Annotated in this window: 53 protein-coding genes (2 of these 53 cut by a window edge); 23 read left to right on the top strand and 30 right to left on the bottom strand. The window is 60.9% G+C overall.

Going from position 1 to position 57,671, the window contains the following annotated elements; translation table 11 throughout:
• A protein-coding gene (locus tag AB2B41_RS12595; RefSeq protein WP_367878149.1) for an ABC transporter substrate-binding protein crosses the window boundary here: on the top strand, positions 1–822 show its 3' portion. 738 nt of this gene lie to the left of the window's left edge; 822 of the gene's 1,560 nt are visible here — the last part of the coding sequence; its start codon lies off the left edge, out of view; it ends in the stop codon at positions 820–822.
• Positions 823–829: 7 nt separating this feature from the next.
• Here the strand turns inward: AB2B41_RS12595 and AB2B41_RS12590 are convergent, their stop codons facing one another.
• Positions 830–922 (bottom strand): Rho termination factor N-terminal domain-containing protein, encoded by a 93-nt coding sequence (locus tag AB2B41_RS12590; protein WP_367878148.1) that lies wholly within the window; start codon positions 920–922, stop codon positions 830–832.
• Between the two features lie 3 nt (positions 923–925).
• Positions 926–1,486 (bottom strand): DUF5872 domain-containing protein, encoded by a 561-nt coding sequence (locus AB2B41_RS12585; protein ID WP_367878147.1) that lies wholly within the window; start codon positions 1,484–1,486, stop codon positions 926–928.
• 108 nt (positions 1,487–1,594) lie between these two features.
• Between AB2B41_RS12585 and AB2B41_RS12580 the strand changes: the two genes are divergently transcribed.
• The 4 genes from AB2B41_RS12580 (at position 1,595) to AB2B41_RS12565 (ending at position 5,687) form a co-directional block, all read left to right on the top strand.
• Positions 1,595–2,575: an ABC transporter permease gene (locus AB2B41_RS12580; RefSeq protein WP_367878146.1), complete on the top strand. Its 981-nt coding sequence runs from the start codon at positions 1,595–1,597 to the stop codon at positions 2,573–2,575.
• A 1-nt stretch (position 2,576) separates the two neighbouring features.
• Positions 2,577–3,539 (top strand): ABC transporter permease, encoded by a 963-nt coding sequence (locus AB2B41_RS12575; RefSeq protein WP_367878145.1) that lies wholly within the window; start codon positions 2,577–2,579, stop codon positions 3,537–3,539.
• Between the two features lie 205 nt (positions 3,540–3,744).
• Positions 3,745–4,725 (top strand): ABC transporter ATP-binding protein, encoded by a 981-nt coding sequence (locus AB2B41_RS12570; protein WP_367878144.1) that lies wholly within the window; start codon positions 3,745–3,747, stop codon positions 4,723–4,725.
• Positions 4,725–5,687: an ABC transporter ATP-binding protein gene (locus tag AB2B41_RS12565; protein ID WP_367878143.1), complete on the top strand. Its 963-nt coding sequence runs from the start codon at positions 4,725–4,727 to the stop codon at positions 5,685–5,687. The genes AB2B41_RS12570 and AB2B41_RS12565 overlap by 1 nt, the downstream gene beginning before the upstream one ends.
• Before the next feature lie 75 nt (positions 5,688–5,762).
• Here the strand turns inward: AB2B41_RS12565 and hemF are convergent, their stop codons facing one another.
• From hemF to AB2B41_RS12525, 8 genes are all read right to left on the bottom strand, one after another.
• The gene (gene hemF, locus AB2B41_RS12560) at positions 5,763–6,644 is read right to left on the bottom strand and encodes an oxygen-dependent coproporphyrinogen oxidase (protein WP_367878142.1); all 882 of its coding nucleotides are present in this window, start codon (positions 6,642–6,644) and stop codon (positions 5,763–5,765) included.
• Positions 6,645–7,000: 356 nt separating this feature from the next.
• A complete protein-coding gene (locus AB2B41_RS12555) occupies positions 7,001–8,134 on the bottom strand; it encodes a M20/M25/M40 family metallo-hydrolase (protein WP_367878141.1) in 1,134 nt (377 codons plus the stop codon).
• Between the two features lie 3 nt (positions 8,135–8,137).
• Positions 8,138–9,307: a M20 aminoacylase family protein gene (locus AB2B41_RS12550; protein ID WP_367878140.1), complete on the bottom strand. Its 1,170-nt coding sequence runs from the start codon at positions 9,305–9,307 to the stop codon at positions 8,138–8,140.
• A 41-nt stretch (positions 9,308–9,348) separates the two neighbouring features.
• Entirely contained in the window at positions 9,349–10,998 is a 1,650-nt protein-coding gene (locus AB2B41_RS12545; protein ID WP_367878139.1) for an ABC transporter ATP-binding protein, read from the bottom strand.
• Positions 10,995–11,795 carry an ABC transporter permease gene (locus tag AB2B41_RS12540; protein WP_420014290.1) on the bottom strand — a complete coding sequence of 267 codons (801 nt, stop codon included), beginning with the start codon at positions 11,793–11,795 and terminating at the stop codon, positions 10,995–10,997. Before AB2B41_RS12540 ends, AB2B41_RS12545 begins: the two co-directional genes overlap by 4 nt.
• Before the next feature lie 95 nt (positions 11,796–11,890).
• Complete coding sequence (locus tag AB2B41_RS12535; RefSeq protein WP_367878137.1) at positions 11,891–12,835, bottom strand: ABC transporter permease; 945 nt, start codon at positions 12,833–12,835, stop codon at positions 11,891–11,893.
• Between the two features lie 95 nt (positions 12,836–12,930).
• Complete coding sequence (locus AB2B41_RS12530) at positions 12,931–14,541, bottom strand: ABC transporter substrate-binding protein (RefSeq protein WP_367878136.1); 1,611 nt, start codon at positions 14,539–14,541, stop codon at positions 12,931–12,933.
• A 61-nt stretch (positions 14,542–14,602) separates the two neighbouring features.
• Positions 14,603–16,153 carry a M81 family metallopeptidase gene (locus AB2B41_RS12525; RefSeq protein ID WP_367878135.1) on the bottom strand — a complete coding sequence of 517 codons (1,551 nt, stop codon included), beginning with the start codon at positions 16,151–16,153 and terminating at the stop codon, positions 14,603–14,605.
• Between the two features lie 161 nt (positions 16,154–16,314).
• On the opposite strand from AB2B41_RS12525, the gene AB2B41_RS12520 reads away from it, so the two are divergent.
• Both AB2B41_RS12520 and AB2B41_RS12515 read left to right on the top strand, forming a co-directional pair.
• Positions 16,315–17,127, top strand: coding sequence for an IclR family transcriptional regulator (locus tag AB2B41_RS12520; protein WP_367878134.1), 813 nt, complete (start codon positions 16,315–16,317; stop codon positions 17,125–17,127).
• Between the two features lie 16 nt (positions 17,128–17,143).
• Entirely contained in the window at positions 17,144–19,462 is a 2,319-nt protein-coding gene (locus AB2B41_RS12515) for a penicillin acylase family protein (protein ID WP_367878133.1), read from the top strand.
• On the opposite strand, the gene AB2B41_RS12510 is transcribed toward AB2B41_RS12515, so the two are convergent.
• On the bottom strand, positions 19,459–20,796 hold the full coding sequence (locus AB2B41_RS12510; protein WP_367878132.1) for an ArgE/DapE family deacylase: 1,338 nt from the start codon (positions 20,794–20,796) through the stop codon (positions 19,459–19,461). The two genes, AB2B41_RS12515 and AB2B41_RS12510, sit on opposite strands and share 4 nt — an antisense overlap.
• Before the next feature lie 279 nt (positions 20,797–21,075).
• Between AB2B41_RS12510 and AB2B41_RS12505 the strand changes: the two genes are divergently transcribed.
• The gene (locus AB2B41_RS12505; protein ID WP_367878131.1) at positions 21,076–22,515 is read left to right on the top strand and encodes an amidase; all 1,440 of its coding nucleotides are present in this window, start codon (positions 21,076–21,078) and stop codon (positions 22,513–22,515) included.
• A 9-nt stretch (positions 22,516–22,524) separates the two neighbouring features.
• Here the strand turns inward: AB2B41_RS12505 and AB2B41_RS12500 are convergent, their stop codons facing one another.
• From AB2B41_RS12500 to AB2B41_RS12490, 3 genes are all read right to left on the bottom strand, one after another.
• Complete coding sequence (locus tag AB2B41_RS12500; protein WP_367878130.1) at positions 22,525–22,863, bottom strand: type II toxin-antitoxin system HicB family antitoxin; 339 nt, start codon at positions 22,861–22,863, stop codon at positions 22,525–22,527.
• A complete protein-coding gene (locus AB2B41_RS12495; protein WP_367878129.1) occupies positions 22,860–23,114 on the bottom strand; it encodes a type II toxin-antitoxin system HicA family toxin in 255 nt (84 codons plus the stop codon). Before AB2B41_RS12495 ends, AB2B41_RS12500 begins: the two co-directional genes overlap by 4 nt.
• A gap of 240 nt (positions 23,115–23,354) precedes the next feature.
• Positions 23,355–23,690, bottom strand: coding sequence for a hypothetical protein (locus AB2B41_RS12490; protein ID WP_367878128.1), 336 nt, complete (start codon positions 23,688–23,690; stop codon positions 23,355–23,357).
• Positions 23,691–24,193: 503 nt separating this feature from the next.
• Between AB2B41_RS12490 and AB2B41_RS12485 the strand changes: the two genes are divergently transcribed.
• The 8 genes from AB2B41_RS12485 to AB2B41_RS12450 are packed head-to-tail and all read left to right on the top strand — an operon-like array spanning position 24,194 to position 31,778.
• Entirely contained in the window at positions 24,194–25,900 is a 1,707-nt protein-coding gene (locus AB2B41_RS12485) for a class I adenylate-forming enzyme family protein (protein WP_367878127.1), read from the top strand.
• Positions 25,897–27,189, top strand: a complete 1,293-nt coding sequence (locus AB2B41_RS12480; RefSeq protein WP_367878126.1) for a 3-hydroxyacyl-CoA dehydrogenase — start codon at positions 25,897–25,899, stop codon at positions 27,187–27,189. The genes AB2B41_RS12485 and AB2B41_RS12480 overlap by 4 nt, the downstream gene beginning before the upstream one ends.
• A complete protein-coding gene (locus tag AB2B41_RS12475) occupies positions 27,186–27,968 on the top strand; it encodes an enoyl-CoA hydratase-related protein (RefSeq protein WP_367878125.1) in 783 nt (260 codons plus the stop codon). Before AB2B41_RS12480 ends, AB2B41_RS12475 begins: the two co-directional genes overlap by 4 nt.
• Before the next feature lie 17 nt (positions 27,969–27,985).
• On the top strand, positions 27,986–29,302 hold the full coding sequence (locus AB2B41_RS12470; protein ID WP_367878124.1) for an acyl-CoA dehydrogenase family protein: 1,317 nt from the start codon (positions 27,986–27,988) through the stop codon (positions 29,300–29,302).
• A complete protein-coding gene (locus AB2B41_RS12465; protein WP_367878123.1) occupies positions 29,299–30,069 on the top strand; it encodes an SDR family NAD(P)-dependent oxidoreductase in 771 nt (256 codons plus the stop codon). Before AB2B41_RS12470 ends, AB2B41_RS12465 begins: the two co-directional genes overlap by 4 nt.
• A gap of 4 nt (positions 30,070–30,073) precedes the next feature.
• Positions 30,074–30,865, top strand: coding sequence for an SDR family oxidoreductase (locus AB2B41_RS12460; protein ID WP_367878122.1), 792 nt, complete (start codon positions 30,074–30,076; stop codon positions 30,863–30,865).
• A complete protein-coding gene (locus tag AB2B41_RS12455) occupies positions 30,866–31,237 on the top strand; it encodes a VOC family protein (RefSeq protein ID WP_367878121.1) in 372 nt (123 codons plus the stop codon).
• Positions 31,238–31,241: 4 nt separating this feature from the next.
• Positions 31,242–31,778, top strand: a complete 537-nt coding sequence (locus tag AB2B41_RS12450; RefSeq protein WP_367878120.1) for a gamma carbonic anhydrase family protein — start codon at positions 31,242–31,244, stop codon at positions 31,776–31,778.
• Between the two features lie 520 nt (positions 31,779–32,298).
• Here AB2B41_RS12450 and AB2B41_RS12445 read toward each other — a convergent pair.
• Complete coding sequence (locus tag AB2B41_RS12445; protein WP_367878119.1) at positions 32,299–33,165, bottom strand: acyl-CoA thioesterase; 867 nt, start codon at positions 33,163–33,165, stop codon at positions 32,299–32,301.
• Between the two features lie 322 nt (positions 33,166–33,487).
• Between AB2B41_RS12445 and AB2B41_RS12440 the strand changes: the two genes are divergently transcribed.
• From AB2B41_RS12440 to AB2B41_RS12410, 7 genes are all read left to right on the top strand, one after another.
• Positions 33,488–34,195 carry a hypothetical protein gene (locus AB2B41_RS12440; protein ID WP_367878118.1) on the top strand — a complete coding sequence of 236 codons (708 nt, stop codon included), beginning with the start codon at positions 33,488–33,490 and terminating at the stop codon, positions 34,193–34,195.
• A 537-nt stretch (positions 34,196–34,732) separates the two neighbouring features.
• Complete coding sequence (locus AB2B41_RS12435; RefSeq protein WP_367878117.1) at positions 34,733–36,199, top strand: tetratricopeptide repeat protein; 1,467 nt, start codon at positions 34,733–34,735, stop codon at positions 36,197–36,199.
• A 203-nt stretch (positions 36,200–36,402) separates the two neighbouring features.
• A complete protein-coding gene (locus AB2B41_RS12430; RefSeq protein WP_367878116.1) occupies positions 36,403–37,446 on the top strand; it encodes a UDP-glucuronic acid decarboxylase family protein in 1,044 nt (347 codons plus the stop codon).
• Positions 37,443–38,435, top strand: a complete 993-nt coding sequence (gene galE, locus AB2B41_RS12425; protein WP_367878115.1) for a UDP-glucose 4-epimerase GalE — start codon at positions 37,443–37,445, stop codon at positions 38,433–38,435. The genes AB2B41_RS12430 and galE overlap by 4 nt, the downstream gene beginning before the upstream one ends.
• On the top strand, positions 38,432–40,267 hold the full coding sequence (locus tag AB2B41_RS12420) for a glycosyltransferase family 2 protein (RefSeq protein ID WP_367878114.1): 1,836 nt from the start codon (positions 38,432–38,434) through the stop codon (positions 40,265–40,267). The genes galE and AB2B41_RS12420 overlap by 4 nt, the downstream gene beginning before the upstream one ends.
• An 18-nt stretch (positions 40,268–40,285) precedes the next feature.
• On the top strand, positions 40,286–41,191 hold the full coding sequence (locus AB2B41_RS12415; RefSeq protein ID WP_367878113.1) for a glycosyl hydrolase: 906 nt from the start codon (positions 40,286–40,288) through the stop codon (positions 41,189–41,191).
• A 213-nt stretch (positions 41,192–41,404) separates the two neighbouring features.
• Positions 41,405–41,692 carry a hypothetical protein gene (locus AB2B41_RS12410; RefSeq protein ID WP_367878112.1) on the top strand — a complete coding sequence of 96 codons (288 nt, stop codon included), beginning with the start codon at positions 41,405–41,407 and terminating at the stop codon, positions 41,690–41,692.
• Between the two features lie 144 nt (positions 41,693–41,836).
• Here AB2B41_RS12410 and AB2B41_RS12405 read toward each other — a convergent pair whose 3' ends face one another.
• The 15 genes from AB2B41_RS12405 to AB2B41_RS12335 form a co-directional block, all read right to left on the bottom strand.
• Positions 41,837–43,789 carry an acetoacetate--CoA ligase gene (locus AB2B41_RS12405; protein WP_367878111.1) on the bottom strand — a complete coding sequence of 651 codons (1,953 nt, stop codon included), beginning with the start codon at positions 43,787–43,789 and terminating at the stop codon, positions 41,837–41,839.
• The gene (locus AB2B41_RS12400; protein WP_367878110.1) at positions 43,786–44,991 is read right to left on the bottom strand and encodes a serine hydrolase domain-containing protein; all 1,206 of its coding nucleotides are present in this window, start codon (positions 44,989–44,991) and stop codon (positions 43,786–43,788) included. The genes AB2B41_RS12405 and AB2B41_RS12400 overlap by 4 nt, the downstream gene beginning before the upstream one ends.
• A gap of 19 nt (positions 44,992–45,010) precedes the next feature.
• Entirely contained in the window at positions 45,011–45,694 is a 684-nt protein-coding gene (locus tag AB2B41_RS12395; RefSeq protein ID WP_367878180.1) for an ABC transporter ATP-binding protein, read from the bottom strand.
• 14 nt (positions 45,695–45,708) lie between these two features.
• On the bottom strand, positions 45,709–46,470 hold the full coding sequence (locus AB2B41_RS12390) for an ABC transporter ATP-binding protein (protein WP_367878109.1): 762 nt from the start codon (positions 46,468–46,470) through the stop codon (positions 45,709–45,711).
• The gene (locus AB2B41_RS12385; protein ID WP_367878108.1) at positions 46,467–47,765 is read right to left on the bottom strand and encodes a branched-chain amino acid ABC transporter permease; all 1,299 of its coding nucleotides are present in this window, start codon (positions 47,763–47,765) and stop codon (positions 46,467–46,469) included. Before AB2B41_RS12385 ends, AB2B41_RS12390 begins: the two co-directional genes overlap by 4 nt.
• The gene (locus AB2B41_RS12380) at positions 47,762–48,718 is read right to left on the bottom strand and encodes a branched-chain amino acid ABC transporter permease (RefSeq protein ID WP_367878107.1); all 957 of its coding nucleotides are present in this window, start codon (positions 48,716–48,718) and stop codon (positions 47,762–47,764) included. Before AB2B41_RS12380 ends, AB2B41_RS12385 begins: the two co-directional genes overlap by 4 nt.
• Before the next feature lie 78 nt (positions 48,719–48,796).
• Positions 48,797–50,038 (bottom strand): branched-chain amino acid ABC transporter substrate-binding protein, encoded by a 1,242-nt coding sequence (locus tag AB2B41_RS12375; protein WP_367878106.1) that lies wholly within the window; start codon positions 50,036–50,038, stop codon positions 48,797–48,799.
• 381 nt (positions 50,039–50,419) lie between these two features.
• The gene (locus tag AB2B41_RS12370; RefSeq protein ID WP_367878105.1) at positions 50,420–51,211 is read right to left on the bottom strand and encodes an IclR family transcriptional regulator; all 792 of its coding nucleotides are present in this window, start codon (positions 51,209–51,211) and stop codon (positions 50,420–50,422) included.
• A 5-nt stretch (positions 51,212–51,216) separates the two neighbouring features.
• A complete protein-coding gene (locus tag AB2B41_RS12365) occupies positions 51,217–52,248 on the bottom strand; it encodes a phosphotransferase family protein (protein WP_367878104.1) in 1,032 nt (343 codons plus the stop codon).
• Positions 52,249–52,260: 12 nt separating this feature from the next.
• Positions 52,261–52,911, bottom strand: a complete 651-nt coding sequence (locus AB2B41_RS12360) for a histidine phosphatase family protein (RefSeq protein ID WP_367878103.1) — start codon at positions 52,909–52,911, stop codon at positions 52,261–52,263.
• Between the two features lie 4 nt (positions 52,912–52,915).
• Positions 52,916–53,905, bottom strand: coding sequence for an NAD(P)H-dependent flavin oxidoreductase (locus AB2B41_RS12355; protein ID WP_367878102.1), 990 nt, complete (start codon positions 53,903–53,905; stop codon positions 52,916–52,918).
• A gap of 214 nt (positions 53,906–54,119) precedes the next feature.
• Complete coding sequence (locus AB2B41_RS12350; RefSeq protein ID WP_367878101.1) at positions 54,120–55,316, bottom strand: acetyl-CoA C-acyltransferase; 1,197 nt, start codon at positions 55,314–55,316, stop codon at positions 54,120–54,122.
• 22 nt (positions 55,317–55,338) lie between these two features.
• The gene (locus AB2B41_RS12345) at positions 55,339–56,265 is read right to left on the bottom strand and encodes an SDR family NAD(P)-dependent oxidoreductase (protein WP_367878100.1); all 927 of its coding nucleotides are present in this window, start codon (positions 56,263–56,265) and stop codon (positions 55,339–55,341) included.
• Positions 56,265–57,086, bottom strand: coding sequence for an SDR family NAD(P)-dependent oxidoreductase (locus tag AB2B41_RS12340; protein WP_367878099.1), 822 nt, complete (start codon positions 57,084–57,086; stop codon positions 56,265–56,267). The genes AB2B41_RS12345 and AB2B41_RS12340 overlap by 1 nt, the downstream gene beginning before the upstream one ends.
• Before the next feature lies 1 nt (position 57,087).
• Positions 57,088–57,671: the 3' portion of an acyl-CoA dehydrogenase family protein gene (locus AB2B41_RS12335; protein ID WP_367878098.1), read on the bottom strand. It continues 532 nt past the right edge of the window; the window shows 584 of its 1,116 coding nt (coding positions 533–1,116); its start codon lies beyond the right edge, outside the window — the gene reads right to left on this strand; the stop codon is at positions 57,088–57,090.

Genomic DNA, 57,671 nt, shown 5'->3' with positions numbered 1-57,671 from the left:
CGCCTCAAGCAGAACCCGGATGTCAACGTGATCCAGGGGATCGAGGCCCGCGTCATCATGCTGGGCTTCCCGCATGAGGCCGGGGCGCTGAAGTATTCTGCCGAAACCACAGACAAGAACCCCTTTGCCGATGCCCGCGTGCGGCAGGCCGTGGCCCATGCGGTCAACGTACCCGCAATCTTGCAAACCATCATGCGCGGCAATGCCGAGGAAGTGAGCCAGTTGGTCAGCCCCGCCATGCGCGGCTATTCCGACGCTCTGGCAGACCGGCCCGCATACGACCCTGAGAGAGCCAAGGCCCTGCTTGCCGAGGCAGGCTATGCCGACGGGTTTACCTTCGGACTCAAGTGTCCCAACGACCGCTATCTCAACGACGAATCCGTCTGCCAGGCGGTGACGGGGATGCTGGCGCAGGTTGGTATGCGCGCCACTCTCGACGCCATGCCGGTCCAGAACTACTGGCCGGAACTTCGCGCGGACAATTATGACATGTACCTGCTGGGCTGGTCACCCGGCACTTTCGACGCGGAACACCCGATCCGGTTCCTAGCCGCAACGCCCGACGAGGAAAAAAAGCTCGGTTCCTGGAACTTCGGGGGCTATTCAAACGCCCGTGTCGATAAACTCCTCCCGATGATCCAATCCGAGATCGACGATGCCAAGCGGCAGGCGATGCTCGATGAAACCGCTAGAATCCTGCAGGATGAGGTCGCCTATGTGCCCCTTTACGTGCAGCCGCTTGTCTGGGGTACGCGCGCCAATATCGAGCTGACCCAACGCCCGGACAACTTCTTCATCCTGCGCTGGGTGACTGTGCAGTAGCAGCCTGTCAGAGGCTAGGGCGGTAATCCTTCGCCAGTGCCTCGACCAGCTCGTCTTTCGTCATCTCCGAGCGGCCTTCGATATCCCGCTCCTGCGCCATATCTTAAAGGGCGTCCTTCGTTTTCTGCTCCAGCGCCGCGACGGACCCCTTGCCGCGACCGTCCTCGTCCGTCGCGTCCTCGATGGCCTGCAGCAGCTCGTCCTTGTCCATCGAAGACCGTCCCTCGATTTCAAGGTCCTGCGCGCGCTCCATCAGCATGTCCTTGGTGGGGCCGTTTTCCTTGATATGGGAAACCTTTTTCTTCACGTCGTCAGGCTGATCCACGAATTGTTGGTCGCCGTCCTTCTTCTTCTGGGTCGACCGCGCGTATTCATCCTCGGTCAGAAGCATGCGCACCTTCTTGGGCAGATACCGCTCACCGCTGTCCGCCGATGCTTCGCCTGATTTCGTACCCCAGTCTTCCTCAGTCCACTGGTGCAGGTCGGTGTCTTCCTGGTCCGTGCCGTCTTCGGCATAGGCGCCACCCCGGCGCTTGTATTCCTGAACGGCCAGCTGGGCCTTGCGCGCGGACCACTGGCCCGGCTCACCACCCTTGTCGCTTTGCAGGTGCTTGTCTTTCACCTTTTCCCACAGCTCAGAATCGGTCTTTTCCGCAGATGACATCACGCATCCTTCCTCAACCTTCGCGCCTCAACCGGCCCCGGCACGCTTTGGTTCCGTCGCGTCTTTGCCCCCTTGACCCCGCCGCCCTGCCCGGTATCTGCTGCCCTTATGCTCGCCTATGTCATCCAACGTGTTGCCCAATCCGCGCTTGTCCTGCTGATCGTGGGGCTTGTCGCATTCTCGATGTTCCGCTTTGTCGGCGATCCGGTAGACAACATGCTGGGGCAGGAACGTACCCAGGCCGATATCGAGCGGCTGAGAACACAGCTGGGCCTCGATCAGCCCTTCCCTGTTCAATACGTGAAATTCCTCTCCGGTGCCGTGCAGGGCAATTTCGGCGTGAGCTACCGTCAGGGGCGGCCCGTGTCCGACATCCTGCTGGAGCGCGCCCCCGCAACACTGGAACTGGCGGCTGTTTCCGGCTTTCTTGCCATCGCATTCGGCATTGCCCTCGGTGTGTTCACGGCCATCAGGCGGGATGGATTCACAGCGAACGCAATCATGTCGCTGTCCCTTGTCGGCGTGTCATTGCCGACCTTCCTGATCGGTATCTTGCTGATTTACCTATTTTCTGTCGAACTCGGCTGGCTCCCCAGTTTCGGACGCGGCGATACGGTGATGCTCGGCGGCTGGTCCACCGGGTTCCTCACGGAGTCAGGCCTCAAGGCTCTCATCCTGCCCTCGATCACCCTCGGCCTCTACCAGATGACCCTGATCATGCGGCTTGTGCGCTCCGAAATGCTGGAGGTGCTCCGGCAGGACTACATCCGCTTCGCCCGCGCCCGCGGCCTCAAGGAGCGCGCGGTCAATTTCCGGCACGCGCTCAAGAACACTCTGGTGCCGGTGATCACCGTGACGGGCCTGCAACTGGGTTCCATCATCGCCTTTGCCATCATCACCGAGACAGTTTTCCAGTGGCCCGGTGTCGGCCTTCTTTTCATCAACGCGATCCAGTTCGTCGATATCCCCGTCATGGCCGCCTACCTGATGCTGATCTCTGTCATGTTCGTGGGCATCAACCTGATCGTGGACCTGCTCTATTTCTCCATCGACCCGCGCCTGCGGGCGGACCGGACCAAGGCGCATTGAGATGACAGATACCCCCCTGCCCCCCGACGCGCCGATCGCGTTCAAGGACCCCTCCCGCCTCAGCCTCGCGCTGCAGTCGGACTTCATCTACAGCTTCAAGCGCTCGCCGGTCGCGGTCGTCTCCTTCGTGATCGTGGTGCTGATGGTGCTGGCGGCCGTTTTTGCCCCGCCGATCGCCCCCTACAATCCCTTCGATCCCGCGCAGCTGAACCTGATGAACGGCTTTTCCAAACCGATGGAGCCTAATGCCTTTACCGGTGAAACCTTCTGGCTCGGCACCGATGATCAGGGGCGGGACGTTTTTTCGACCATCCTCTACGGTCTGCGGATATCGCTCTTCGTGGGTGTCGCAGCGGTGCTCTTTGCCATGGTGCTGGGTATCACGCTGGGGCTGCTGGCAGGCTATCTCGGGGGCTGGACAGAGACGATCATCATGCGCACGGCAGATGTGCAGCTGACCTTCCCCGCGATCCTCGTCGCCATGCTGATCTTTGGCATCGCCAAGGGGATCACACCCGTCGAATACCGTGACCAGATGGCGATCTGGGTGCTGATTGTGGCGATTGGCCTGTCGGACTGGGTGCAGTTCGCCCGTGTCGTCCGCGGCGCGACACTGGTGGAAAAGAACAAGGAATACGTGCAGGCCGCGCGGCTGATCGGCCGGTCGAAGCCCGCGATCATGGTCAAGCACATCCTGCCCAACGTACTCTCCCCCGTCCTGGTGATCGCCACGATCTCACTGGCGCTGGCGATCATCGCGGAAGCAACGCTGTCCTTCCTGGGCGTCGGCGCGCCGCCGACACAGCCGTCCCTGGGGACGCTCATCCGGATCGGCCAGGGCTTCCTCTTCTCGGGCGAGTGGTGGATCCTGCTCTTCCCCGCGATCACGCTGCTGGCATTGGCGCTCTCCGTGAACCTGCTCGGCGACTGGCTGCGCGATGCTCTGAACCCGAGGCTGCGGTGATGTCTCCCTTGATCGACGTAAGGCGCGGATGTGCCATGCCCGACCTCGGGTGGGCATCGGCGAAGCAAGCGGCCTCGGCCATGCTTCAAAGCATCAATGCCGCGCACGTTATAGCTCAGCCTACGAATGCCCTCCCGGGGGGGAGGTCGGGCATTGCGCATGCGCGCCGGACATCCGCGACCGACCGCGCGCAAGAGGCTACTGAATGACCCAACCCGTCCTCTCCATCCGCGACCTCACCGTCGAAATCCCCACCCGCCACGGCATCTTGCGCCCCGTGGACGGAGTCTCCTATGACATCGGCAAAGGCGAGGTCCTCGGCGTCGTGGGCGAATCCGGTGCAGGCAAATCCATGGCCGGTAACGCGGTCATTGGCCTCTTGAGTCCCCCTGCCCGCATCGCCAAAGGCGAGATTTACGTCAACGGCACGCGCATCGACCACCTCAAGGGCGACGCTATGCGCCGCCTGCGCGGCAAGGAAATCGGCATGGTCTTTCAGGACCCGCTGACCTCGCTCAATCCCCTTCTCAGGATCGGCGACCAGATCACCGAAACGATCCTCGCGCACCTGAACGTCAGCCGCGCCGAGGCCGAGAAAAGGGCCGTGGCAGCCCTTGACGAGGTCGGCATCCCCGGTGCCGCCGAGCGCATCAACTCCTACCCGCATGAATTCTCCGGCGGCATGCGCCAGCGCGTGGTGATCGCCCTTGCGCTTTGCGCCGAACCCTCGCTCGTCATCGCGGACGAACCCACCACGGCGCTCGATGTCTCGGTGCAGGCGCAGATCATCGCGCTCCTCAAAAAGCTCTGCAAGGAGCGCGGCACCGCCGTCATGCTGATCACCCACGACATGGGCGTGATCGCCGAGGCCGCCGACCGTGTCGCCGTCATGTACGCGGGCAAACTGGCCGAATTGGGTAATGTCAGAGACGTGCTGACCACCCCGCGCCATCCCTATACCGACGGCCTGATGGGTTCGACCCCCCTCGCCTCTCGCGGCAAGCGGCGGCTGCACCAGATTCCCGGCGCCATGCCGCGCCTCGACAGCCTGCCCGACGGCTGTGCCTTTCACCCGCGCTGTCCTTTCGCACAGGACGTGTGCCGCCATGACCCCGCCCCGACGCTGAGCGACGGCAAGGGGGCGGCGTGCTGGTTCCCCCTCGACAAGGCGGAGGCGGTCGCCTGATGCCCCTCGTCTCCATCGCCCATCTCACCCGCATCTTCGACGTCTCCAAACCCTGGCTCAACCGGGTGATCGAGCGCCGCAAGAAGGCGTATCTCACCGCCGTCAGCGACGTCTCCTTCGAGATCGAGGAAAAGACCGTCTATTCGCTGGTGGGCGAATCCGGCTCCGGCAAGTCGACCATCGGCAAGATGCTGGTTGGCCTCCTGCCGCCGACCGAGGGGTCGGTGGAAATACGTGGCGTCGATCTGGCGCGCGAGACCGATGCCGCCAAGGTCGACGCGGTGCGCGCCGATATACAAATGATCTTTCAGGACCCCTTCGCCTCGCTCAACCCCCGCTGGCGGGTGCGCGACATCATCGTCGAGCCGGTCGCGGCGCGGGGCGGTGAGACCAAGGGCCTGGCCGAGAAGCTGCTCGAACAGGTGGGTCTGTCAGCACGCGACGCGGGCAAGTTTCCGCATGAGTTCTCCGGCGGCCAGCGCCAGCGCATCTGCATCGCCCGCGCGCTGGCGTCAGAGCCAAAGCTGATCGTCTGCGACGAGCCGACGAGCGCCCTGGACGTCTCGGTGCAGGCGCAGGTGCTGAACCTGATGTCGGACCTCAAGGACGACCTTGGCCTTACCTATCTCTTCATCAGCCACGACCTGACGGTTGTGCAGCATATCTCCGACCGCGTCGGCGTTCTCTACCTCGGGCGGCTGGTCGAGGAGGCCTCACCAACGGAGCTCTTCGACGACCCCAAGCATCCCTACACCCAGATGTTGCTGGAAGCCGCACCCAAGCTTGACGCCTTCGGCCGCGACGTGCCGCCGCCCAAGGGCGAAATCCCCGATCCGATCAATCCGCCAACCGGCTGCGCCTTCCACCCGCGCTGCCCGCTGGCGACGGACCGCTGCAAGGCGGAACGGCCCCAGATGCGGGGTCTGCGCGGGGCAAAGGTGGCGTGTCACATGGCCGAGTAGGGTGGGTGCTTGCACCCACCGGCGAGGCGGTGATGTGAAGATGATGGGCGCGAGCACCCATCCTACGGCGTCTCGTCAGTACCACTTCGCCACCGGAGGCAGGCTCATCAACACAGCCTCCGGGTCATGGCCTGTCTCCAGCCCGAATTTCGTGCCCCGGTCGTAGACGAGATTATATTCGGCGTATAGGCCCCGGTGACGCAGCTGCACCTCCTTGTCCTCATCGGACCAGTCCTGCACACGGCGCTTCTCCACCAGCGGCACGAAGGCAGGAAGGAAGGCCGCGCCCACGTCCTTCGTCAGCGCGAAATCGGCGGTCCAGTCTCCGGTGTTGCGGTCGTCGTAGAAGATGCCCCCTACCCCGCGTGCGCGACTGCGGTGCGGGATGTAGAAGTACTCGTCCGCCCAGGCCTTGAGTTCGTCATAAAGCGTCGCGCCATGCCGATCGCAGGCGCGTTTCATCTCGGCGTGGAAATGCGCCGTGTCCTCTTCGTACTCGATGCAGGGGTTCAGGTCGGCCCCGCCGCCGAACCACCATGCGTGCGGGGTCCAGAACATGCGGGTGTTCATGTGCACCGCCGGCACATGCGGGTTCTGCATGTGAGCGACAAGGCTGATGCCCGAGGCCCAGAAGCGCGGATCGTCCTTCATCCCCGGAATGCCCTTGCGCGCGGCCATGGCCATCTGCGCGCGCTCGCCCAGCGTGCCGTAGACGGTGGAGATGTTCACGCCCACCTTTTCGAACACGCGACCGCCGCGCATGACGCTCATCTCACCGCCGCCCGCGTCCGATCCGTCCTCTGCCGTGCGCGAGGTCTTGCGCACCTCGAAGCGGCCCTTAGGGGTGTCCGTCTCGTGCCGGTCCTCGAGCGCGTGGAACGCGGAAACGATCTCGTCGCGCAAGCATCGGAACCACGCAGAGGCTTGCGCTTTTTCGGTCTGGAATTCTACTGTCATTGGGGCCGTTCTTTGTTCTGTTTCGGGAACAGACTAGCGTGGGGGTCTGTCGGTTGAAAGTGACAGGCTGCGCCTTGTCTTTGATCCGAAGCGGGAAATCTGTCGATGATGGTGACAGGCCGGCACGCCTCTGAAAAGCGCCTTGAGGCATTCGTCAATGCATTTTGCGCTGCATGGGGCCTCTTCGTCGGCTAAAGGGGGTAAAAAACCTGCGTTTGAGGCAGTATAACGTTTCCTTTCATCCGGGAATCGGAGGGATTTCCAGAATTGCCAAGATACAGAAGGCGCGCACCCAGCGGTCGTCTATTCTGAGCAGCCTGATCTGAACTGACCAAGTTACAAAGGTGAAGCAAGCGCTAGGCAAGCCGCATAAGCATGCCAGCAATTAGGCGGGCGCGTTCGGGCAGGCTGTCGATATGGATATGTTCGTTCAGCGTATGCAGACCAGCCCCTCGAACACCAAGGCCGTCAATTGTCGCGATTCCGAGGGCGCCAGTGAAATTTCCGTCCGAGCCGCCGCCCGCGCTGCTACAAGACAGGTCGAACCCCAGTTCGGCGGCGATCTCGCGCGCAGTCTCGTACATCGCCATCGTGCCCGGCTGATCTGGCCTCCAGACCGGGCGCGTCACGCCGCGTGTCACCTCGAACTTTGCCCCGTTGACCTCGCCGTTCAGGGACAGCATCCGGGTGATACCATCGTCGAGGTCCTCTTGTTTCTTGGCCATGCTCAAAGCCTCGGCATCGCAGAAGGATGACACGCAGTTGACCCATTGGCCGGCATGGATCACCCCCACCGAGAAGGTGCAGTCCGGGCCGGTCATTTCCTCTATTTCGATAATCTTGCGGGCCATCGCGTTGATCGCAGAGGTCCCGTCCGCAAGACGTGCGCCTGCATGGCTTGGCTTGCCGATACTGCGCAGGTTGAACCGCGCGATTGCGTAGCGCCCGATTGTGCACCCGCCATCGGGATGCGCAGGTTCGGGGACCAGGACATATTTGCTGCGGCGCGCCTCGGCTTCAATCAGATCACGGGTTGAAGGTGTACCGACCTCCTCGTCAGGCGTAAAAAGAACGGTCACAGGCAAAGGCGTCTGCATTCCGGCGCGGATCAGGTGGCGCAGGGCCTCGACACTCGCGTAGTTACCCCCCTTCATGTCCTGAATACCCGGACCGTAGCAGATATCACCCTCAATCTTGAACGGCAGCACGTCGAGCGTGCCGACCGGGTGAACCGTGTCCAGATGGCCGACGATCAGTATCCCCGGAACCCGGCCCTGATCGGGATGTGGCAGGCGCGCGCGCACTGATCCGCCAAAGCCCATCCGGCCGGGAATCCGCTCCACCGTTCCGAGACCAGCAAGATCATAGGCCGCAAGGTCCATCATGCGGTTTACGGCTTCTGCGTCCCATGTCGGGCTTTCGCACTCAATCCACGGGCGCAGTCCGGCGAGCATTTTATCGGTGTCGAAGGGCAGCTTGAGAGGGTCCATGGGTCAAGCTCCGGCGGGCATGCGCCGCTCGATAATCCGCGCCATGACGGAGGCTCCGACGGGCAGGATTTCGGGATCGAGGAAGAAGGATGGATTGTGCAGCCCGGTTGTGCCGGAATGGCCAATTCTGCAATACGCGCCGGGCACGACCTTGAGCATGTCGGCGAAGTCCTCAGAGCCGGTTGCGGGCTCGTCATCGCCGGAGATGTTTTCGGCTCCAACGATATCTGCCGCTGCTTCCAAGTAGGCGTCGGACAGATCGTGATCGTTCATCAGCACGTCGAAGACGTTCCGAATATCGATGCGGATCTCTACGCCATACGCCTTGGCGAAACCCTCGCAGAGTTCGGTCATACGGGTCTCTGCAGTATCGCGCACCTCGTCTTTGAAATAGCGGATTGTGCCGGCAAGCGTTGCTGTGTCTGGCACTACGTTATACGCCGAGCCAGCGTGGATCTGCGTGACCGACAGCACGCAGGAATCGAGCGGGGCGATGTTACGCGACAGGATCGTCTGGAACTGGGCCACCAGCATCGAGGCGATCACCAGTGGGTCGCGTGATTGCTGCGGCATGGCAGCGTGGCTGCCCTTGCCCTGCACAGTAATGTCAAAGAAAGACGCCCCGGCCATCGCAGCGCCCTTGCAAATACCCACGGTGCCGGGTTGACCATTTGGATAGTTGTGCATCCCGTAGATCTCGTCACAGGGAAATTTCTCGAAAAGCCCGTCCGCAAGCATTCCGCGCGCGCCGCCAAGACCTTCTTCTGCGGGCTGGAAAATCAGGATCGCAGTGCCCGCGAAGTTGCGGGTACGCGCCAGATACTTGGCGGCGCCAAGCAGCATCGTGGTATGCGCGTCATGTCCGCAGGCGTGCATCACGCCGGGGTTTTTGGAAGAATAGCCAAGGTTGGTCTCCTCATGGATCGGCAGAGCATCCATGTCGGCGCGCAGGCCCACGCGACGGGGGCTATCCCCCTTGCCCTTCACGATGCCGACAACACCGGTGCCCGCGATGCCCTCGTACACTTCTTCTACGCCGTATTCGCGGAGCTTGGCGGCGACAACGCCAGAGGTGCGCACCTCCTGAAATCCGATTTCGGGGTGCTCGTGGAAGTCCTTGAAAAGGTCGGTCAGCTCTGCTGTGCTCTCGTCAATGATCGGCAGAATACCCATGGGTTTGATTTCCTCTTGATCTTGTATGTTTGGTGTCCGGTTCAGCCGCCCGTGGCCGCTTGGGCCTCTGCAAAGGGGCGGAAATTCGCGAAATCCCAATGACGGCCGGGGGCCGCGGCGATCAGCGCCTTGGTGTAGTCCTGCTGCGGATCCGACAGGACCTGCGCGGCTGGGCCATATTCGACCACCCGTCCGAACTGCATCACCATCACCTCGTCGCAGATTTGCGCGGCGACGCCGAGGTCGTGGGTGATGAAGAGTATGCCGAGGCCAAAGCGTTCCTGCAATTCCGCAAGCAGGTCAAGCACCTGGGCCTGTACCGACACATCAAGCGCCGAGACGGCCTCGTCCGCCACCAGCACGTCAGGGTCCATGGCGAGTGCACGGGCGATGGCGATGCGCTGGCGCTGTCCGCCGGAGAACTGGTGCGGGAAGCGGTCAACGGCGCTGGCGGGCAAACCCACCAGCTCCAGAAGTTCGCGTGCCCGTTCAAGTGCCTGCTTGCGCGGCACGCCGAAATTGAGCGGCCCTTCGATAATCGACTGGCCGATTTCAATGCGTGGATTGAGCGAGCGCATCGGATCCTGAAACACGATCTGCAGCTTTTTGCGTTCTGGTTGCAGGGCCTTCTGGGACATCGATGCGATGTCCTGCCCGCCCACGACGATGCTGCCCGAGGTCGGGTCGATCAGCCGCATGATGCAGCGCGCGACAGTAGATTTGCCCGACCCGCTCTCGCCCACGATCCCCAGAGTACGCCCCTGCATCAGCTTCAGTGACACGTCCTGCGCCGCCTTGACCTCGCGCGATTTGATAAAGAGACCGCCACCGCCATAGGTTTTGCACAGATCGATCGTCTCCAGCACCGTCTGGCCGGTCCCTCCCTCGCGCGGCGCACGTGGTACCTGACTGGGGACAGCGCGTAAAAGATCGCGTGTGTAATCGGTCTGAGGATGCCGCAGCAGGCTATCGACAGGCTGGGTTTCCATCACCTCGCCCAGCTTCAGAACGGTCACGTCGTCAGCGATCTCGGCCACGACGCCCATGTCGTGCGTGATGAACAGAACCGAGGAACCCTGTTGTTCGCGCAGTTCACGGATGAGTTCGAGAATTTGCGCCTGCGTTGTGACGTCGAGCGCGGTCGTCGGCTCGTCTGCGATCAGGAGTTGTGGGCGCATGATCAGCGCCATGGCGATCATGATCCGTTGGCGCTGGCCGCCGGAAAGCTGGTGAGGGAAGCTGCGGTACATCTTTTCGATGTCTGGCAGGTGCACTGCTTCCATCATCTCCAGCGTCCTTTTTCGACGCGCCGACTGCGAGAGGTCGCTGTGAAACTCGAGCACTTCCTCGATCTGCTGGCCGACCCTTGCCACCGGATTGAGCGCGGTCATCGGTTCCTGAAAGATCATCGACATCGCCGTGGCGCGCAGATCGCGCATCCGGCCGGACGAAGTGGCGAGCAAATTCTCTCCCTTGAGCTTGATCGAGCCGGAAATCGGGCTGAGGACCTTTGGCAGAAGCCCCATTGTCGCAAGAGCGGTAAGGGATTTTCCCGACCCGCTTTCGCCGACAAGACACATGGTCTGGCCGGGTTCGATCATCATGTTCAGTCCCTTGACGACCTGCTTGTCCGCCTCGCCGTTCAGCGCGATGCGCAGGTCGGTGATTTCGAGTAGGTTACTGCTGGTCATCGGTCAATTCCCCGTTGCGCCATGCGTGGGTCGAGTGCGTCGCGAACGGCATCCCCAAGCAGGTTGATCGACAGGATCGCCACGGATACGACAAGGCCGGGCCAGAGAACGATACCGGGATTTATCTGAAAGTAGATGCGGCCCTCAGCCATGATGTTGCCCCAGCTGGGGGTCTCGGGGTTTATGCCCGCGCCCAGGAAGGACAGGATCGCCTCGGTCAGGATTGCGCTGGCGCAAATATAGGTGCCCTGGATGATAAGGGGCGCGATTGTGTTGGGCAGCAGATGACGCCGCATGATGAGCCAGGTGGACGACCCGGCGGCGATGGCGGCTTCCACATAGGGTTCTTCGCGCGCGGACAGGACAACCGAGCGCACAAGGCGCACCACGCGCGGTACCTCGGGAATGGTGATCGCCACCAGCACGGTCCAGAGCGATGCTCCCCAGAGCGAGACGATTGCGATGGCCAGAAGGATGTTGGGGATCGCCATCATCCCGTCGACCATCCGCATCAACACCGCGTCCAGCCAACGAATGTACCCAGCCAGCAGCCCCAGAACGAGCCCCGCCAGTACAGCTGCAATTGCGGCACCTACGCCTACGACGAGCGAGATGCGCCCCCCCGTCACGATCCGGCTGAAAAGGTCGCGCCCGAAGGCATCCGTGCCCAGCCAGTAGACCTCGCTCGGGGGTTTGAGGCGTTCGGCGGGGGTAAGTCGGACCGGGTCATGGGGCACGACCCAGGGCGCGAAGAGGGCTGACAGAACGATGAGGATAATCAGAACGGTGGCCAGCATGACGATTGGGCTCGAGGTGACGATCTCCCGTATCCGGCTGAGGGCGGACGTGGTCTCGCGCGGCGGGGCGACGGAGGGGGCTTGGGATTGATCGGTCATGAATAGCGGATCCTCGGGTCGAGTAGCACGTAGCTGATGTCGATCAGCAGGTTCACAATCACGTAGATAAGCGAAGCAAGCAGGATCACCGCCTGAATGACGGGATAATCCCGCGCGAGGACCGCATCGACTGTCAGACGCCCCAGCCCCGGCAAATTGAAAACCGACTCGGTCACCACCACACCGGAGATGATCAGCGCAAAGCCGATGCCGATGACCGTGATGATCGGCACCGAGCAATTGCGCAGTGCATGACGCATCAGCACGCGAACTTCGGGCAGGCCCTTGGCGCGGGCAGTGCGGATATAATCCTCGCCCAGAATTTCCAGCATGGAGGTGCGCGTGATGCGGGCGATCAGGGCGATGTAGAGTAAGGTCAGGGTCAGGGTTGGCAAGGCGATGCGATGAAAGAAGTCGCCCGCGCCGTTTCCGATGGGGCGGAAGCCCTGCACAGGGAACCACCCAAGTTGCATCGAGAACAGCGAAATCATCAAATAGCCGATCACGAAGACCGGGATCGAAAAGCCCAGCACCGAAAGCAACATCACGAAGCGGTCGATCAGCGTGCCGTGCTTCCATGCGGCGATGACGCCCAGCGGCACCGCGATTACGACCGACAGGACAATCGTGGTCAGCGCGAGAGATATCGTTGGTTCCATCCGATCCGCAATCAGCTTGAGCACTGGTTCGCGTGACTGGATCGATGTGCCGAAGTCGCCCTGCAACAGCCGAATAATCCAGTCAAAGAACTGCACCAGCATGGGATCATTTAGGCCAAGGGAGTCACGGATCGCTTCCAGCTGTTCCGGCGTCGCCGTATCTCCGGCGATGATCGCCGCTGGATCGCCGGGGGTCAGCCTGAGAAGCAGAAACACGAACAGCGCGACGAACCCCATTACGGGGATTGATGCGAGAATGCGTTGGAATATGTAGCCAATCATGCCGCAGGGCCTTTCGACTTGTCAGGAGAGTCTGCGCGCATGCAACCCGCGTGCAGGTATAGTCCCGCGCCGAAACGCGGGACCTAAGGCTTTGTCTACTTGGAGATGTTCCAGAACAGCGGTGCAGGCGCGTCCAGCACCCCTTCAATTTCAGAAGACCATGCTGTGGGAACGAAGTACTGCCCGATCGGTGCATAGACGCCCTCTTCGAAGGCAATCTTCTGTATCTCTGCGGCAAGTTCTTTCTGTTTCTCCAAATCGGTCTCTTTGGCATAGGCCATGCGCAGCTCCTCGAGCTTTGGCACATCCGGCCAGCCGAACCAACCGCCCTCTGGGCCCTTGCCGTTGACCATATTGTTGACCAACGGGTTGAACACGTCGGCACCAACCCAGTTGGTCATAAACATGTGCCAGCCGCCCTCATCGATTGGGGCCTGACTTGCGCGACGGCCTACGAGGGTTTGCCAATCCATGGCTTGCAGATCGACAACGAAGCCCGCATCGCGCATGGCTTGCGCCACGACAACCGGTTGCGTGCGCAGTGTGCCCACATCGGTTGGATGCATGATAACGATCGGGGTACCGTCATAGCCAGCCTCGGCCAGAAGCGCCTTAGCCTTCTCCATGCCGTTGCCCTGGATCAGGGTTTCGGATCCGACATCAGTCGCAAGCGGCGTGTTACAAACGAACATCGCGCCGCACAGACTGTAGTATGCAGGGTTGCCGACTAGCGCGTCGAGCACATCCTTCTGATAGACGGAGGCAATCGCAGCGTTGCGGATTCGAGGATCATCCATCGGTGAGTTCAGCGTGTTTGGGCGCATGATCGTCTGGAACCCAAGCGCATTGAGGTTCTTGACTGTCACGTCCGGATTCGCTTCGAGGATCGGCAGAAGATCGGAGGGCGGGCTTTCCCAATAGTCAATCTCACCGGCTTGAAGCGCATTCAGGGCGGTTTGGTCGTCGGGCATCACGACCCATTCGACGCGGTCCACCTTGACCACCTTGCCGCCCGAAGCCCAGCTGGGCGGTTCGTCACGCGGGACGTAGTCTTCGTTCTTGGCATAGACCGCCTTTACACCAGGCTGAAATTCCTCGGCAACCCACTTGAAGGGGCCAGAGCCGATTTGCTCGGGGATTGGTTCGGTCGAGGGTGTCTCGGCCAGCCGCTTGGGCATGATGAACGGCACGTTGGAGGACGGCTTGGCGAGGCTGTCGATCACGAGGCCGTAGGGCTCCTTGAGTTTCATGACGAACTCGTTGGGGCTGACGCCCTGGCTCATGCTGTCAACGAAGCTCATCAGAACCTGGCCCATGCCGTCACGCTCGCCCCAGCGGGCGATGGAGGCGGCAACGTCCTCTCCGGTGACGGGGGCGCCGTCATGGAACATCAGCCCGTCGCGCAGGGTGAAGGTGTAGGTCAGCCCGTCATCTGACACCGTGTGGCTGTCCACCATCTGCGGCTGCGGCACCAGGTTGCTGTCAAGGGCATAGAGGGTGTCGAAGATCATGTAGCCGTGGTTCCGGCTCATGTAGGCAGTCGTCATGATCGGATCGAGCACGCGCAGTGCGGAGTGCTTGACCGCCGTCAGTGTCGTCTCGGCGCTGAGCGGCGCCGCCAATGCGGACGCCGCGGCAAGCGTGGCCGAGAAGGCCGCGCCGCGCATCAGGCTTCGCGCGTTCTTGAAGGTGAAAGGTTTTGTCATTCTTGTCTCCCTGTTGAGTGTGGATGCGGCACGGCGCCGCGGACTTGAAAGCCTAGTGTCGTCAGTGGGTCGCTTGTGCCTCCTGCTGTCCTGCGTTTGGGAATGTGTCCGGGGCGCGGAAAGCCGCCCCGAGCGGTTCGAGCCGCATGCCGGGTGCAAGGCGGGTGAAGGGCAGGCTTGCCGGGCTGATCGGCATTGGCCCCGGTGCCACGCACGTCAGGATGCACTCAGCTATGGGGTCGAAATCGGCGCGGAAATGCACCGAGCTCTTGTTCACGAGAATGGCCTGTTCTGTCGGTTCGATCCCAACGAAGCGATACATCTGCTGATCTGCCATCTGTGCCTTTTGCGAGGCCACGACAATGCGCACGCCTCCGATGCGCAGGCACGCAGAGGGGCCAAGATCGAGCGGCGCGCCGCCATAGAAAGGGCCTGAGGCGACGAACCTGCCGTCCGATAGGGTTTCGACGGTGAAGCGGCCCCGGAAGGGCGAGTCACCCGGAACGCCGGAAAATCCGCCCAGTGCAATCTCGATTTCTGCGCCGACACCAGCGGCATGGGCCGCGGCAGCGGCCTTGGGGTCGACCATGATGCCAAGGGCTGCGCGCTGTGCGTCGGCAGCCACGAGCGCGCGCAGCATTCCAGTGGTGTTGGAATCGCCACCCGCGCCGGGATTGTCCTGTGTGTCCGCGACCACAACGGGCCGCGTCGCCGTCCTGGCAATGCGCATGGCTTCGGCGACGCCGTCGTCGGGGCCGAATGCTTTTCCCGCGAACTGTGCCTCAGCTTCGAGGACCGCGCGTTCGATGGCGTCTGCGGCGCGGTTGGACGCTGCACTATCTGGTCCGTAGCAGACAACGGTCGGGCCACAGCCAGGAAAATCGGCGGCTGGGAAGCCGAAGAAGAACGAGGTGCTTGAGACGTTCTCATTCTCCAGGTCCGCGACAAGGTCGTAAATGCCACTGGCGGGCTGGGAGAGCGTGCTTTGCCAGGCGATCGGGATCAGGAAAGGTAAACGCCGGAAGGCTTTCGCGAAGGGCGCGCCGCGTTCCATCAGCAGGTGCAGCTGTCGGGCGGCGCGGGTGCCGGTGTCTGCCATGTCCACATGCGGATAGGTCCGGAAGCCCACCAGCACATCAGCGGCCGCGACCATCCGGTCGGTGATGTTCCCATGCAGATCCAGTGCAGCAACGATCGGAATATCCGGCCCAACCACAGCACGGACCCGGTCGAGGAGCGCGCCTTCACCATCGTCTTCATGTTCGGCCATCATCGCACCATGCAGGTCGATGAAAACGCCGTCCAAATCCCGTGCGGCCGCTATTCCGGCGACAATTTCTTCTGTGATCGCATCATAGGCGTCGCGGGTGACATGTGCCGACGGAATCGCACCGGCCCAGAGAACGGCCTCCATGGACCAGCCCGCCTGCATGCCGAAATCCACCGCGCCACCGATTCCAAGGTTGATGCCACGGCCACGCGACAGAACCTCGGACCCGCGCGAGAGCGGCATGTAACCGCCACCCTGAACAAATGCTGCCATGTCCGCCCGCGTCGGAGCGAACGCGTTCGTTTCATGCAAAAATCCGGCAAGTGCGACTTTGAACGTCACTCTTTTCCCCCAGCGCAGCCCTATGGAAAATATCAGATGCAGGCCAACATCTGAGAAATCTTTCCAAGGGCCAACTATATTGCAATGCAATACGCCTGCATTGTATCGTAAGCGTAGAATTTGAGTTTGCGCGAAGTCAAGCGTTCGCTGTGGGGCTGCCTATGCCGAGAAACACGATCAGGGCCGAATCCGGCGTCAGGGACCTGACCGATGCCGAACGCGCGGATCCGCTTTTCGTGCAATCCGTCGAACGGGCGATGAAAGTTCTCTCGGCGTTTCACGAGACCGAACGCCCTTTGTCCCTTTCAGATATATCTGAACGTATAAAAGTCGACCGGAGTGCCGTTCAGCGCATGGTACATACCCTGCGAGCCTTGGGATATTTGCGCCGAGATGCCAATGGCCAGGGCATTGTGCCCGGCCTGCGGTTGCTCGATCATACGCTCGACATGCTGCGGCTTGATCCGTTGGTGCGGCGCGCCACGCCGGTTTTGCAGGAATTGCGCGGGTCGGTGAAAGAACGGGTTGATCTGTCACTCTTCGACGACCTGCGCGTAATTTATGCAGTTCGCCTGCAAACTAAGCGACAAACATTCAACACGACGCTGGTCGGTCACAGTGTTCCGACCTTTTGCAGCTCTGGTGGGTGGGCGATTCTCTCGCGGTTGCCCGAAGACCAGGCGCGCGACATTCTCGAGCGGTCCGATCGCCGCCCCTTTACGCCCCATACGCTGGGCACGCCGGACGAGATACTGGAACAGGTCAGGACGGCGCGGGCGGAGGGCTATGCGCTGGCCTGCAACCAGATCCTTATCGGAGAAATCGCGGCCGGTTTTCCGGTCATGGATGCGGACGGCCGACCGGTCGCCGCAATTCACGTGGCGGGTTCGCTGTCCGAGTGGAGCGCCGATGAATTCATCTCTTTCGTTGTGCCGCATGCCGAAGCCGCGGCCCGTGCCATCAGTCTTTATTGAAGAAAATCCCGATCCCATGACCCAGCTCAAGCTCAAAGGCCTTTCCGCCCCCGCAAGTATCCATGTCGATCCATGGGGCATGGCCCATATCCGTGCGGCCAGTGCGATGGACGCGTTCTTTTTGCAGGGCTTCAATGCCGCGCGCGACCGGCTTTGGCAGATCGACCTGTGGCGCAAGCGGGGGCTTGGCCTGCTTGCCGCGGATTTCGGGCCCGGCTACCTGATGCAAGACCGGGCGGCGCGGCTGTTTCTCTATCGGGGCGACATGGCCGCGGAATGGACGGCCTATGGCACGGACGCCGAAGAGATCTGCACGGCCTTTGCGGCTGGTGTGAACGCGGGCATGCAGGCCACGCTTGATGGTGATCTGCCGATGCCACCCGAGTTCACCGCGCTTGGCACCCTGCCCGCTTTCTGGGCGCCCGAGGACGTTGTGCGCATTCGCACCCATTGCCTGACGCGCAACGCCGCATCAGAGCTTGCGCGGGCCCGTGTCCATGCGCTTGCGGATCCTGAAACCGATCTGCTGCGCGTGCCGCTTTGCCCGCCGGTGCCGGATGCCGAATGGGCCAACACCCAGGGCGCGGACCTGCCCGCGGAGGCGCTTGCGGTCTTTGAACTGGCGACCGCGCCCGTGACCCTCAGCCCCGAGCGATTGAATGCATCCCTAGACGAGGCCGAGGCCTGGAGCGCGGTCGATGCCGCCAAGACCGTGATCCGTACGGCGGTTCCGATGGAAGGGTCGAACAACTGGGTGGTCGGACCTGAACTGACCAAGAGCGGGCGGCCAATAATGGCCAGCGATCCGCACCGTCTGCATTCGGCCCCGTCCTTGCGCTACATGGTGCATCTGAGCGCGCCGGGTCTCGACGTGATCGGCGCGGGTGAGCCGTCTTCGCCGGGGATCATGGCGGGTCACAACGGCACCTCGGCCTTCAGTCTGACGATCTTCTGTGCCGACCAGGAGGACGTGGTTGTCTGTGATCTGGTGGATACAGACCGCTATGTCTATGGCAGCGGCACACGCGAGATCGTGCGTTTGGAGGAGGTTTTTGCGGTCAAGGGCGCACCGGATCAGACATTGACGCTTGAGTTCACGCATCACGGTCCGGTCGTCTGGCGCAGTCCGGACGGTGGGCGCGCGGTCTCGGTGCGCACGGTCTTCACCGAAGCGGGCACCGCGCCCTACATGTGCAGCCTGAAGGCCATGCGCACCACATCGATGGAGGATTTTCGCCAGTCGGTGCATACCTGGGGCGCGCCGTCGGTCAACCTGGTCTATGCCGATACGGCGGGGGATTTCTGCTGGCAGCCTGCGGGGTTCGTGCCCAGGCGCGGGGGCTGGCGCGGGCTGAGCCCGGTTGCAGGAGATGGCCGTTTCGAATGGGCCGGGTTCATGACGGCTGCCGATCTTCCGGCGCTGTGCAACCCGGAAAAGGGCTTTGTGCATTCGGCCAACGAGATGAACCTGCCCGAGGGCTGGGATCACGATGCGCATCCCGTAGGTTACGAATGGTTCGAGGACGGGCGGGCGGACCGGATCGCCGCACGCATCGCGGATGGGCAGGTCGCCGATGTAGCGGGCAGCTGCGCGTTGCAATGCGATACCTATTCGGACCTGGCCATGCGCCTGGTGGCGCTGATCCCCGCCGCCGCGGCCGAGACGGCGAGGAGGCTGCTTGTGGAGTGGGATGGGTTCGCATCGCCCGACAGCGCGGCCGCCCTTGTTTTCGAGCTTTGGTTTTCCTCGCATGTGCGCCCCGGACTGGCCGACCGGGTTGCCGATACGCCCGCTTTGCGCGCCTATCTGGCGGTGCCCAATGCGGTCACGACGGTGCGGCTTTTCGAAGGGACCCATCCGGGGCTTGCCCGCCGGGCCGGGTTGGAAGACGCGGGGCAGCGCGGGGCATTTCTGGCCGAGACGCTGCAGGCGGCATGTGATGATGCGCTGCGCCGTTTCGGTCCAAACCCCAACGCCTGGCGCTGGGGGGATCTGCACAAGGGCTATTTCGCCCATGCGGTGTCGAAGGTCGCGCCCGGACATGACGTGGGTCCGGTGGACAAGGGCGGAACGGGCACGACCGTGATGCTGGCCAATTACGATCCGGTTTCGTACCGTGTCACCCATGGCGCGTCGGTGCGCATGGTGGTTGACGTGGGCGACTGGGACAAGTCGGTCTGGATCAACGCGCCGGGCCAGTCCGGTCTGCCCGGCAGCCCGCATCACGCCGACCTGATGCCGCTTTGGGCGGCGGGCGAATATGTCCCGATGCTCTATTCCGCCGAAGCGATCGACCAAAGCGCGGCTTCGGTGATCCACGTCGCGCCGGCCTAGACCGGGTTCAGGCCACACCAGCGCGCGATGAAACCGGCAAGCACCTTGGTCAGCTGCCGCACCGATTGCAGATCGACCCGTTCGTCGAAGCCATGGATGTTCTCGGCCCGCGGGCCGATACAGAACGCGGGCACGCCGTAGTAGAGCCCGTAGAAACGCGTGTCCGTCAGCGCAGTCATCTTGTTTTCTGCAAGTTTCGCGTTCGGGCCAAACACACCGCGATAGGCCTCTTGCATCACGTCAAGTGCCGGATCGGCGTCTGCGCCCAGCACATATCCTTCGGCCTGGAACCCGTTCCAGATTACTTCGGGCGGGTTGTTTCCGAGGAAGGGATGATCGCGCGTCGCCCCCGTGATGCAGGCTTCGATCTCGGCCTTGCAGGCGTCCAGATCCATACCCGGCAGGACCCCCATCCGGCAATCGACGTCGCACCATGCGGGCACGCTCGACGCCCAGTCACCGCCGACGATCTTGCCTGCATTGAGGTTGAGCGGATGCGGCACGTCCTTGTAAACCGTATGGCGCTTGGCACGCTCGTTCCAATCGGCCTCCAGTTTCTTCAGCGCTCGAAGCAGATCAAAGCTTGCCATGATCGCGTTCGAGCCGTCCCCCGCGACAGCCACGTGAACCGGCTTCCCACGCACACGCAGCTTGAACCATAGCACGCCAATCTGCGCGCGATTGATCTTGAAGGCCGATGGTTCGGGCAGCACCGCGACGTCGGCCCGGTAGCCGCGTTGCAAGGTCGAAAGCGCGCCGAGCCCGGTGCTTTCCTCTTCGATCACCGATTGCAGATGCACCCGTGCCGCCGGTTCGAACCCGGCTGCCCTGATCGCATCGAGCGCAAAAAGCGCCGCGACGGTCCCTGACTTCATGTCGCCCGCACCGCGGCCATACATCCAACCGTCCCGCACCAGCCCGGAAAACGGCGGGTCGGTCCACATATCGGAGGGTCCCGCTGGCACCACATCAAGATGACCCTGAAGAATAAGCGAGCGGCCTTTCACCTCGTTGGGATGATGCGTCCCCACCACGCTGCGCGCCCTGGAAAAATCGCCTTCGATCGGGCCGAAACCTGGCAGAGGTTCGAGATCTTCAAGGCGGATATGCCAATCGTCTACCTCGTAGCCCCGCGCGCGCATGGCATCGGCCATGAAATCCTGTGCCGGCCCTTCACAAAAACGTACGCTTGGAATGCGCACGAAATCCGCCAGGAAAAAAACCTGCTTTTCAAATCCCGCATCGACCGCATCTTCGATCGACCTCTGTGCCTTGGAAGATAAAGACAATTCCGATCCGTCCTCTTCACTGGAGTTTGGGGCATCATTGATCACGGCTGGTGCCACGGCAAGCGAGGATTGCAGGCCTCTGAGGCGTTAGGCGCGAAAGCCTGCAAAGATAGCAGAGTTTTATCAGGGCGACTGACAATCACGTGTCGTGCGTTCTGCCCTGATCCCAGCCTGCGACATCTGCGGTCTCTCACCGGATAGGTGGAATAACAGAAATCCAGCCTGAGGGGGTTTCTATCGTCTAACTGTTTCTGCCCGCCCGCTTGAATAAACCATTTCCGACAGACAGGTGTTGAGGCAAACTCTTCCGGTATGAAAAGTTCAATGACCGCGACGGGAGCCTCTTACAAGACAGCAGATTTACTTTGGCAGGCATCGGCCTGCGAGATTGCCGAACGGGTGGCGAAGGGCGAGATTTCGGCGCGCGAGGTCGTGGAGGCCAATATCGCCCGTATGCATGACCGCAACCCGGCGATGAACGCCGTGGTCGATGACCTGTCGGAAGAGGCCATGGCCGAGGCGGCGCGGCTCGACGAGACCTTTGCCAGGTCGGGGCCGGTGGGGCCGCTCCACGGCGTACCGGTGACGATCAAGGAGAACATCGACCAGAAGGGGCGCGCCACACCCAATGGCGTGAAGGCGTTGAAAGACCTGATCGCGCCGGCCGACAGTCCCTTTGTCACGAACCTCAGGAACGCAGGCGCGGTCGTGATCGGCAGGACGAACACGCCGGAGTTCTCCTTCCGGGGCACGACGGATAATCCGCTGCACGGACGCACCTTCAACCCCTGGAACGACTGGGCCAGCGCCGGGGGGTCGTCGGGCGGCGCGTCCTCGGCAGTGATGTCGGGGATTGGGGCGATTGCCCATGGCAACGATATCGGGGGCTCCCTGCGTTTCCCGGCGACCTGCACGGGGGCGGCGACGGTCAAACCCGGACTGGGGCGCACGCCCGCCTACAACCCGTCGCAGACCGCCGAGCGGGGGATCCTCGCGCAGGTGACCTCGGTGCAGGGCGTCATCTGCCGCGAGGTGCGCGACGTGCGGCTGGCCATGCAATCGGCCGTCGCCTACAGCCCGCAGGACCCCTGGCAGGTGCCAATGCCCTGGGAAGGGCAGAAGGTAGATGGCCCGATCAAGGTTGGTTTCACCAGGGAAACATACGGCTTCGACCTCGACCCGGCAGTGGATGCTGCCCTCGCCACCGCGCGACAGGCACTGGCCGACGCGGGCTATGCGGTGGAGGAGATCGAGACCCCGGACATGTTCAAGATCGGGCGCGAGGCGACACGCACGCTCTTCGGGGAAACGGACGCACTGATGGGCGATTTCATCCGCGCCCATGCCAGCGCGGATTTCCTGACCTACTGGGATCACTGCCTTGAGATCGCGCCGCCTTACCGGGGCGACGACCTGCTGGCCGCCTATGCCCGCCGCGCGGGCCATGTGCGAAAATGGATGCAGCTTCTGGCCGATTACCCGCTGGTGCTGACGCCCTTCCTGCTGAGCCCCACTTATGCCCACGCCCGCGACTACGAGGGGCGCGTGGGGGCGGAAGAGATCATGCTGCGGGGCTTCTATTCCTTCTCGATGAACTTCATGGGTTTGCCCGCTGGCAACATCCCGGCAAACTACAACGACGGCCTGCCGGTCGGGGTACAGATCGTGGGGCAGCGGTTCCGCGAGGACATGATCCTCGATGCCTGCGAGGCGGTGGAGAGCCGCGTGGGCGTTATGGCGCACCGTTTGTTCGCGCGCGGGTGAGAAGCGGGGCTAGTCCCCGCGCACCGCCTCACGCAGAAAGTCTTCGGCCCATTGGTACAGGCTTTTCCCCGAAAGCTCCGCCGCAAGTGCGGCTTTGCGGTGGACATCCGGGTCGACCCGGAACATCACCTTTCCGGAATAAGGCTTTGGCGGTTCCTTGCCCACGCGAGCGCAGGTCTCGGTATAGTCATTGACCGCCTCGTGAAAGGCTTCTCTAAGGGCTTCGACACTGTCGCCATGAAAGCCAACACCGTCACGGATGCCAGCGATCCGTCCGGTCAGGATACCGTCGTCATCATCATACTCGATCCGGGCCGAAGAGCCCTTGTAGGTCATGACATTCATCATGATTCCACTCCGATCCTTAACAAGAACGCCCTGGCCGCGCGCACCTGGTAGCGTTTGGCCTCCTTCTCTGGTTGCGGGCGGTGAAACGTTTCGATCTCTCCGTCTTTCTCAAACCTTACCCACGAACCGCTGCCCTCGATCAGCCGCGCCCCCGCCGCGATGAGCAATCGTTCGATGGCCTTCCACTCCACCGTTCCCGAAACCGGATCGGTAAAGACAAGCCGGAGCGTCTTGTGGTGTTTGCTGTTCATGGCATTACTCAGGAGATGCTAGCGAATTCTGCAAGCATATCTTGAATGCTTGGTCCGGGTCGGCACATTCGATCTCTTGGTCGGATGTGCCTCACCCCAAAGGATATGTCACCTAGGTCCCGTAGGCCCCTGCCGCGTGTCGCAATCCGAGTAAACAAGTTCGGCGGCAAATTGACCAAGGCCAAAACCGTTCTACCCCAGCACAGACCTATGGAACTTCGCGAATAGGGCTGAGGCCTCTCAAGTTGGGGACATGTCGGCATAGATCGACGCGTTCGGACAGCGGTTGGTGTCGAAGTCGACACCAAGCTCGATCGCGTTCTGGCAGGCATTGGCGCATTTGCAATGACCGCACGTCTCGGCAAGTTCGAGCGCCAGACCGAAATCGGCATCTATCATCGCGGGCGTCACACCGAAGCGCGCCGCCAGTGTCTCCATCCGCTCGCGCGTCCCGTTCTTGGAAGTGATAAGCCGGGTGAAATCGGCGCGGCTGAGCCCCAGGTCGGCGAGTTCACGGTCTGTTGGCGCGCGTTCCCTGTCCGTTAAGAAATCCCGAAAAAGCGTGGCGATGGTCATGGCGGAACCCTCCCGATTGAAGATGCTTGGACAACGGTAGGGAAAGTGGACATGGCGTTCCTTGATCTGGATCAGATGGCGGCCAACGCATAGGCTGGATGTGAGACCCGACCGTGTTGCAGGTCATCTTGAGTATCATCCCGGCCGTTCGGGGTTTCATCCAGTCCCGTTTTACGGTGCAGGCTGTCTTGCGAGGCCTGACACTCCCGATAATCCACAAAGGGGGGCACGCGGGATAAGAGAAGACCGCTCGTCGATTGTCATATCCTCATCTCTTTCAAGTGCTCTTCGCACACATGGTCAGGTTTGTCAGTCGCACTGGAAGCGCGGAAGCTCCAGTCAATTCCAATCTGCATAATGCAGCGGAATGACGTTCCGTTGTGCGGGATTGTAGCGCGCTGATTTCCTGCCTAGTCTGGCCGCAAGGAGTCGGCTGTCCGGGGAGGACGGGCAGTGGCGCTCTGCCTTGGGAGGGGACAGATGTTCATGCGAAAGACGCCCCAATGACGGCGATGACACCGGAAGAGGCGGTGCGCCACGTGCTCGCGACCGATCCGACGTTCGCGATCCAAGATGTCGACGTGCGGGGAGTGACGGTCAAGGCATTCCAGAACATTCCAGGCACAGTTCCCGCCCTACTGGCTGCCGGATGGGAGCGCCATGGGAACGGCAAGCTCGACTACCTTTCTTACGAGGATGAAACCCTCACCTATGCGGAATTCACTGAGGCGGTCTACCGCATGGCCCATGCGATGCAGGATGAACTGGGCCTCGGCAAGGGCGATCGCGTCGCGATTGCAATGCGGAACTATCCGGAACTGATGATCCTGGTTTTGGCGATTTCGTCGTTCGGGGGCGTCGTCGTCTTCCTGAATGCCTGGTGGACAACGGAAGAGCTTGACTATGCCCTGCAGGACAGTGCCGCCAAGGCGATCTTTGCCGACGGTCCCCGCATGGATCGGCTGCTGCCGCTACGAGAAAAGCTGAGGCTAACGCTGATCGGCGTGCGCGACGGAGAGGGTCGAACGGCACTGGATTTCAACGCGCTTCGTCAGGGCGCCGCTTCGGACATTGCGCCTGAGGTGGAGATCGATACGGACGACGATTTTGCAGTGATGTATTCGTCCGGGACGACCGGGCACCCGAAGGGCGTGGTCCAGACCCATCGCGGAGCAGTGAACGCAGTCTTTTCCTGGCTCTTGCAATCGGTCATCGCCCCGCTGGTCGAGCCGCCGGAAGAGGGCGCACCGGAACCGCCCCGCCCTTCCGCTCTGGTGGTTACGCCCCTGTTTCATGTCACCGCGACGCATCCCTTGTTCCTGCTGAGCCTGCCTGCAGGTGCAAAGATCACGCTGATGCGTAAATGGGATGCAGAGGATGCCGTGCGGCTGATCCGCGATAACAACATCACGCGCCTTCTGGGCGTGCCCACGCAGTCGGCGGAGCTGATGGAAGCGGCCAGACGAATGGGTGAGACCTTGCCGTCGATGGATTACATCGGTGCAGGTGGCGCAAAGCGACCAGCAGCACAGGTGGCGCAACTGGCCGAGGTCTTTCCCAACGCAGGCATTGCGACGGGCTGGGGCATGACCGAGACCAACGCGCTTGGCATCGGGTTGATCGGGGATGAATACAAGGCCCGCCCCGAGGTCGCCGGTAAATTGCACCCGCCGGTCCAAGAGCTGCGGATCATCGATGATGATGGTAACGCCGTGCCAAACGGCACCCTGGGCGAAATCGCCGTCAAGGGGCCGCATATCATGCGCTGCTACCTCAACAAGCCCGAGGCGACGGCGCAGACGGTGGTCGACGGCTGGCTGCGCACCGGCGATCTGGGCACGCTCGATGACGATGGCTATGTCACGATCCTGGACCGCAAGAAGAACATAATCATCCGGGGCGGTGAGAATATCGCCTGCCTCGACGTGGAGGGGGCGCTGCACCGGCACTCGGACGTGCTGGAGGCTGCGGCCTTTCCGGTGCCGGACGACAGGCTGGGCGAGGCGGTGGGGGCGATGGTGCAGTTGCGCGAGGGGTCCAAGATGACCCTTGCAGAGATTACTGCCTTCCTTGACGGTCACCTCGCGAAATTCAAGACACCGACGCATCTCTGGACACAGCACACGCCGCTGATCCGGGGGGCGACCGACAAGATCGACCGCCGCGCCATCCGCGCGGCCTGTCTGGACAAGCAAGAGGCAAAGGTATGAAGACCCCGACAACCGAAGAAACAGCAGCCTATATCGCCGAGGCCGGAAAGCAGGCCTGGGAGGTGCCGGGCCTGCCCGCAGGCACCCCGCTGCGCGAGATCAAGAGCGTCGGCATCATCGGCGCGGGCACCATGGGCGGCGGGATCGCGATGAACTTTGCCACCGCAGGCTATCCGGTGAAGATCGTGGAGACCACCAAGGAGGCGTTGGACCGGGGCCTGTCGGTCGTGCGCGGCAACTACCAGCGGTCAGCGGACAAAGGGCGTTTCCCGCAGGAAGAGGTCGAGGCGCGGATGGGGCGGTTCGACGGGCGGCTCGATATCGCGGATCTGGCGGATTGCGACCTGATCATCGAAGCGGTGTTCGAGGACATGGGGCTGAAGCGGAAGGTGTTCACCGAGCTTGACGCTGTGGTGAAGAAGGGTGCGATCCTTGCCACCAATACTTCCGCACTGAACATCGACGAGATCGCGGGGATGACGCAGAGCCCCGAGGACGTGATCGGGCTGCACTTTTTCTCGCCCGCGAACGTGATGAAACTGCTTGAGATCGTGCGCGCCAAACATACGGCGGATGACGTGGTCGCCACTTGCATGGATCTTGCGAAGAAGATCAACAAGATCGCCACGCTGGTCGGCGTCTGCCCCGGTTTCGTCGGCAACCGCATTCTTTTCGCGCGGCAAAAGCAGGCGAACAAGCTGGTCTACAAGGGCGTCATGCCCTGGGACGTGGACGCGGCGTTCAACGCGTTCGGGCACAAGATGGGACCCTTCCAGATGATGGACCTTGCGGGCCTCGACATCGGCTGGTCCAAGGGGGCCAAGACCGAGAACCCCATCCGCGACGCGCTTTGCGAGATGGACCGGCGCGGGCAGAAAACCAAGGCGGGGTATTACGATTACGACGAGAACCGCACGCCGATCCCGTCCAATGTCACCGCGGGTGTGATCCGCGACATCACCGACGCGCGGCCCATCAACATGGCCGAGGATGAGATCATCGAGACCTGCATCTATCCGATGATCAACGAGGGCGTGAAAATCCTCGAAGAGAACAAGGCGCAGCGGCCTTCGGATATCGATGTGGTCTGGCTGAATGGTTACGGCTGGCCGGCGGACAAGGGCGGGCCGATGTATTACGGCGACATGGTGGGCGCGCAGGCAGTGCTGGACCGTATGGAAAAACTGGGCGCCGAAGACCCCGAATTCGCCCCCGCCGAGACTTTGCGCAAACTGGCCGCGACGGGCGGCAAATTCACCGAGATCGACACCGGAGGGCTGAAAGTATGAGCTATGAATTCATCACGGCAGAGAAGAAGGGCCATATCCTGCTGGTCACGATGAACCGACCCGAGGTCTACAATGCCGTGCATGTCGATATGCACAACGAGATGTCGGACTGCTGGGACGATTTTGCCGCCGACCGCGACCTGTGGGTCGCCGTGCTGACCGGTGCGGGGGACAAGGCTTTTTCCGCGGGCAATGATCTCAAGGCGACCGCTTCGGGCGTGCTGCCCAAGCGGCCCATGACGCCGAAGGGGTTCGCGGGCCTGTCGTCGCGCTTCGATCTGGAAAAGCCGATCATCGCCGCCGTGAACGGTTTCGCCATGGGCGGCGGGTTCGAGACGGCGCTATCCTGCGACATCATCCTTGCCTCGGAGAACGCGAAGTTCGCCCTGCCGGAAGTGAAGGTCGGTTTCTTTGCCGCTGCTTCCGGCGTGCAGCGCCTGACACGCTACATCGGGCGGCTGGCGGCGCAGGAGATGATGTACACGGGCCGGACCATCGATGCGCATGAGGCGCTCAAGCTGGGGTGCGTGAACGAGGTGCATCCCAACGATCAATTGATGGAAAGGGCGATAAAGAAGGCCGAGCAGCTTTGCACCGTGTCCCCTTCTGCCGTCAAGGCGACCAAGCGGGTGATGAACGATCTCTACAAGCGGGACGGGTTTGCCGAAAGCATCGCTTATTCGCGCGAGGTCATCGAAGATTTGCGCAAGACCGAGGATTTCAAGGAAGGCGTCCAAGCCTTCGTCGAGAAACGCGCCCCCCAGTGGGTCAACAAGTAAGAAAAGGGAGACATTGCATGTCCGATACGAATTCACCGCTCAGCCTGAACAATCTCGAGATGTCAGACAGCGCCAAGCCGCTGCTGAACGCCGTGATCAAGCACATCCGCGAGAACGTCGATCCGATCACGGACGAATATTTCGCGATCAACGACACCAAGGAAAACCGCTGGTCCCATACCGAGCGGCAGATGGAACTGCTGGAAGGCGCCAAGCAGAAGGCGCGCGATGCGGGGCTGTGGAACTTCTTCCTGCCCAATGCCGAGACGGGCGAAGGCCTTTCAAACCTCGACTACGCTTACATCGCCGCCGAGCTGGGTAAGAACCCGCTGGCCTCCGAGACGCTGAACTGTTCGGCCCCTGACACAGGCAACATGGAAGTGCTGGAGCGCGTGGGCACGCCCGAGCAGAAGGAAAAGTGGCTGAAGCCGCTCTTGGCCGGTGAAATCCGCTCGGCCTTTGCGATGACGGAACCGGACGTGGCGTCTTCGGACGCCAAGAACATCTCGACCTCCGCCGTGCTGGACAACGGCGAATGGGTCATCAACGGCGAGAAATACTATATCTCCGGCGCGGGCGATCCGCGGTGCAAGATCATGATCGTCATGGTCAAGACCTCGCCCGACGCAGAACCCTTCCGCCAGCAAAGCCAGATCCTCGTCCCGATGGACACGCCCGGAGTTGAGATCCTCGGCCCGATGCATGTCTTCGGCCACGACGACGCGCCGCACGGGCATATGCACATCAAATTCACCAATGTGCGTGTGCCGGAATCGAACATCCTCTGGGGTGAGGGCCGTGGCTTTGAAATCTCCCAGGTCCGCCTTGGTCCGGGCCGTATCCACCACTGCATGCGCTCCATCGGGCAGGCGGAAAAAGCGCTGGACCTGATGATCGAACGCGGCCTGTCCCGCGTGGCGTTCGGCAAGAAGATCGTAGACCTTGGCAAGAACATGGAGACCATCAGCCGCGCCAAGATCGAGATCGAATCCATGCGCCTGCTGGTTCTGAAGGCCGCCAAGGCGATGGACGTGCTGGGCAACAAGGAGGCGCGCATCTGGGTCTCGATGATCAAGGCCAAGGTGCCCGAGCAGGTCTGCGACATCATCGACCAGGCGATGCAGGTGCATGGGGCCACGGGCATTTCCCAGTGGTCGCCGCTGTCGGGCATGTACGCCCAGCAGCGCACGCTGCGCTATGCTGACGGCCCGGACGAGGTGCATCACCACGTCATCGCGCGCCACGAGGTGAAAACCTACCAGGAAAGCAACGCGCGGCAGGCGATCGCGAAATCGCACCAGCCCGAGCGTGGATCGTCGGGGTTCATGGGATGAGCGATCTATTTGACCTGACGGGCAAGGTCGCCCTGCTGACCGGGGCCTCCAAGGGCATGGGTCTGGCGATGGCCACGGCGCTCGCGGATCACGGCGCGACCGTCGTGATCTCGGCCCGCAAGCAAGACCAGCTGGATGCCGCGGCCGAAGCGATCAACGCGCGGGGCAAGGGCAAGGCTTACGGCGTGTCCTGCAACGTGGGCTACAAGGATCAGATTCAGGCGCTGGTGGACAAGACGCATGCGCTGGCCGGACCCATCGACGTGGTGATCGGGAACGCAGGCGTGAACCCCTACTACGGGGTCACGTCCGCGATCCCCGACGATGCCTATGAAAAGACCATGAAGACCAACGTGCAGTCGAACCTCTGGCTGAGCCAGATGGTCGTGCCGGACATGGTGGAGAAAGGGAACGGCTCGCTCGCCTTCACCTCCTCCATCGGGGCGTTCAAGCCGTCCGTGATGCTGGGCACCTACGGCATGTCCAAGCTGGCGCTGATCGGCCTTTGTCGCAACCTCGCGGCCGAGTTCGGGCCCAAGGGCATCCGCTTTAACGCGATCTGCCCCGGTCTGGTGAAAACCGAATTCGCGCGCGAGCTGTGGGACAATCCGGACGTCGAGAAGCGCATCAAGAACGACATCCCCCTGCGCCGCCTAGGCGAGCCGGAGGATTTCGCGGGGCTGGCGGTGTTCCTTGCCTCGGATGCGAGCAAATACATGACCGGGCAGGCGCTGACCGTCTGCGGCGGCTCCAACATGTGGACGTGAGACGATGGATATCAAGGACAAGATTTGCGTGATCACCGGGGCCGCCAGCGGCATCGGACGCGCGCTCTGCGTGGCGTTCAAGGACGCGGGCGCCAGGGAGGTCGTCTGCGTCGACCGCAACGGCGAAGGCGCTGCCGAGACCGCCGAGATGGTGGGCGGTGCGGCCTTTACCGTGGACGTGTCGAAGGAAGATCAGATCACCAAGATGATCGATGAGGTCGAGGCGAACATTGGCCCCATTGACCTCTTCTGGTCGAATGCCGGGATCGCGGTGGGCGGTGGCATGGACACGCCCAACGACGAGTGGCAGCGGGTCTGGGAAGTCAACGTGATGTCTCACGTCTGGGCCGCGCGGCACCTCGTGCCGCTGATGAAAGAGCGGGGCGGCGGATATCTTCTGAACACCGCCTCGGCGGCGGGACTGCTGAACCAGATCGGATCGGCGTCTTATGGTGTAACCAAGCACGCCGCGGTGGGCCTTGCAGAATGGATCGCGCTGACCCACGGGGATGACGGGATCAAGGTATCGGTCCTCTGCCCGCAGGCGGTGCGGACCGAGATGACGCGGGGCCACGAGGACCACGTGGCGGCCATTGACGGGATGCTAGAGCCGGAGCCGGTCGCGCAGATGTGCCTTGAGGCGGTCAAAGAGGAGACTTTCCTCATCCTGCCGCATCCCAAAGTGCTCGATTACATGCGGCACAAGACGGCGGACTACGACCGCTGGATCCGCGGCATGCGCAAGCTGAACCGCCAGTTCGGGCATCTGCCCGACATCGGAAAGGGAGACCAATAGATGATCGGCTACGTCACACTCGGCACTAAAGACATGGAGCGCGCCAAGAAATTCTACGCGGACCTCTTCGCCCCCATGGGTGGCAAGGTCGTCACCGACATGGGCCGCATTGCCTTTATCTCCGTCGCACGCGGCCAGCCCATGGTCGCGGTCTGCGAACCCTACGACAAGGGTGACCCCCAGCCCGGTAACGGCACCATGGTCGCCTTCACCGCCGAGACCAAGCAGGAGGTTGACGAGATGCACGCCCGCGCGCTCGAACTGGGTGCCACCGACGACGGCGCACCGGGCCAGCGCATCCCCGACCGTTTCTATGGCGCCTACGCCCGCGACCCGGACGGCAACAAGATCTGTTTCTTCATCTTCGGCTGATCCCATGCCCCATATCGGCCCGCACGTCACGCTCAACGATCCTGCCTTTATCCACGACACCGCGCAGCTTTTTGGCAAGGTGACGCTGCATGAGGGCAGCTCGGTCTGGCCCTATGTTGTCACCCGCGCCGAGATGCACGAGATCGTCATCGGTGCGCGGACGAACATTCAGGATCACGTGATGATCCACGTGGCCTATGGCGGGCCGACGATTGTGGGCGAGGATTGCTCGATCACGCACCGTGTTGTTCTGCACGGCTGCGAGATCGGGGACAGGGTGCTGATCGGGATCGGGGCGACCATCATGGACGGGGCCAAGATCGGCAGCAATTCCATCGTGGCGGGGCATTCGATTGTCACCGAAGGCTCGGAATTTCCGGAAAACTCAATCATCGCGGGCAGCCCTGCCAAACTGGTGAAGACCCGCGACAACACGGCGGCGAACCTGATGAATGCGCGTTTCTATCACATGAACGCGTTGAATTATACCAAGGGGATCGACCGGCTGACAGCGGAACAGCTGGCGTCCCTGCAGCCATAGAAAAAGGCGCCAGGAGCTTGGACCGAGGTCCGCGCACGTGGCCGAGGCCACAATCCTGACGCCTTCCTAAACAAACGTACCCGGAGGCACATGTGTCTAAATGCTCCAGCCCTTGCGAGCCTTCGCAAGCGGGATCACACCTTGCGATGCGTCCCCCCTACCGGTTCCGGTCCGAAAACCTTTCCCAGCCACGCGCTGGCTTTTGCGCCGACTTCCCTTCAGGCTCTGAAAGACCCTTCTGTTTCGCCCTGCGTCCCGTTTCCATCAACACGGTGTCGGTCCAGTTTTACCCTTTCCTCCGCCGCTCCGGCTCCGAGAGACCTTCGCGTCCCGCTTGGGGTCTGCGACCCTTCGCGTTAATTAAAGGTTGCGCCCGAAGAGGTGAGTCGCGCAACGGATTTTTTCGCCTCTTGCGAAATTTCTTGGGGATAAGTCCCTGTAATAACTTGGGGATTTCCGGTGCGCAGGGCCTATTTGTGCAACTTCGTCAGCCACTTGCGCGGCTGTGGATAACCCTACGTCAGTCCCGCTTTTTCACGGGCCGCATCAGACCCTCCTGCGCGGTGCTAGCCACCAGCCGCCCGTCCTGCGCATAGATCAGACCCCGGTTGAAGCCCCGCGCGCCCCCCGTCCAAGGCGCGTCGAGGTCGTAAAGGTGCCAGTCCGAGAACTCGATCGGCGCATGAAACCACATAGCGTGATCGAGCGAGGCCGTCATCACCTTGCCCTGGAACCAGGTCAGCCCGTGCGGACGCAACGAAGAGCCCAGCAGGTTCATGTCCGAGGCATAGGCCAGCAGGCAGTGCTGCATCTGCGGCCCCTGCCCCTTGGCGGCCTCCATCCGGAACCACAGCTGGTTGTGGTCATCCGTGGCCTCGGGGTTGAAGAAATCACGCGGCGCGACCTCCCGCAGTTCGATGGGCCGCTGGCGCATGAAATCTGCGCGGTGCCGTTCGGGGATGCGGTCCACGACGGTGGCGCGCAGTTCGTCCCGGTTAGGCCAGTTTTCAGGCGCGCCCACGTTCTTCATCGGGTGCTGGTAGTTCCAGCCGTCCTCGTCGATGTGAAAGGACGCCGACATGTTGAAGATCTGCTTACCATGCTGGATCGCCACCACCCGCCGGGTCGTGAAACTGCCCCCGTCGCGCGCGCGGTCGACCTGATAGATCACCGGGATCGACGGATCGCCTGGGCGGATGAAATAGGCGTGCAGCGAGTGGCAGAGCCTCTCCTCTACCGTCCGGTAAGCAGCCATGAGCGCCTGGGCGATTACGTGCCCCCCAAAGATACGCGTGGTCGTCTCGCCCCCGCCTCCGATCCCGCGGAAAAGATCGACCTCAAGCTGTTCGATGTCGAGAAGGTTCAGCAGTTCTTCGGCGGGGGTCATGGGGTGTCCTCGGGTCTGGGCGCAACCATCAGCGTCCTGGACTTGATCCGGGACCGCGTCCGGGAATGCAAGGGTTATGGGGATGGAAGCTATCGTTTTCTAGCAGGCGGACCTGTAACAGTTTCCAGCGCCATCGCCCTCTCGCCAGAATGACTTGCGGCATTCTTTGTTGCCCTCTCGCGTTTGGATAATGCCAGTTTTTGCGAAGCCGGTAGATGAAGATTTCTTTTCCGCGCGCTGGCGGTTGTCAGAAACCCCCGTTTAGAGATAGCGAGGCATTAAGACCTGAAGCCACCGGTCTGACCTGAGTCGAAGACCCTAAATGCATCCGAAAATACTTCTCGCAGTCACGCTCTTCACCGCACTTGCCGCCTGCGACCGTGACCCACCCGCTCTCACGCCACCTGGCCGTGCTGAAGATTTCTTGCGCGCTTCAGACGTGTTGACCGCTGCCCAATGTGAGCTTGACGCCGCCGCAACCCGATCCGATCCTCGCTTTTCAGCGACGAAAGCCGAGATCGCGCTGACGCTTGCCGTTCAGGTCTCGGAAGCGAGCGGCGGTCGCGTAACACTCACAATCCCCATTGCATCCACCGACCTGACACTCCGCCGCGACCGCGTACCGGAAGGCACAGCACTGCGGCTGATGGATTTCCGCGTCACCCATGTTCTCGGCACGACCACGTCCTGCCCAAGCGCCAAAACACCAATAACCGAGGCAGGTCCACGTTACATTGAAGGTGGCCTCGGTCTTGGTGAGTGGATCACGGAAACCGATCGCCTCGTGGCAATTGCCGGTCGGGTGCCGAGAGAAGTGAACTACGCCATGAGTTTCGAGGTTACCCTCAGGGATGATCGCTCTCCTATTTTCTCGCGGATGATCGACGATGTCGATGCCGACTTTTCACGAGAGGACGCAAGCGTACGGGAAACTCGGCACCGGATCGCAGTCACCATTGTTCCGGGCCGACCACGGGAAAGAGAACTGCAAGAGGCCTCCGACCGCTTTCTCGACCGCCTAGATGACTGAAGTCCCGAAAAGCTACGCTCCCTTTCCGAGTTATGGCGGGCTTTGACCTGCTCCTCGCTACGCCCGATTGCCGCCCAGAAGCAGCTATTATTCTCCAAGTGCTCGAAACTCCTTCTTGAGCTTGTCCATGCGTTTCGCAGTAGGCTTGGCGTGTCCTCAGGCCCGTGCGCAGATGGTGGCGTCCCGGACTTGATCCAGAGCAGCTTAGTAGAATGCAGGAGAGCTTCCTTCGAAAACCTCCCGTGTCTACTTTACGGGTACGGACTCAACGGCGGCCGTCGGCTTTCTGATGTTTTTCGTTGACTTCATGCAACACTGGCACGGGCCCGTTCTTTCTGGAAATTCTAGCGCTGCGACGGACTGGAATAGTTGAGATTTCAGGCCTCCTCATGAGAACCGCACACTGTACGCATCTACGTGCAATCAAAACCAAATGAACATTTGAGGTAAATCAAAAACGCGGGGAGCCGTCACATTAACCTCTCCAAGAAAACGTAAGCTTCTGCAGCGCCGTCCAGGCTCGCCTGACGTTTCATCTTGGCCACAAAAAGAAATCAGAGCATGCAATTTTCAGGGAACACCGGCGCTCGTTTTGTCAAAAGCCTCCCTTTCTGGAAAATACTTGGGGAGTTGCTGATCGTTCTGGGTCTATTTTTTCTTGCATCATCTGTTGTTGCCCAGTCGGACACAGCGATTTCTGACAGGGCCCAAAAGGCCGAGGCTGCGTTATGGTCGAATTCTGGCGGGGGCGAGATACGTCAAGCTCGGCATGCGTTGGAAATGTTGGCACAGGCTGGGGATGCCGAGGCACAACGCATTATCGGCCAACACCTCTTGAACGGTTTGGTTCTGGATCAAAATGTTGAGCAAGGCCTGGCATGGCTGGAAAAAGCTGCAAATGGCGGGAACGCATCCGCCGCATCTGAGCTCGGACAGGCCTATCTTTGGGGCCGCTTTGTCGCACGAGATCAGGCACGTGCTTCACAGTTTCTTTATGCCGCAGCTGCCAAGGGTGACGGAGCCGCCCTTGTGGTACTTGGCGAAGAACTTGTCGCGGGCTGGACCCTTCCCCGCAATACGGAAAGAGGTCTAGCTATGCTGGAGCAGGCGGTTGCGCGCGGTGACGCCAAGGCGCAGGTTGTATTGGGCAAGTTGCTCTTGCACGGAAGCGGTCTGAGCGCAGATACGGAGCGAGCAAAGGCCCTATTTGAAGCCGCCGCGGATGCAGATAATGGCGGCGGACTGGTGGCGTATGGCGAATATCTGATGTGGCAGCGGAAGTCACCGGCTGAGGCGGAAGCAATGCTATTGCGTGCCGCTGAACTCGGCGCCACTCAGGCGTGGGTCACGCTCGCCCACGGCGCAATGTACGGCTATCTCGGGGGTGGCTCGGTCTCCCGGGCAAAATTTGACGGCTTTGCGGAAAAGGCGCGGGCGGCAGGCGAGGACGATATCGCGGTCCTTGAGGCCAAGCGCAACATGTGGGGAATCAGCATGCGCGCCAACGGGTCCAAAACGCTTGGCCGCTTACGAGATGCTGCAAAAAGCGGAAATGTCGCCGCTGCCCGTTTCCTGATTGAGCTTCTGCGTGATGGAAACGGACTGAACATACGTCGTGACCTTGCGGCGGCAGCGGCAGCACTAGAAAGCTATGGCGGGCTTATTGGCGTGACAGCCAAAGCACAATATGAACTGACGTTAGCGGCCTCGAAGGCGCAAAATAGGTCTGCCTATCGCCAGGTGGCGTTAGCCTATTCGGCGCGACCGGACCTAAAGTCCCGCTGGTTTGGGCAGGAAATCGCCAAGGCTAACCCGAATGTTGCTATCTACATCCTGCAGCAAAAATTGCAGGAGAGTGGCCGCTATTCTGGTCCGCTAGATGGTTATGCGCAGCGCTCCACATTGCGCGCCCTCTACAAAGCCTGCCGTACTCTGGACAATCCTGAACGGTGTGACCACGGCACCATACGACCCGACATTATCGGGTCACTCCTAGCGCTATAGTCATCTGAGCCGACAAACTACTTTCAGGCACAAACGATGCCGAATAAGGAGAGTGTCAAAATTCGCGCAATTTGACAGAATCTTGCCAAAGGCGAAGTTTTGCCAAAGTTTTTCCTTATCGGTGCCTTTTGACATCAGTTCTATCCAACGGGTTGGGGCGTGACCGGCCTTTGCCGGCTATGAGACTAAGTTGGATAAGTCGGATGAAAATGAACGAGCTAAAAACGTTTCGCCCCCCCTTCCCAATAGACGCGTCATCTGACAGCGGAAAGACAGTCTTGGTGGCCGGGGGAGCCGGTTTTATCGGGTCAAATCTGTGTCACAGACTGATTGCGCAGGGGGATCGCGTCATCTGTCTCGACAACATGGAAACAGGACGGTTTGAAAACCTTACAAGCTTGCTTCCGCGTCAGAACTTCGCGTTTATCCTGCACGACATTGTCGTGCCATTTGAACTAGATGGCAAGGTGGACCGGATCTATAATCTCGCCTGTCCGGGTTCACCACCGAAATATCAGCGGAACCCGATCCATACGTTCAAAACCTCGATCCTCGGTGGGATTAACTTGCTTGAGCTGGCTGAAAGGAAATCAGCGCGAATCCTGCTAAGTTCAACGTCGGAAGTGTATGGCGATCCCGATGTCTCGCCTCAGTCTGAGCTGTATCGCGGCTTGGTAAATACGATCGGTCCCCGCGCCTGCTATGATGAAGGAAAGCGAGGCGCAGAGACCCTGTTTCACGAAATGCATGAACGCGAAGGCGTCGATACGCGGATCGCCCGGATCTTTAACACCTATGGACCGCGAATGGACCTCGAAGACGGGCGCGTGGTTTCGAATTTTATACTTCAAGCGTGCACAGGCACTGATCTGACAGTCTATGGTGATGGGCGTCAGACACGGTCATTTTGTTACATTGATGACATGCTGGATGGACTGATCAAGCTCATGGAAACCGAAGACCAATTCGGCTCAATCGACGACCCCGTGAACCTTGGAAATCCGGAGGAGTGCACGATGCTGGAGTTGGCCAAAATTATCTTGGAGATGACAAGCTCCCCATCCAAACTGGTCTACTGTGAGCTGCCGGTCGATGACCCGCGGCAGCGGTGCCCAGACATTACCCGCGCCAAGGCCCTTTTGGGCTGGTCGCCCCAATTTCCGATGCGGGAGGGGTTGGCACCAACAATCGCATATTTCCGACACGAACTGGACCTCCAACAGCACGTTGCAGAGAATGTCGGGTGATCAGGCCGGACGGCAAAGCAGTTCTTGTTACCGGCGGGGCCGGCTATATCGGCAGCCACGCTTGCAAAGCGTTGGCACGGGCTGGATTCCGGCCTGTAGTGATCGACAACCTATCTCGCGGCCATGCCGATGCGGTAAGATGGGGCCCGTTGATCAAAGGTGACCTACGCGACACCTCGCTGGTAAGCGATACTATCCGGACCCAAGGAATAGTTGCTGTCATGCACTTCGCAGCCCTCGCTTCTGTTGGGGAAAGCATGCGCGAGCCCGGCATCTATTACGAAAACAACGTGGGTGGGATGATTTCACTTTTGTCCGCAATGGAGCAGGAAAAAGTGGACAAGATCGTCTTCTCGTCCAGTTGCGCCACCTACGGAATCCCTGATCACCAACCCATCAGGGAGGATGCACCGCAAATTCCGATCAATCCTTATGGGCGGACTAAATTGATCTGCGAATGGATGCTGCGAGATAAAGGGGTAGCCACAGGGCTACGCTATGTCGCGCTGCGATATTTCAATGCAGCGGGAGCCGACCCAGAGGGCGAAGTCGGGGAACGCCATGACCCTGAAACGCATATTGTACCGCTGGCGTTGATGGCGGCGTACGGGCGGTCGGAATTGCAGGTATTCGGCACAGATTATCCCACGCCCGACGGTACCTGCATCCGCGATTACATCCACGTGCATGATCTGGCGCACGCACATCTCATGGCACTCAATTATCTACTTAACGGTGGGGAAAGCGTGGCTCTGAACCTCGGCACAGGACACGGGCATTCGGTGATCGACGTTATCAATGCGGTTGAGCGCGTAACCGGACGTCCAGTCGCGCGCAGAGACTTACCTCGCCGTTCGGGGGACCCACCTGAATTATGCGCGGTTCCGACTAAGGCCAAACAGACTCTTGGATTCCAAGCACAATCCGTCGATCTCGACAGAATAATAGCCGATGCCGCCCCATGGTTTGATCAGCCCGGTGGTCCATGAAGAAGCCGCGCAGGCATCATCCGGCGGTCGATCCGCGGCCCTACCTGACACCGATGCTCAACGGCTGGCGTGCCTATAAATACTACTCAATCGCTGCGAGTTGGTTGGTTGCAGCGGCGTGGTTTTGGTCTTGGTGGCTTCAGCCCGAACACATGATCGGCCCGGGCCGGTTCTGGATCGTGACAGCGGCTCTGGTTTGGATTTGGGGGATGCAGCTTTACTTCGTAATGATCTTCCTTCAGGCCCGCCGCCCCTCGGCGCCAGCACCTGAACCGGGACATTGGCGGGTCGCAATGATTACGACCAAAACACCGTCGGAAAGTTTTGAGGTCGTGCGCGAAACACTTGAGGCAATGCTGGATCAGGACTATCCGCACGATACGTGGCTGGCTGACGAGGACCCGAACGACGAGACCAGAGCTTGGTGCGCTGAAAACCAAGTAAAGCTATCCACACGCAAGGGCGTTGCAGAGTACCATCGCACCGAATGGCCACGCCGGACCCGCTGCAAGGAGGGCAATCTTTCCTATTTCTATGACCGCTGGGGATATCAGAAATACGATATCGTCAGCCAGTTGGATGCTGATCACGTGCCCGCCCCGGGATATTTACGCGAGATGCTGCGCCCTTTCGCAGACGAGACGGTGGGCTATGTTTCTGCCCCTTCGATCTGTGCCGCAAATGCCAAACGCAGCTGGGCTGCACGCACGCGGCTTTTTTCGGAAGCTGCATTTCACGGCGCGTTTCAGTCTGGGTACTCTGGTGTTCTCACACCAATGTGCATCGGCTCACACTACTCGGTGCGTACGAACGCACTGAAGCAAGCAGGGGGGCTTGGGCCTGAACTGGCCGAGGATCATTCAACCACAATGCTAATTTCTGCGGCAGGCTGGCGTGGTGTCCACTCGCCCGATGCGATCGCGATCGGGCAAGGTCCGGAAACGCTGGCCGATCTGGTAACTCAAGAGTTCCAGTGGTCTCGATCGTTGCTGACGTTGTTACTGAAGTTTACACCAAGGTATCTTGGCCGACTCCCACTGCGACTTAAGCTGCTCTTTCTGCTTTGCCAGACATGGTACGTGTTCTTCGCATTAACAATGTCGTTGATGTACCTCGTACCGATCATCGCCGTAACATTCGATGTTCGTATTGCCGACGTAACTTATCCCGCATTTCTTGGCCATTCCCTTCCGGCGGTAGCGGTCATGATCCTTTTTGCCTACTCGATGAAACGCGACGGTTTCCTCCGCCCTACCTGGGCCCGGGTACTGGCTTGGGAAAAGGTATTATTTGTAATGATACAATGGCCTTGGGTCCTTTGGGGCTGCGTTATGGCCCTACGCGATCGGATTACCGGTGAGTTCGTAGATTTCCAAATTACGCCAAAGGGGACGCAGCCGGGTGAGCCTTTGCCGGGAAAGATCATCACGGTCTATGCGCTGCTGGCAGCCGGTGCTGCCATGCCGGTGCTCTTGGTTTCAGATGTAACGGATGCACGCGGTTTCTACCTCCTGTCACTGTTCAATACCTGCCTATATGTGATCCTCCTGACTGTTACACTTATCTCTCAGCTACGCCGGGCGCGTGGGCGAGCAGAAGTAAGACGAAAAATTTTCGCGCGTGACCTGTCGACTTTGAGCCTGATCATCGCGCTCTTCATCTCGGCCCTTACAGTCCGAGGCGAGGAGAGTTTTCACGCCCTCGCTATTGGACTTGATGCAGTGGGTTTGGTCAGCGTTCAGCACGGCGTTTCTGGGGCCGGAATGGGCGGGGAAGGCAATGTCCGAGTCAAGTTCGAACCGTTCTGGTCTGACACGAATAAAAATCTTTAAGCAAAGGAGACTTGAAAGATGAACCGAAGCCTTATCAAAGCCCTGAGAGCGCTTGCGGTTGCGCCGATGATGTCTGTCACAATAGCAGTGGGTTGCGCCATGGCGCAGTCCGCGCCGCCCGGAGAACTTCCTTTCGGCGTATACGATCCAGACGGGGATTTTGCGCCGGAAACCGAGGTTGTTATCGAGCACCTGTTTCTTCCGTGGGAGGACGTTTTCCTTGAGACGCTCTACGATGCAGACGACTACGCCCTAGAACGAAACCGAGCACTGCTGGTCACCCTGGAACCCTGGACATGGTCTCGCAGCGAACGTAATACAGCGCGCTACTTGCGCAGCGGTATTGAAAGCGGTCGATACGATCCCAACATGACTGCTGTCTGCGAGGTCTTAGCTACCCTCAAAAGTCCAGTTACCCTGCGCTTCGCACATGAGATGGATGACCGAAGCGGGCAATTTATCTGGGCTGGCTGGAATGCAGACACCTACATCAGCGCCTATCGCCGTATGATTGACGTGTGCCGGGCCTCAGCTCCCGATATCACTGTGATGTGGTCGCCTTTGGGTGACGAGGATATGGCCCAATACTACCCAGGCGACGGCTATGCTGACCTAATCGGACTGACGGTTTTCGGCTTACAAGCATGGGATCAGGCCAAACACGGTTATGACAGAACGTTCGATGAAATCTTCACACCCCGGTACGAACGTGCGGCGGCCTTTGAGAAGCCGGTGGTTGTCGCTGAGCTCGGCTATGTGGGCAAAGCCGACTATGTCGACATGTGGAGGAATTCTGTCCGCAAGGTCAAGGAAACCTACCCTCAGTTGGTTGGTGTTGTGTACTTCAACTACCCTGAGGTCTATCCATGGCCCGAAGGTTTCGGCGCGCCAGATTGGCGCATCAAGAACCAAGTACTCGAATGAAGCCGAACATATCTAAAGGCGGGCGCGTAGGGGGTTTGCTGTGCGCCCGCTTTCATTGATTGCCCAATTTCTGCCGATTGCCCGCCGTAAAAAGGAAAGAGTTGACGCTTACTCTTCTTTTGCGCGATTTCATTTGAAATAGGCGAAAGAGGCAAACTTGGCCTCCATCTTACGCGATGCGGAAACAACAAATTTTGTGAAAGGTAGAGTACGATGATCAAAACCACTTTTCCGAAGCTTCTATTTGTTCTGATGGTCTCTGGACCGTTCTCTCTCGCATCGCCCGCGAAAGCAGAGGCCCCCATCACTCCCCAAAAACCAAGCGCTTCGGCAGCGGTATCGGTGGCAGGTGTAGGAAAAGCTCGGTTCGACTGGCTCGCGAAAACAGGTAACAGAATGGCGGATCGCAACCGCGTCGTTCAAAAAGCCTCTTTGGGCAATGGAAGTTGGATCTGCTCTCCTGCAGGCTTCAACCGTAAATCCCACTGCTTTAGGCGCTGACTCCCTGTCTTATGCCGATGACAGCTATAAGGTGAGTTCAGATCTTGATAGTTGTCTTTGACGTATAATGCCCGCTCTTCGTAACTGGTACTATCACACAAATCGTTATTGGCGTTGAACTCAAAGCAAAGACTGTCTAGCGCGTTAGTTCTCAGATCGCCGAGCGGCATAATTCACAAAGAATTCAAAACTATCCGGGTTAGCCATACTGTCTCGGTTCACCACCCGCTGAGGATTTTCACCCAAGAGCAGCTTCTTCACCGGCACCTCCAGCTTCTTCCCCGAAAGCGTCCTCGGCACTTCTTTGATCTCGACAATCTCGTTTGGCACGAAGCGCGCCGAGACCTGAGACCGGATCGCAGCGTTGATCTTGTCCTTCAGCGCGTCGTCCAGCGCAGCGCCCTCAGCAGGCACCACGAAGAGCGGCATGAAACTCTCACGCCCGAGGAATTCCAGATCGACTACGAGCGAATCCATCACCTCCGGCAGCCCCTCGACCGCCTGGTAGATCTCGGCCGAGCCCAGCCGCAGCCCCTTGCGGTTGATCGTGGCGTCCGAGCGGCCGTAGATCACCGAAGACCCGTCCTCGGCAATCGAAATCCAGTCGCCGTGGCGCCAGACGCCCGGATAGGTGTCGAAATAGCTGTCGTGCAGGCGTGATCCGTCCGTATCGCCCCAGAAGAACAGCGGCATCGAGGGCAGCGGCTCGGTGCAGACCAACTCGCCCACCTCGCCAAATATCTCGTTGCCTTGCATGTCAAAGGCCCGCACCGCGTTCCCCAGCGCGCGGCACTGCATCTCGCCCGCCTTGACGGGCATGCCGGGGTGGCCCATGACGAAAGCCCCGGCAAGGTCGGTGCCACCCGAGATGGGGGCGAGCCACTGGTCCGCCTTCACGTCGCGGTAAATCCAGTCGTAGGCGTCCCCCGACAGCGGCGAACCGGTCGAGCCCATGGAGCGGAGAGCGCTCAGGTCCACATCCTCGCGCGGTTTGATCCCGGCCTTGCGGCAGGTATCGAAGAAAGCCGCCCCCGCGCCAAAAAACGTCAGCCGTTCATCGGCCACAAAACGCCAGACGACGCCGAGATCGGGGTGATGCGGCGCGCCATCGTACATGGCAACCGTCGCTCCCTGCCCCAGAGCCATGAACTGGTTATTCCACATGATCCAGCCCGAAGAGGTCAGCCAGCAGTAGCGGTCCTTCGATGTGATGTCCTTGTGCAGCGAATGCTTGCAGGACTCCAAGATGATCCCGCCGTGCCCGTGCACGATGGGCTTGGGGTTCCCGGTGGTACCCGAGGAATAGACGATCCAGAGCGGGTGTTCGAAATCCACCTGCGCGGCCTCGTAGGGCACGTCGTCACCCGTCAGATCGTCCCATGCGATGTGGCCCTCGGGCAGGTCGCCCACTACGGGTTTAGTCACGAAATGCTGCACCGAAGGCAGCCCCGCGCCGATCTGTGCGAGGATATCACGCCGGTCGATCGTCTTGCCCGCGTGTACATAGCCGTCCTGCGCGATCAGCACCTTCGGTTCGATCTGCTGGAACCGGTCGAGGATCGCCACATGGCCCATGTCTGGCGCGCAGAGGGACCACGCTGCACCGATACTGACCGCTGCCAGAAAGGCGGTGAAGGCGGTTTCCGTATTGGGCAGGATCGCGACCACCCGGTCGCCTTCCTCCACCCCCATCGCGCGCAGGCGTGCCGCAACGCTGGCGACCTGCTGGCGAAGTCGACCCCATGTCAATTCCTTCCGCCCAAAGGTCTCCGACTGCACGACCAGCGCAACCTCCCCCTCATGCCCCTCGGCATGTTTGAGGATATTGTCCGTGAAATTCAGCTTCCCACCCGTGCCCCACTCCATATCGGGCATCTTGCGTTTGACGAGCAGCGTTTCGGGCCGCACGCTGGCACGCACCTCGAAGAAATCCCAGATCGCGTTCCAGAAGGATTCCAGATCATCGACGGACCAGCGCCACATGGCGTTGTAGTCCTCGAATTCCAACCCCAGCCTTTCCCCTACGAACCGCTCGAAGGCAGCCATCGTGGACGACTCGTAGCGCTCAGCCGTGGGCGTCCAGAGAACCCTACTCACCTCAGCGCCCCCTGCACCAACGCCTTGAGCTGCGAGCGCGACGGATAGGATGAAGAGGGCGAAAGCTGGGTAAAGAAGATCACCGACAGATCATGCTGCCGGTCCACCCAGAAGAAAGTCGAGGCCATTCCGCCCCACGAGAAATCGCCAACCGACCCCGGCACCCGTGCGCGCCCCGGCTCAAGCACGACGGCCCCGCCGAGGCCAAATCCCATGCCCTCCATCGGCTGTTCTGCAAAGCTTTGCGGCCCCATGGACGCAATCTCGCCCGGCAGGTGGTTGCGCATCATGAAGTTGAGCGTATGCGGCGACAGGATACCCTTGCCGCCTGCGCGCAGCATATCGACGAATTTCATGTAGTCGTCGATGGTCCCGACAAGACCGCCGCCACCGGAGTGCATCTTGGTGGTGAGATAGGGCGACTCCACGCTATCATCAGCCTGCCGCAGCGTTTCCGCGCTTTTGGTGACCGCGTTCAGATCAAACGAATCCCCCGCCAGCGGCGTGTAAAGGCAGGCAAAGCGGTCCCGCGCGCCCTCCGGCACGGCGAACCGCGTCTCGTCCATCCCCAAAGGTCCAAGGATTTCGTCGACCAGATAGTCCTCGAACGACTTTCCCGAGATCACCTCGACCACGCGGCCGATGATGTCGATGCCCACCGAGTATTCCCACCGCGCGCCAGGACGGAAAACCAGCGGCAAGGTCGCAATCGCATCCGCCGCCTCGGCCAGCGTCCGCTGACCCGGGCCGAAGTCGAGCTTGCCCTCGGCCATCGTCGCGGGCACCGCTCCTGGGTTGAAAGAGTAGGTCAGTCCCGAAGTATGCGTCAGCAACTGATGCAGCGTCGGCGGCGCGCAGGGCTCCACCTGATCCAGTGTTACAGCTCCCGGTACGAGACAGCGGGCATTGGCAAAACCGGGGATGAACTCGGACACGGGCGCATCCAAATGCACCAATCCACGTTCGACCAGCGTCATCATGGCGACGGAGGTGACGGGCTTGGTCATAGAATAGATGCGTGCCACAGTGTCGCGGCTCCATAACACTTCACCCTCTACATCACGCAGCCCGCACTCGTGGTAGAAAACCTCCTTGCCGCCCTGCGCGATCAGCGCCGCACAGCCCGGATACTTGCGCGCATCCACGTAGCCCTGCATCCATCCTTTGATCCGCGCGAGCCTTTCCTTGTCAAAGCCGCCCATCAGATCCTCCTTCTGGATGTTATACCTCGAGCCATTCCTTGCGGATGTCGTCGCGCGCCTTCAACTCGGCAGGCGTCCCCTCGAACACCACCATGCCGTGGCCCATCACGTAGACCCGGTGCGCAATGTCGAGCGCGATGGACAGCTTCTGCTCCACCAGCAGGGTCGAGATACCGCGCTTGGCGATCTCCTTCAGCACCTCGGCGACCTTTTGCACCATCTGCGGCGAGAGACCCTCGGTCGGCTCGTCGATCATGATGAAATCCGGGTCACCCATCAGCGTCCGGCACATGGTTAGCATCTGCTGCTCACCCCCCGACAGCACCGAGGCTTCAACATCCGCCCGCTCATTGAGGTTCGAGAACATGTCGAACATGTTCTGCATCGACCAGCGCCCAGCCCCATCCTTCTGCCCCGGCTTGAGGCCCAGATTCAGGTTCTGCCGCGTCGTGAGACCGGGAAAGATATCGCGGTTCTCCGGCACGTAGCCGATGCCGAGGTTGGCGATCTCGTAGGCTTTCTTGCCCGCGATCTCCTGCCCCTTGAACTTGACAGACCCTTTCGGCTCCACCTCACCCATGATGGCCTTACAGGTCGTGGACCGACCCACGCCATTGCGGCCCAGAAGGGCGACGATCTCGCCCTCCTGAACGTTCATGTTGACGCCTTGAAGGATGTGCGACTTGCCATAGTAGGCGTGCATGTCCTGAACTTCGATCAATGTTCCGCCTCCAATGCCGCACCGAGGTAGGCTTCCTGCACCTTCGGGTCACCCCGCACCGCTTCGGGCGCACCTGTCGCGATGATCTCGCCGTAGACCAGCACGCTGATACGGTCGGCCAAACCAAAGACCACACCCATGTCGTGCTCCACCATCACCAGCGTTTTGCCTTCGGTCACCTTCATGATGAGGTCGGTGATGTAGTCCGTCTCCGAATGGCTCATCCCAGCAGTGGGTTCGTCCAGCATGATTACATCGGCACCGCCCGCGATGGTGATCCCGATCTCGAGCGCGCGCTGCTCAGCGTAGGACAGCGTACCCGCAGGCAAGTTGCGCCGCTCCAGCAGGTTGATCTGATCGAGGATTTCCTCGGCCCCCTCGGTCAACTGACGTGAGCGGTTCACGAGGTTCCAGAATGAATACTTGTACCCCTGAGACCACAATAATGCACAGCGAACGTTCTCGAACACCGTCATGTTGTTGAAGATGTTGGTGATCTGGAACGAGCGAGAAAGCCCCTTGCGGTTGATCTGGAAAGGCTGCAGCCCCGCCAAGTCTTCACCGTGCAACTTCACCGTGCCTTCCGTCGGTGGGAACCGCGCGGTGATCAGGTTGAAAAGCGTCGACTTACCCGCCCCGTTCGGCCCGATGATCGCGTGCCGCTCGGCCTTGCCGATCTCAAGATCGATGCCACGAATAATCTCCGCCTTGCCAAAGCTTTTCTTCAGCCCTTTCAGTTCAAGCGCTGGCGTGCTCATGCCGCACCTCCCGGCGTATTCGCCTCATTCCACGCGTCACGCAGTGCGGGCGCAGTGACCCGCGCGATTCCCAGCCCCACAACCGTCACCGCGATCGCCACCAGCCAGGGCAGGATCGAATGGCTGTCGAAGGTCGTCCAGAACAGTGTCATCTCGTGATCACCTGCCGCCGCGTGGCGATAGTGGAATGTCATTTCGACCAAAGCGCAGATGCCAAGGATGCCGATGGCCGCCGGGATCAGCGTCTTGATGTAAGGCACCGTGAGCAGCCCTAACTTACCCAGCCGCAGCGGCGGGATGTGCATCATCAGCAGCCCCGCAAGCCCGCCGGGGAAAAACATCACCGTCGCCACGAACAGCGCACCGGCATAGAACGCCCAGAGCTCCGTCTGAAGACTCAGCACCGTCTGCACCAGCGTGAACACAATCGCCCCAATGATCGGCCCGAAGAAGAAGCCAACGCCACCGAGGAAGGTGACCAGCAGGATGACACCAGACGAGGTCGCGTTGAGGTTCTCTTCGGTGAGGATCTCGTAGTTGATCGCGAACAGCGCCCCCGACACACCGGCAAAGAAGCCCGACGCCACAAAGCTGAAGAACCGAACCCAGCGCGCTGAATACCCCAGGAACTCTGCTCGCTCAGGGTTGTCGCGCACCGCGTTTGCCATCCGTCCCACCGGCGTTCGGGACCACAGGTACATCAACGCGGCCGAGACAAAGACCCAGAAGGCCGTCAGGTAATAGACGTCGATCTGCTGCAAGAACTCGTTGCCAAAGAACGGCATCGCATAGGTCCGGTCGCCCGAAATCCCTTCCTCGCCGCCAAAGAAGGCCACGATGATCACCGAGCAAGCCGCGATCAGCTCGCCCACACCAAGCGAAATCATGGCAAACACGGTGCCCGCGTTGCGCGTGGAAAACGAGCCCACGATCAGCGCCAGCCCCATGCCAAAGAGCCCGCCAAAGATCGGCAGCACCGGAAGCGGGAAACTGGCGAAGAAATCGCTCGCGTTCATGATGTGCATGCAGGCAAAGCCACCCACACCGGCATAGACCGCGTGACCAAAGGACAGCATGCCCCCCTGCCCCAAAAGCATGTTGTACGCGAGCGCGAAGACCACCGTGATCCACATCTGGTTCATGATCGTCAGTGCTGAATTCGACGTGAAGATGAACGGCAGGATCACCAGCAGCACGGCGGCGACAATCCAGGGCCCCATGGTCAGCGTCATGGAGCCTGCGCGCATCCGCTGCGCCGGGCGGGACGGGTCGGTTGTTATATTTTCGTCGGTCATGAGTGGCGCTTCCCAAAGAGGCCCGCAGGACGGAAGATTAGGATCAGAACCATCAGGATATAGGGCAGGATGTCAGCGATCTGGGGCGAGGTCAGCGCCCAGAGGTCGCGGAACAGGTTCTCGCTCAAATCCTCCGGCGTCGCGATCCCGATCCCGTTGAGAATGTCCTCCATCTCGATGTTGTAGGACTTGGCGAAGGTGGTGATCCAGCCGATCAGAAGCGACGCTACCAGCGCCCCCCAGAGCGATCCAAGCCCGCCAATCACGATGGTGACAAATACGATGGAGCCAAGCACAAAAGCCATGCCAGGGAAGGTGCCCAGCACCGGCCCCGCGATCACACCTGCCACGCCAGCGAGTGCGGTTCCGACACCAAAGACACCCATGAAGATCAATGGCACGTTGTGCCCCAGCGCCTCAACGGTGCGCGGATAACTGAGTGCGGCCTGAATGATCATGCCCACCCGCGTCTTCGTCAGGATGTAAAGAAGCCCGATGAAGATCGCGATGGAGATGAAGATCATGAAAATCTTGTAGGCCGGGATGGAGTTGCCCGCGATGGCGAAGGCAGTGAAGTTCAGCACCTCCGGTATCTCGTAGGGCATCTGGTTCTTGCCCCAGATGAACTGCACCAGCTCCTCGATCAGCAGGGCAAGACCGAAGGTAAAGATCAGCTCCGGCACATGCCCGTACTGATGCACCCGCCTCAGCCCGTATCTCTCAACACCCGCACCCATGACGCCGACGATCAATGGCGCGATCAAGAGGCCCATCCAGAACCCAAGCGCAATGCTGATCTGGTAGGCAAAGTAAGCCCCCAGCATATAGAAACTCGCGTGCGCAAAGTTCAGCACGCCCATCATGGAAAAGATCAGGGTCAGACCGGCGGACAGCATGAACAGCAGCAATCCGGTCACAAGCCCGTCGATCAGATTGACGAGGATAAGCTCCATCGGTCCCCCCAAAGGGTTCAATTATCGTTATTGTGGGGAGCCTGCCGCACCAGTCGCGCGGCAGGCCAGAGGCATCCCTTAGGGGCGCTTCATCTCGCAGGTTGTCGGAATGTCGGCGGAGGCCATCGTAACAGTGCTTTCCGCGACCAGACCGAAACCAGAGTTATCATAGTCGAAGGTGATGTTCTCATCCGTGTGCGCGTGAATGTGCACGTCCTGGATTAGTTGGTGATCCACTTCGCGCATCTTCAGCTTACCGCCCCAGACGCCGTCGTGCTCCATACCCTCCAGCTCGTAGGCAACCTTGACAACGTCATCGGCCGTGCCCGCCTGGTTGATCGCCTTGGCCAGCATCTCGATAACGTTGAAAATGCGCCCCTGGCTCACGTTGCCATCAGGGTACTTTTCCTTGAAGGCCGAATAAATTTCTGCAGCACGTTCAGAAGCAGGCGGATTTATGAGGCCCTCAGCCACCAGGCGTAGCGATCCCTTGCCGGATTCGCCAAATGCCGCGGTAATACCATCTGCAGCGGCATAGTAGGTGTAGATCGGCCCTTCAAAGCCGTTCTCGATAACCGACTTGCCCAGGCCCAGCATATCCGCGCCCCAGTTACCGGTGATCACCGCATCGGCGCCCGAGGACACAATCTTGCGCGCGTAGGGCGTAAAGTCCTTCACCTTGCCGATGGGATGCAGTTCGTCACCCACGATCTCGATGTCTGGACGCTTCTCGGCGATCATGGAGTTCGCCGCAGCGGCCACGGCCTTACCGAACGAATAGTCCTGGCCAATGATATAGATCTTCTTGATGCCGTCATCCTTCGCGATCACGTCGGTCAGGGCGTCCATCTTGATGTCCGCGTTGGCGTCGAAACGGAAATGCCAGAAGTTGCACTTGTCGTTGGTCAGCGCTGGATCAACGGCGGAGTAGTTGAGGAAAAGCACCCGGTTGTCGGGGTTGCGACGGTTGTGCTTATCGATCGCCTCGGTCAGCGCGTTGGCCACACCCGAGGAGTTGCCCTGAGCGATGTAGCGGATGCCCTGGTCAATCGCGACCTGAAGCTGGATCAGCGATTCCTTTGGGCTGATCTTGTTGTCGAAGGCAACGATTTCGATCTTGTCGCCATCAAGCACACCTCCCGCCTCGTTCACGAGCTCTGCCGCAAACTCGAACTGGTGCAGACCGTTCGTCCCGGTGCCCGCAAAAGGCCCCGACAGCGGGTCGATAAACGCAACCCTCACGTTCTCTGCAAAGGCAGCGGATGCGCCAATAATCAGTGACAGCGCGGAAACCGCACCAAGCTTGGTGATCTTCTTCATATATTCCTCCCTAAAGTGACCGATTTGACATTTCTTTTGGTGTCTCAGGTCATGTGCAGAGACTTGCATATGCCCGGTCAAAGTCAAGACTTGAGGGGCCATATGCCCCTTCGTCAATCTTGGACCCGTCAGACGTGTTCCTGGCGCCAGAATGGTCGCCGTTGCAAATCAGAATATGATCATCAATTTATTGATATATATGTACTTTTCGCCACTAACTCAGGAAGCCTCCACAACGCTGAAGGTCACCTCGGCCAAGCCAATCACCCAAGACCCCGCCAAACACCCACGAAATAAGCACAAAGATTTTCTGAACTCGAACAAATAAATTTCCCGCACAGTTCCGCTCTGCGGAATTTTCGCCCGCCAAACTCGCTGCGCTCAGGCCTTCGCGCTCAGGGTCTCCGCCGCGCGGATCAGCATCGGCGCATAGACCGTCTCAAGCTGCTTTTTCTTCACCCGGAACGACGGCCCGCCCACGTTCAGCCCGTAGACCAGCCCGCCACCCAGCGAATAGACCGGCACCGCGATCCCATTCACGTCACTGCGCCACGTCCCGTAGCCAGTACAGAACCCCTTGGCCCTGAACTCGGCGAGCGCCTCGTCCACCTGCGCACGCCCGTCGGCCTCCGCCTCTGCGCTTTGCTCGCGCGCAATGGCGAACACCCTCTCGCGGTCCTCTTCGCTCATCCCCACCAAGATAGCGCGCCCGATGGCCGAATGAAAAATCGGTAGGCGCGATCCCACGCGGATGGCCAATGTCACACCTTCGCGCGAATTCGACGTAGCGAGATAGACCGCATCCAGCTGATGCCGCTCGGCCAGCGCCACAGTGATGTAGCTGTTTGGCCCGTCCCGCAGCGCGTCCATCTCCTGTTTCGCGCGCTCACCGATGTCCATCGACGCCAGCACTGAAAACCCCAGGTGCAGCACCCCGGCACTCAGCCGGTAGGTCCCCGCACGCGGATCGGCGGCAAGGTAGTCTAACTCACACAGCGTATGCGTCAGCCGCGACACGGTCGCCTTCGGCAGTCCCGTGCGCTCCGCGATCTCGCTGTTGGTCAGGCTCAGGTCGTTCTCGCCAAAGCAGCGCAAAATCTCCAACCCTCGCGCAAGCGCGGTGACAAAATTACGGTCCTTGCCCTCGTGATCTTCCGGCCCATAATCCTCCATCGCGCTTAGCCCCGGTTCAGCGCATCGAGGCCATGTTGTGCAAAGACCGGCACGAAGGCCCCCAGTTTCATCGCCCGTTCAGGGTTCGACGCATTGCCATCCAACCCCCGCTTCAGCACGCCCTGCACGATCCCTGCCATGCGGAAAAAGCAAAATCCAAGGTAATATCCGAAGTTCTCGATCCCCGGCAGCCCCCGCCGCTCACAATACTTCGCGATGAATGACTCATCCGTCGGCAACCCGAGTGCGGCCCGATCAAGCCCGCCCATGCCGCGCCCCTCGGTCCCTGCGGGCAGTTGCCACTGCATGATGACAGCGGCGAGGTCTGCAAAGGGATGCCCTATGGTTGACAACTCCCAGTCCAGCACTGCGCGGCAATCGGTCGTCTCGGCGTCAAAGATCATGTTGTCGAGCCGGTAGTCCCCATGAACCAGCGTCCGCTGTCCGTCATCCGCTGGCCGCTCCTGGACCAGCCGCCCCATCAACTCGTTCATCGCCGGAATGTCCTGCGTCTCCGACGCCTTATACTGCTTGGTCCAGCGCCCCACTTGCCGCTCGAAATAATTGCCCGGCGGGCCGTAGTCGCTCAGCCCCACGGCGTCGATATCCACCTCATGCAGTGCCGCCAGAACACGCCCCATCTCGTCTATGATCGCCCCCCGGTCGGCGGGCGAGACATCCGGCATCTGCGGTTCGTTGAAGTTCCGCCCCGGAACGTGGTCCATGATGTAGAACATCGACCCGATCACGTCGTCATCTTCACAGAGCAGATGCATCTTTGCCACCGGCACATCAGTCCCCGCCAGCGCCTTTTGCACACGAAACTCCCGGTCCACCGCATGGGCCGACTTCAGCAAGGTCCCGGGCGGCTTACGCCGCAGCACGTAGTTCTTTGCGGGCGTTTTCAGCAGGAACGTTGGGTTCGATTGCCCGGTCTGAAACTTCGTGACCTCCATCGGCCCCTCGAAGCCCGGCAGGTTCTCGGCCAGATAAGCCGAGACCGCCGCTTCATCGAGTGTCTGTGTATCCACGCTCATCCTTTCCCCCCCTTAGCTATAGCTCAACAACGCCGCGCCCTCAGCGCTCGCGAAATGCGGCGTGGCGTTGAATTCATGCAGGCTCCAGCGGTCGCCCTTGAACATGAACCGCGTCATGGAGGTGTTCTTCACCTGCAGGTTCAGCTCCATCATGTGGCGCCTGTCCGCCCCAAGTGCTGTCGCGGTCAACTGACCTATTACCCCACCCGAGGAGATCACCAGCACCCGGCGCGCGTCGGTGCAGCAGGCAAAGGCCCGCGCCGCTTCCACCCGTGCTTCGAACTCCTGGAATGTTTCCAATGCGCCATCAAAGGCCGCATCCTGCCATTCGAAAACGGTTTCGCGCAGCGCCCGGAAATGCGTCTTGCGGTCACCCTTCACAAGTTCCGGCACGTTGCCATTGAACCGCGCGTGCAGAAGATCGTGAAAGTCGTACTCATTGAACCCTGGATGCTCCTCCGGTGCCGGACCGAACCCCATCGATGCCAGCGTATCCTTCTGCCGCTTCAACGTTCCGGTCACCAGCCGATCCGGCACCCACCCAGTCTCACGAAGCAGCTTGCCTACCGCCTCCGACTGCCGGTGCCCCAGGTCGGACAGCACATCGTAGTTGTCCGTACCAAAGGAAGCCTGTCCGTGACGTATGACTAGGAGTTCGGCCAAGTCACTAAAACTCCGCCGCCAGTTTCTTGCCCGCCGCGAGGTATTCCGCCTCGATCCGGTCGACGATGGCGCACGCCGGCCCCACCGACTTAATCGCTCCGATCCCCTGTCCAGAGCCCCAGATCGTCTTCCACGCCTTCGGCTTCTCCCGGTTCTGCCCGAAGTTCATTGAAGACGCATCCGCTGTCGGTAGGTTGTCCGGGTCCATACCCGCTGCCTCGATAGAGCCGCGCAGGTAATTGCCCCAGACCCCAGTGAAAAGCGAGGAATAGACGATATCCTCAGCCCCAGAGTCCACGATCATATCCTTATAGGCCGGATCCGCATTCGCCTCATCCGTCGCGATAAACGGCGAGCCAGTATAGCCCAAGTCCGCCCCCAGCGCCCGCGCAGCCAGCAAAGCCTCCCCCGTCGCAATCGACCCTGACAAAGCAATTGGCCCGTCAAACCACTCGCGGATTTCTCGCACCAGGGCAAAAGGCGATTGCTGCCCCGCATGCCCTCCGGCTCCTGCGGCCACGGCCACCAGACCATCCGCACCCTTCTCAATCGCCTTCTTCGCAAACTTGTTGTTGATGATGTCGTGCAGCACGATGCCGCCGCAGCTATGCGCCGCCTCGTTCACCTCGACCCGCGCGCCCAAGGAGGTGATCCAGATCGGCACCTCGTGCTTGACGCATATGTCAAGGTCCCGCTCCAACCGCCCATTCGACCGGTGCACGATCTGGTTCACGGCAAAGGGCGCGGCAGGCCGGTCCGGGTTTGCCTGATTGTACCGGTCCAGCTCTTCCTTGATCTCAGTCAGCCAGGTGTCTAGCAGCGGATGCTCCCCCTCCCCTTCCCGCGCGTTCAGCGCGGGGAACGAACCCACGATCCCCGCCTTGCACTGCGCAATCACCAACTTGGGCACCGAGATGATGAAGAGCGGCGAGCCGATCAGCGGAATACGTAGACCCTGCAGCGCCTTGGGAAGATGAGAATCGTCGCGGGGCATGGCACCTCCAAATGCAATCATGTTCACGGTTAGGGGGCGGGTGAAGCCGCCCCTCTTGTTGGCAAATCTCACCGGCTGTGCGCCCGACCCACGGCCGCGCCCATGGCAGGCCTGGGAAGTGAGTTGTGGGGGAAAGATGAATCAGGGGACGCAGCAGAGCCGACACCGAGAGTGCCAGCCGCTAAGGGTTCGGGATCCAACCGCTGCCCCATATTTACAAAACCTCGAAAAGCCCGGCGGCGCCCATGCCGCCGCCAACGCACATGGTGCAGACGACATACTTGGCCCCGCGCCGCTTGCCCTCGATCAGCGCATGACCAACCATCCGCGCCCCCGACATGCCATAGGGGTGGCCGATGGAAATCGCGCCGCCATTCACGTTGAGCAGCTCATCCGGGATGCCCAGCACGTCTCGCGAATGGATGACCTGCACTGCGAAAGCCTCGTTCAGCTCCCACAGCCCGATGTCATCCATCTTCAGGCCATGAGCCTCCAGCAGCGGCGGCACCGCGTAGATCGGCCCGATCCCCATCTCGTCCGGCTCCAGCCCGGCGGCCCAGACGCCAACGTAGCGGCCCAGCGGTTCCAGCCCCGCCTTCTCGGCGGCCTTCGCCTCCATCACCACCGACGCCGAGGCACCATCGGACAACTGCGACGCATTCCCCGCCGTGATGTACTTGCCTTCTTTTATGACCTGTCCGTTCTTGAACACCGGCTGCAGCCCTGCAAGGCTCTCGGCAGTCGTACCCGGACGGTTCCCCTCATCCTTCTCCAGCATCACTTCAGCCTCGGAGATCTCTTTAGTCTCCTTGTCCTGCATCAGCATGGTCGAAGCCAGCGGCACGATCTCGTCATCAAACTTGCCCGCCTGCTGCGCCTGATGTGTCCGTTCCTGAGACTGCGCCGCATAGGCATCCTGCGCCTCGCGTGAAACACCATAGCGCTCCGCCACCGTCTCCGCCGTCTCCAGCATGGTCATGTAGATCGCGGGCTTGTTTTCCATCAGCCAAGGATCGGCCTTCACCCGCATCTCCGGCGTCTGCACCATCGAGATGCTCTCGACCCCGCCACCGACGACCACATCCATGCCGTCCATCACGACCTGCTTGGCCGCCGTCGCAATCGCCATCATGCCGGACGCGCACTGGCGATCCAGCGACATGCCTGCCACCGTCACCGGCAGCCCCGCCCGGATCGCCGCCTGCCGTGCGATGTTACCCGAGGTATGGCCCTGCTGCAGCGCAGCCCCAGCCACGACATCGACGACCTGCGCGGGGTCCACACCCGCTCGCGCGACCGCATGTTCAATCGCATGGCCCAGCAGCTGCTGCGGCGTGGTGTTGTTGAAGGCTCCCCGGTAGGCTTTGCCAATCGGCGTCCGGGCCGTCGAAACGATAACTGCGTCGCGCATGTGATCTCTCCTAAATGATTTCTTACCAATCCATCTTCAGGCCACGGGCCCGAGCGGCGTTCTGTGCGTATTTCTTCGTCTGGCTGAAAGCGTCAGTCAGTTCCTCCTGACCCTCCGTCGATGCGATCTCGGCAAAGCGTGCCGCAACCGTCTCCGGCGTATTCTCATCATCCATCAGCGTGATGCCCAGCGTTTCGTGCACCTTGGTCACGGCGAAAGACCCGGCCCCCGCCCCAAGGATCACACGGCTCGGCGCATCCTCGCTGACAAGGTAGAGCAGCCCCGGCGTGATCGTCTCGGGCGCCAGAAGCGCAGCCGCCTCCGCGGGCAGCAATTCTTCCGTCATCCGCGTCGCCGCCGTGGGGGCCAACGTGTTGACCCGGATGTTGTCCCGCGCCCCTTCCAGGTGCAGCACGTTCATCAGCCCCATCATCGCGGCCTTGGCAGCACCGTAATTCGACTGCCCGAAGTTGCCGTAAAGTCCCGAAGCCGAAGAGGTGAACACGATACGCCCGTACTTCTGTTCGCGCATGATCGGCCAGCAGGCATGGGCGACATTGGCCGAGCCGATCAGATGTACATCCACCACCTTGCGGAAATCGGCCATGCTCATCTTGCCAAAGGTCTTGTCGCGCAGGATGCCTGCGTTGTTCACCACGATATCCACGCGGCCCCATGTGGCGACCGCTTGCTGGACCATGTCGATCACGCCATCCTCGTCCGACACGTCGCAGCCATGCGCCATCGCGTCGCCGCCCATGGCCTCGATCTCGGCTACCACGGCCTCTGCTGCCTCGGACGACGACCCGGAGCCATCCCGCGACACGCCCAGATCGTTGATCACCACCTTCGCGCCGCGCTTGGCCAGCCCGAGGGCATGTGACCGCCCCAGTCCGGTGCCCGCCCCGGTAACAATCGCCACCTGTCCGTCAAATCGTATCTCGCTCATCAGTGCAGCGCCTGTTCAAAAATGTTCGGTCCTGACATCACGTTGATGCCGCCACTCACGGGGATGATCGCGCCGGTGACATACGCCCCGCCCTGCCCGCAGAGAAACAACATGCAGCCCGCGATATCCTCATCCCGGCCCACACGCCCCAGCGGCACGTCCTTGCCGACCTTCTCCCGCGTGTTCTCATCCGCCGTCGCAAAAGCCGTCATCCGGCTCACGAACGGCCCCGGTGCCAGCGCATTGACGGTGACATGGCTCCCGGCAAGCTCCTTACCAAGGATCTTAGTCATATGATGCACTGCCGCCTTGGACATCGAGTAGGAGTAGGCCCCATCGCCCATCTCACGCTCCCCCATGACGGAGCCGACGTTGACAACGCGCGCCGGGTCCTCCTCCGACGAAGAGGCAATGAGCATCGGCAGCAGCGACTGCGTCAGGTGAAACATCCCCGCCACATTGACGTTCATCACCTTCTGCCAGGCGTGGTAGGGAAACTGCCCCAGAGGCTCGCCCCAGGTGATGCCCGCATTATTCATCAATATATGCAGCTTGTCCGTCCGTTCCTTGACCTCCGCGACCAGCGCATCGATCCCTTCCTCGGACCCGACATCACCGACAAACCCAATCGCCTTGCCCGGCGCACCCAGAGCGTTCAACTCCGCGGCCACTGCCTCGCAAGCCCCTTCCTTGCGGCTCGCCATCAGCACGGTCGCGCCTGCGCGCACCAGCGCCTCGCACGCCATCCGCCCGATGCCAGTGGCACCCCCGGTGACCAGCGCCACCTTGCCCTCAAGCCCAAACAGAGACTGAATATCCATCCTAGAACCCCCTCACCGCCGCGATCTTTTCGGCGTGGTAGGAGTAATCCCCCAGCCACTCCGCCCCGACCCGCGCACGTTTCATGTAAAAACCCATGTCATAGGCATCGGTCATCCCGATCCCCCCGTGCATCTGCACCCCTTCGATCACCGCCAGCTTGGCCGTCGCCGTCGCCCGCGCCTTGGCCAGCGACACCGCCAGCGATGCATTCTCCGGATCCTCGTCCAGCATCCGCCCTGCGTTCAGGATCGCACTTGCTGTCACCTCTGCCTCGCACCACAGATGCGCCGCCCGGTGCTGGAGCGCCTGAAAACGCCCGATCTCGACGCCGAACTGCTTGCGCTCCTTCAGGTACCCCACGGTCATCCCAAAGGCCCCCGCCGCGAGCCCGGTCAACTCGGCCGCCAGCGCCGCCTGCCCCGCTTCCAACGCAGGTCTTAGCACGGTCATCGCCTGATCCACGGACCCGACGACATCCTCGCCCGTCGCCTCGACATCCTTGAACTCGATCCGCGCCGAATCCCGCGCGTCGATCATGTTGGACTTTTCGCGCGATATCCCGTCCCGATCCGCAGGAATGTCGA

This window comes from Sulfitobacter sediminis (assembly GCF_040811725.1).
GTDB classification, from domain to species: domain Bacteria; phylum Pseudomonadota; class Alphaproteobacteria; order Rhodobacterales; family Rhodobacteraceae; genus Sulfitobacter; species Sulfitobacter sediminis.
The sequence above is the reverse complement of the archived record's forward strand: the minus strand, read 5'-3'. Positions and strand labels throughout refer to the sequence as shown.

Bases quoted from the DNA above. Each gene is read 5' to 3' on its own strand.
- AB2B41_RS12455 (WP_367878121.1), top strand. From the start codon at position 30,866: ATGATCGGCTACGTCACACTCGGCACTAAAGACATGGAGCGCGCCAAG.
- AB2B41_RS12535 (WP_367878137.1), bottom strand. From the start codon at position 12,835: ATGATTGGCTACATATTCCAACGCATTCTCGCATCAATCCCCGTAATG.
- AB2B41_RS12590 (WP_367878148.1), bottom strand. From the start codon at position 922: ATGGCGCAGGAGCGGGATATCGAAGGCCGCTCGGAGATGACGAAAGAC.
- AB2B41_RS12340 (WP_367878099.1), bottom strand. From the start codon at position 57,086: ATGGATATTCAGTCTCTGTTTGGGCTTGAGGGCAAGGTGGCGCTGGTC.
- AB2B41_RS12440 (WP_367878118.1), top strand. From the start codon at position 33,488: ATGCATCCGAAAATACTTCTCGCAGTCACGCTCTTCACCGCACTTGCC.
- AB2B41_RS12470 (WP_367878124.1), top strand. From the start codon at position 27,986: ATGTCCGATACGAATTCACCGCTCAGCCTGAACAATCTCGAGATGTCA.
- AB2B41_RS12420 (WP_367878114.1), top strand. From the start codon at position 38,432: ATGAAGAAGCCGCGCAGGCATCATCCGGCGGTCGATCCGCGGCCCTAC.
- AB2B41_RS12410 (WP_367878112.1), top strand. From the start codon at position 41,405: ATGATCAAAACCACTTTTCCGAAGCTTCTATTTGTTCTGATGGTCTCT.
- AB2B41_RS12515 (WP_367878133.1), top strand. From the start codon at position 17,144: ATGACCCAGCTCAAGCTCAAAGGCCTTTCCGCCCCCGCAAGTATCCAT.
- AB2B41_RS12415 (WP_367878113.1), top strand. From the start codon at position 40,286: ATGAACCGAAGCCTTATCAAAGCCCTGAGAGCGCTTGCGGTTGCGCCG.
- AB2B41_RS12520 (WP_367878134.1), top strand. From the start codon at position 16,315: ATGCCGAGAAACACGATCAGGGCCGAATCCGGCGTCAGGGACCTGACC.
- AB2B41_RS12465 (WP_367878123.1), top strand. From the start codon at position 29,299: ATGAGCGATCTATTTGACCTGACGGGCAAGGTCGCCCTGCTGACCGGG.
- AB2B41_RS12570 (WP_367878144.1), top strand. From the start codon at position 3,745: ATGACCCAACCCGTCCTCTCCATCCGCGACCTCACCGTCGAAATCCCC.
- AB2B41_RS12445 (WP_367878119.1), bottom strand. From the start codon at position 33,165: ATGACCCCCGCCGAAGAACTGCTGAACCTTCTCGACATCGAACAGCTT.
- AB2B41_RS12550 (WP_367878140.1), bottom strand. From the start codon at position 9,307: ATGGGTATTCTGCCGATCATTGACGAGAGCACAGCAGAGCTGACCGAC.
- AB2B41_RS12380 (WP_367878107.1), bottom strand. From the start codon at position 48,718: ATGGAGCTTATCCTCGTCAATCTGATCGACGGGCTTGTGACCGGATTG.
- AB2B41_RS12375 (WP_367878106.1), bottom strand. From the start codon at position 50,038: ATGAAGAAGATCACCAAGCTTGGTGCGGTTTCCGCGCTGTCACTGATT.
- AB2B41_RS12580 (WP_367878146.1), top strand. From the start codon at position 1,595: ATGCTCGCCTATGTCATCCAACGTGTTGCCCAATCCGCGCTTGTCCTG.
- AB2B41_RS12385 (WP_367878108.1), bottom strand. From the start codon at position 47,765: ATGACCGACGAAAATATAACAACCGACCCGTCCCGCCCGGCGCAGCGG.
- AB2B41_RS12370 (WP_367878105.1), bottom strand. From the start codon at position 51,211: ATGGAGGATTATGGGCCGGAAGATCACGAGGGCAAGGACCGTAATTTT.
- AB2B41_RS12475 (WP_367878125.1), top strand. From the start codon at position 27,186: ATGAGCTATGAATTCATCACGGCAGAGAAGAAGGGCCATATCCTGCTG.
- AB2B41_RS12460 (WP_367878122.1), top strand. From the start codon at position 30,074: ATGGATATCAAGGACAAGATTTGCGTGATCACCGGGGCCGCCAGCGGC.
- AB2B41_RS12365 (WP_367878104.1), bottom strand. From the start codon at position 52,248: ATGAGCGTGGATACACAGACACTCGATGAAGCGGCGGTCTCGGCTTAT.
- AB2B41_RS12355 (WP_367878102.1), bottom strand. From the start codon at position 53,905: ATGCCCCGCGACGATTCTCATCTTCCCAAGGCGCTGCAGGGTCTACGT.
- AB2B41_RS12395 (WP_367878180.1), bottom strand. From the start codon at position 45,694: ATGCACGCCTACTATGGCAAGTCGCACATCCTTCAAGGCGTCAACATG.
- AB2B41_RS12400 (WP_367878110.1), bottom strand. From the start codon at position 44,991: ATGGGCGGCTTTGACAAGGAAAGGCTCGCGCGGATCAAAGGATGGATG.
- AB2B41_RS12540 (WP_420014290.1), bottom strand. From the start codon at position 11,795: ATGCTGGCCACCGTTCTGATTATCCTCATCGTTCTGTCAGCCCTCTTC.
- AB2B41_RS12490 (WP_367878128.1), bottom strand. From the start codon at position 23,690: ATGACCATCGCCACGCTTTTTCGGGATTTCTTAACGGACAGGGAACGC.
- AB2B41_RS12495 (WP_367878129.1), bottom strand. From the start codon at position 23,114: ATGAACAGCAAACACCACAAGACGCTCCGGCTTGTCTTTACCGATCCG.
- AB2B41_RS12545 (WP_367878139.1), bottom strand. From the start codon at position 10,998: ATGACCAGCAGTAACCTACTCGAAATCACCGACCTGCGCATCGCGCTG.
- AB2B41_RS12565 (WP_367878143.1), top strand. From the start codon at position 4,725: ATGCCCCTCGTCTCCATCGCCCATCTCACCCGCATCTTCGACGTCTCC.
- AB2B41_RS12555 (WP_367878141.1), bottom strand. From the start codon at position 8,134: ATGGACCCTCTCAAGCTGCCCTTCGACACCGATAAAATGCTCGCCGGA.
- AB2B41_RS12480 (WP_367878126.1), top strand. From the start codon at position 25,897: ATGAAGACCCCGACAACCGAAGAAACAGCAGCCTATATCGCCGAGGCC.
- AB2B41_RS12505 (WP_367878131.1), top strand. From the start codon at position 21,076: ATGACCGCGACGGGAGCCTCTTACAAGACAGCAGATTTACTTTGGCAG.
- AB2B41_RS12390 (WP_367878109.1), bottom strand. From the start codon at position 46,470: ATGAGCACGCCAGCGCTTGAACTGAAAGGGCTGAAGAAAAGCTTTGGC.
- AB2B41_RS12345 (WP_367878100.1), bottom strand. From the start codon at position 56,265: ATGAGCGAGATACGATTTGACGGACAGGTGGCGATTGTTACCGGGGCG.
- AB2B41_RS12500 (WP_367878130.1), bottom strand. From the start codon at position 22,863: ATGATGAATGTCATGACCTACAAGGGCTCTTCGGCCCGGATCGAGTAT.
- AB2B41_RS12575 (WP_367878145.1), top strand. From the start codon at position 2,577: ATGACAGATACCCCCCTGCCCCCCGACGCGCCGATCGCGTTCAAGGAC.
- hemF (WP_367878142.1), bottom strand. From the start codon at position 6,644: ATGACAGTAGAATTCCAGACCGAAAAAGCGCAAGCCTCTGCGTGGTTC.
- AB2B41_RS12430 (WP_367878116.1), top strand. From the start codon at position 36,403: ATGAAAATGAACGAGCTAAAAACGTTTCGCCCCCCCTTCCCAATAGAC.
- AB2B41_RS12485 (WP_367878127.1), top strand. From the start codon at position 24,194: ATGACGGCGATGACACCGGAAGAGGCGGTGCGCCACGTGCTCGCGACC.
- AB2B41_RS12350 (WP_367878101.1), bottom strand. From the start codon at position 55,316: ATGCGCGACGCAGTTATCGTTTCGACGGCCCGGACGCCGATTGGCAAA.
- AB2B41_RS12585 (WP_367878147.1), bottom strand. From the start codon at position 1,486: ATGTCATCTGCGGAAAAGACCGATTCTGAGCTGTGGGAAAAGGTGAAA.
- AB2B41_RS12450 (WP_367878120.1), top strand. From the start codon at position 31,242: ATGCCCCATATCGGCCCGCACGTCACGCTCAACGATCCTGCCTTTATC.
- AB2B41_RS12530 (WP_367878136.1), bottom strand. From the start codon at position 14,541: ATGACAAAACCTTTCACCTTCAAGAACGCGCGAAGCCTGATGCGCGGC.